Origin of the sequence: Ottowia sp., assembly GCF_035325765.1 — a bacterium.
Lineage (GTDB): Bacteria > Pseudomonadota > Gammaproteobacteria > Burkholderiales > Burkholderiaceae_C > Ottowia.
On record NZ_DAOKZG010000014.1, the window covers coordinates 1 to 44,552 of the forward strand.

Consider the following 44,552-nt stretch of genomic DNA (forward strand, 5'->3'; position numbering starts at 1 on the left):
TGCTGACCGAGGGCTGCCGCGGCGAGGGCGCGATCCTGATCAACAGCGAGGGCGAACGCTTCATGGAGCGCTACGCGCCAACGCTCAAGGACCTGGCGCCACGCGACTTCGTCTCGCGCTCGATGGACCAGGAGATCAAGGAAGGACGCGGCTGCGGCCCGAACAAGGACCACATCCTGCTCAAGCTCGACCACCTGGGCGCGGAGACCATCCACAAGCGCCTGCCCTCGGTGTACGAGATCGGCCTGAACTTCGCCAACGTCGACATCACCAAGGAGCCGATCCCGGTGGTGCCCACCATCCACTACATGATGGGTGGCGTGCCATCCAACATCCACGGCCAGGTCGTGATCCAGGACGGCGAACACCACGACAAGCCGCTGAACGGCCTGTACGCGGTGGGCGAGTGCTCGGCCGTCAGCGTGCATGGCGCCAACCGGCTCGGCACCAACTCGCTGCTCGACATCGTGGTGTTCGGTCGCGCCGCCGGACGCCACATCATCCAGCATGCTGCCGGCAGCGCGCACAAGCCGCTGCCTGCTGACGCCGCCGATCTCACGCTGGCGCGGCTGGCGCGGCTGGAGAGTGCGACCGATGGCGAATACGCACAGGACGTGGCGAACGACCTGCGCACCTGCATGCAGACCCACGCCGGCGTGTTCCGCACCCAGGCCACGATGGACGAGGGCGTGACCAAGGTGGCCGAGATGCGCGCGCGCTTCGAGCGCATCGGGCTGAAGGACCACTCGATGGTCTGGAACACGGCGCGCGTGGAGGCGCTGGAGGTGGAGAACCTGATCGAGGTGGCGCAGGCCACCATGGTGTCGGCCGCCGCGCGCCACGAATGCCGCGGCGCGCACGACGTGATGGATTACGAGCGCCACGCCGACGATCCCGAAAAGCCGCTGGGCCGCGACGACGTGAACTGGCTCAAGCACACGCTCTGGCACCGCGAGACCAACAGCCTGACCTACAAGCCGGTGCGCATGCAGCCGCTGACGGTGGAGTCGATTCCGCCCAAGGTCCGGACGTTCTGACGAGAAGGGGTTTTTAGGACATGGCAAAACGCACATTCAAGATTTATCGCTACGACCCGGACAAGGACGACAAGCCCTACATGCAGACCGTCGAGCTCGAGCTCGAAGGCCACGAACGCATGCTGCTGGACGCGCTGATCAAGCTCAAGGCGCAGGACCAGACGGTGGCGTTCCGCCGCTCCTGCCGCGAGGGCGTGTGCGGCTCGGACGCGATGAACATCAACGGCAAGAACGGCCTGGCGTGCCTGACCAACCTGCGCACGCTGAAGGACCCGATCGTGCTCAAGCCGCTGCCCGGGCTGCCGGTGGTGCGCGACCTGATCGTCGACATGACGGATTTCTTCAAGCAGTACCACTCGATCAAGCCCTACCTGGTCAACAGCACGCCGCCGCCCGAGACCGAGCGCCTGCAGTCGCCCGAGGAGCGTGAGGAGCTGAACGGCCTGTACGAGTGCATCCTGTGCGCCTGCTGCTCGACCGCCTGCCCGAGCTTCTGGTGGAACCCGGACAAGTTCGTCGGCCCGGCGGGGCTGCTGCAGGCCTACCGCTTCATTGCCGACAGCCGCGACGACGCCACCAGCGAACGCCTGGACAACCTGGAAGACCCGTACCGCCTGTTCCGCTGCCACACCATCATGAACTGCGTGGACGTGTGTCCGAAGGGCCTGAAGCCGGCTGCTGCCATCAGCAAGATCAAGGAGCTGATGGTTCGACGCGCCATCTGACCCGCGGGCCGCCGGCGCGTCCATGCAGCCGTCCGATCGCCTCGACGAACGCACGCTCGGCCGGCTGCGCTGGCGTTGCCGACGTGGCCTGCTGGAAAACGACCTGCTGATCGAGCGCTTCCTGGGGCAGCACGGCGAGCGCCTGTCGCCGCGCCAGGCCGAGTCGCTCACGCGCCTGATGGACCTGGCCGACAACGACCTGCTCGACCTGCTGCTGGCGCGCAAGGAACCCGAGGGCGAGCTCGACTCGCCCGACGTGCGGGAGTTGCTGGGCCTGATGCGGGCCCGGGGCCGGCCGCTTGAATGAAACATCGTTTGTGAACATGCAAGGAAATCAACCATGAACCTGTCCGACAACCAAGCCACGCTCAAGTTTTCCAATGGCAGCCCCGACGTCGAGCTGCCGGTCTACAAGGGAACGATCGGGCCGGACGTGATCGATATCCGCAAGCTGTATGCGCAGTCGGGGATGTTCACCTACGATCCGGGCTTCCTGTCGACGGCTTCGTGCGAATCCGGCATCACCTTCATCGACGGGGAGCAGGGCGTGCTGCTGTACCGCGGCTACCCGATCGAGCAGCTGGCCGAGAAGTGCGACTATCTGGACGTGTGCCACCTGCTGCTCAAGGGCGAACTGCCGAGCGGAGACCAGCGGCGCGACTTCCACAAGCTGGTGCTGCAGCACACCATGGTGCACGAGCAGATGCAGTTCTTCCTGCGCGGTTTCCGGCGCGACGCACACCCGATGGCGGTGCTCACCGGCCTGATCGGTGCGCTCTCGGCCTTCTACCACGACAACATGGACGTGCACAACGCCGAGCACCGCGAGATCGCCGCGATTCGCCTGATCTCGAAGCTGCCGACGCTGGTGGCGATGGCCTACAAGTACGGCGTCGGCCAGCCATACATGTACCCGCGCAACGACCTGAGCTACGCCGGCAATTTCCTGCGCATGATGTTCGGCACGCCGTGCGAGGACTACAAGGTCTCGCCCGTGCTCGAAAAGGCAATGGACCGCATCTTCATCCTGCACGCCGACCACGAGCAGAATGCCTCCACGTCCACCGTGCGCCTGTGCGGCAGCTCGGGCACCAACCCGTTCGCCGCCATCGCCGCCGGCGTGGCCTGCCTCTGGGGTCCGGCGCACGGCGGCGCCAACGAGGCCGCCCTGAACATGCTGGAAGAGCTGCAGGCCAATGGCGGCATCGCCAAGGTCGGCGAGTTCATGGAGAAGGTCAAGGACAAGAACTCGGGCGTCAAGCTGATGGGCTTCGGCCACCGCGTCTACAAGAACTACGATCCGCGTGCCAAGCTGATGCAGCAGACCACCAACGAGGTGCTGGAAGAGCTCGGCCTGCACAACGATCCGCTGTTCGCGCTGGCCAAGGCGCTGGAGAAAATCGCGCTGGAAGACGACTACTTCGTGCAGCGCAAGCTCTACCCGAACGTCGACTTCTACTCGGGCATCGTGCAGCGCGCCATCGGCATCCCGGTCAAGCTGTTCACCGGCGTGTTCGCGCTGGCGCGAACCGTCGGCTGGATCGCCCAGCTCAACGAGATGATCGGCGACCCGGAGTACAAGATCGGCCGTCCGCGGCAGCTCTACACCGGCGCGGCGCGCCGCGACGTGCCCTGACGCGCTGCTCGGCCGCCGAAGAAAGCCACCGGACACCGGTGGCTTTTTTCATGGGCGATTGGTCGGCAGCACGCAGGCGCCGTTGGAGCCGCAGCACTCGCCCCTGCCTGGCACGCCGAGGACGGCACCGGCGGGCGCATCCAGCTGCCGGATCCGGGTTCGAGCACAGCGACGTCATCCGTCATTTGCCGTTCGGGCGCGCGTTCCCCGCGTCACGCCGTCAGCCAGTCCAGGCCGGCGCGCGAACTGACCAGCACCTCGCACTCGGCGCAGCCCAGCACGTCGGCGAAGGCGCGGCGCGCCAGCGCAGGGAGGTTGTTGCGTTCGCTCAGGTGAGCGGCCACCACCACGCTCAGCCGGTCGTGGCGCAGCAGTGCCAGCGCGGCGGCGGCCTGTCCGTTGCTCAGGTGTCCGTGCGCGCCCGCGATGCGCCGCTTGAGGAATTCGGGGTAGCTCGAGCGCGCCAGCAGCTCGGGTTCGTGGTTGCTTTCCAGCATCAAGGCGTGGCAGTCGGCCAGCTGGGCGAGGGCGTGTGGCGTGACGTGTCCCAGATCGGTCAGGATGCCCAGGCTGCGCGCACCGTCCGTGCAGCGCAGTTGCAGCGGCTCGCGCGCATCGTGCGGCACCGTGAACGGCTGCAGTTGCAGGGCCCCGATGGTGATCGCCACGCCGTCGGCGGCGGCCCGGAACGCGGCTGTCGGTTGCTGGTCATCGAGAGCCGCGCGGGTGCCGGCGCTGGCCCAGACCGGGACGCCGTGGCGGGCCGACACGGAGGGCGCGCAGCCCACGTGGTCGCCATGCTCGTGCGTCAGGAAGATGGCGTCGAGGTCGGCCGGGACCAGGCCCAGAGCGGCCAGGCTGGCCTGCAGCTGGCGCCAGCCCAGGCCGCAATCGACCAGCACGCGCGTGCGCCGGCCGGGCCCGTCGCTGGCCTCGACCAGGGTCGCGTTGCCGGCACTGCCGCTGGCCAGGCTGCGAAAACGCAGCATCGGCCGGCTTACTTGAGTTCGTCCGCGAGCACCCTGGTGATGCGCTGGGCGTCGGCGGTCGGCGCCGCGGCCCCGCTGCTGTCCTGCACCGACACCAGGCTGCGGCCATCCTGGCCCCGCACCTGAATCTGGTACTGGCTGGTGGGCAGCGGCGCGCTGCTGCCGCCGAACAGCTTGCCGAAGAAGCCGGGCTCCTTCTTCTCGATGGTCGGATCGACGTAGCGCACGAAGTAGACACCCTTGCTGCGATCGCGATCCTCGACAGTGAAGCCCGTGCGGTCCAGCGCCAGGCCGACGCGGCGCCAGGCGCGCTCGAAGTCCTCGCCGAGCTGCACCGCGGGCGCCCCCGCGACATCGACGATGCCGGCCTTGGGCGCGGGTGCCCCCTGGGCGGCCTCGGCCTGGGCCTGCAGGGTGCGGGACTGCTCCTGCGACACACCCAGCTTGACCATCAGCCGGCGCAGGAATTCGGCCTCGAGCTCGGGGTCGCGTGCGCGTGGCTGCCAAATCGTGCTGTCCTTGCGGGCAGTCGTGTAGACCTCCTCCATGCCGCGGTGGGTGATGTAGATGTCGGTGCCACCGCTCGGGCTGCGCTCGATGCGCGTGCGGAACTTGTCACGCTCGCCGGTGGAGTAGAGCGAGTCGAACACCTTGCCCAGGGTGGAGCGGATGAAGTCCTGCGGGATCTTGGCCCGGTTTTCGGCCCAGTCGGTCTCCATCAGGCCCATGTTGGCCTGGTCGACGGACAGCAGGAAGCCGCTTTCCAGCCAGAAGTCGCGCACCTCGCCCCACAGCTTCTCGGCCGGGCGGTCGACGTGCAGCCAGCGCTCGCCGTCGGCGCGCATGAAGTGCACATCGGCGATCACGTTGGAGGCCGTGGGCGAAGCGGCACCTGCTGCCGCCACCTGACCGGCCTGGTAGCCGCTGGCGGTGACCGTGCCGCCTGCCGCCTGGTAGCGCGACTGCCCCGGCAACTGGGTCAGGTCGGGCGGGACTTCCAGCGATACGCCACGGCCCGAGCTCTTGTAGTCGATCTTGTCCGGCTCCAGCACCGAACAGGCACCCAGGGACAGCAGCAGCGCGGCACCCAGCACAGAGGCCGCAAGGGGTCGGAAAAGGCTCACGGAATGCATTCCTTGCAATGAGATGAGGCCCCTGCGTCCGGCGAGTGCGGCGCGTTGGCGACCGTTGAAGCGATGCCGGTTCAAATCAGCCCGGCCTGCCGCAGGGCCTGCTCGACCGCGGCCTCGTGTGCCTGGGCCAGGGGCGTCATGGGCAGGCGCAGCGTCGGGCCGCAGCGGCCCATGCGCGTCAGTGCCCACTTGACCGGGATCGGGTTGGCTTCGACAAAGAGCAGCTTGTGCACCGGCATCAGGCGCCGCTGGATCGCCATGGCGGCGTCGCGCTGGCCGGCAACGGCGGCCACGCACAGCTCGTGCATCAGCCGTGGCGCCACGTTGGCGGTGACGCTGATGTTGCCCTGGCCCCCGCACAGCATCAGCGCGACGGCCGTCGGGTCGTCGCCCGAGTAGACGGCAAAGCCCTTCGGCACGTCACGGATCAGCCACTGCGCGCGCTCGAGGTTGCCGGTGGCCTCCTTGATGCCGACGATGCCCGGCACCTCGGCCAGGCGCAGCACGGTTTCGGGCAGCAGGTCGGCGACGGTGCGGCCAGGCACGTTGTAGAGCACCATCGGCAGGTCGCCCGTGGCCTCGGCAATGGCCTTGAAGTGCTGGTACTGACCTTCCTGCGTGGGCTTGTTGTAGTAGGGCACGACCTGCAGCTGGCAGTCGGCCCCGACCTTCCTGGCGTAGCGCGCCAGCTCGATGGCCTCGGCCGTGGAGTTGGCGCCGCAGCCGGCCATCACCGGCACCCGGCCAGCCGCCTGCTCGACCGAGACGCGGATGATTTCCTGGTGCTCCTCGACGTTGACGGTGGGCGATTCGCCCGTGGTGCCGACCACGCTGATGCAGTCGGTGCCCTCGGCGATGTGCCAGTCGATCAGCTTGCGCAGGGTGGGGTAGTCGACGCCGCCGTCCTCCAGCATGGGAGTGACGAGGGCAACGAGGCTGCCGGTGATGGGGGTCATGGTGTCCGGTATGGTGTCTGGACCAAATGAAGCATTGTAGTGGCGGCGTCGTGGCCTGGCATGGTGGTTCAGACTCCATCCAGGCGGTAACGTCCCGGCGCCGCGCCGGTGGCGCTGCCGCGCCGGCGCACCGCCGCGATGCGCTGCACGAAGCGCTCCGGGGCGTCGAGGAAGCCGTCCTCGAACGCCACCACGCGCCACTCGGGGGCGCGGCACCAGTCGAGCAGCTCGCCCGGCTGCAGCAGGAAGTCCGGGCGTGCCGGCCGGCCCACGGTCTCGTTGCCGGCGGCGAAGGTCTCGTAGATCAGGGCGCCGCCTTCGGCCACGCTGTCCAGCAGGGTCGGCCGCAGCGGGCGCCACAGGTAGTTGGTGACGACGACGGCGCCAAAGCGCCGGCCGGGGAGCGGCCAGGGCCCGCCCTCGATGTCGGCCTCGATCAGTTCGCCCAAGCCGTGCGCGGTGGCCAGCGCGGCGGCGTCGCGGTCGATGCCGGTGACGGGATGGCCGCGCGCGGCGAACCAGCGCAGATGGCGCCCGCCGCCGCAGGCCACGTCGAGCACGGAGGCGGCGGGGGCGAGCAGCACCGTGAAGCGGCACACCCAGGGCGAGGGCGGGGCAGGTTGGCTGGCAGGCATCGGTCTGGGGAATGTCGGAAACGGGACGGTGGCTCGCCAAGTCGCGCGTCGCCGACATGATCATGGCGCGCCACGAAAAAACAACTGTATCAAAACCCAGTCAGCAGGGTCGCCACCGCTAGAATCGCCGCCATGGCATCGCATTCCGCTTCTCCATCGCCCGGCTATTCCGAAGCATCCATTCGCGTCCTCAAGGGCCTCGAACCGGTGCGCCAGCGCCCCGGCATGTACACCCGCACCGACAACCCGCTGCACGTGATCGGCGAGGTGATCGACAACGCCGCCGACGAAGCGCTGGCGGGCCATGGCAAGAAGATTCGCGTCACCCTGCACGCCGATGGCTCGGTCAGTGTCGAGGACGAAGGGCGCGGCATCCCGTTCGGGCTGCACCCGCAGGAGCAGGCTCCGGTGCTGGAGCTGGTGTTCACCCGCCTGCACGCGGGCGGCAAGTTCGACAAGGCCCAGGGTGGTGCCTACAGCTTCTCGGGCGGTCTGCACGGCGTGGGCGTGTCGGTCACCAACGCGCTGGGCAGGCGCATGGAGGTGGCCAGCCATCGCGACGGCCAGGTCGCCACCATGGTGTTCGAGGGCGGCGAGGTGGCACAAGGGCTCGGCTTGCGCCCGCAGGCCGAAGGCGACCGCCGGCGCGGCACCACGGTGCGGGTGTGGCCGGACGCGAAATACTTCGACAGCCTGCAATTGCCCACGGGCGAGCTGGTGCACCTGCTGCGCAGCAAGGCCGTGCTGCTGCCGGGCGTCACGGTGCAGCTGATCGACGAGAAGAAGAAGGAGACACAGAGCTGGCAGTACAAGGGCGGGCTGCGCGACTATCTGGAGCAGAGCCTGCCGGCCGAGCCGGTGGTGCCGCTGTTCGAGGGCGAAGGCGTGATCGATGCCGACGACGACAGCTTCGCCGAAGGCGAGGGCGCGCAGTGGGCCGTGGCGTTCACCGAAGACGGCCACCCGGTGCGCGAGAGCTACGTCAACCTGATCCCCACCACGGCCGGCGGCACGCACGACAGCGGCCTGCGCGACGGCCTGTTCCAGGCCATCAAGGGCTTCATCGAGTTGCACGCCCTGCTGCCCAAGGGCGTCAAGCTGATGCCCGAGGACGTGTTCGCGCGCGCCAGCTACGTGCTGTCGGCCAAGGTGCTGGACCCGCAGTTCCAGGGCCAGATCAAGGAGCGGCTCAACTCGCGCGATGCCGTGCGTCTGGTCTCGGGCTTCGTCAGGCCGGCGCTCGAGCTCTGGCTGAACGCCAACGTCGAGTGGGGCAAGCGCCTGGCCGAACTCGCCATCAAGGCCGCGCAAACCCGCCAGCGCGCGGGGCAGAAGGTGGAAAAGCGCAAGGGCTCGGGCGTTGCCGTGCTGCCGGGCAAGCTGACCGACTGCGAGAGCCGCGACCTGGCGCTCAACGAGGTCTTCCTGGTCGAGGGCGACAGTGCCGGCGGCAGCGCCAAGATGGGGCGCGACAAGGAAACCCAGGCCATCCTGCCGCTGCGCGGCAAGGTGCTCAACACCTGGGAAGTCGAGCGCGACCGCCTCTTTGCCAACACCGAGATCCACGATATTTCAGTGGCCATTGGGGTCGATCCGCACGGGCCGCAGGACGAGGTGGACCTCTCCAACCTGCGCTACGGCAAGGTCTGCATCCTGAGTGATGCCGACGTCGATGGCGCGCACATCCAGGTGCTGCTGCTCACCCTGTTCTTCCGTCACTTTCCGCGCCTGATCGAGAGCGGCCACGTGTTCGTGGCGCGCCCGCCGCTGTACCGCGTCGACGCCCCGGCGCGCGGCAAGAAGCCCGCTGCCAAGCTCTACGCGCTGGACGAGGCCGAGCTCGCCTCGATCCTCGACAAGCTGCGCAAGGATGGCGTCGCCGAAGGCAAGTGGAGCGTCAGCCGCTTCAAGGGCCTCGGCGAGATGAACGCCGAGCAGCTCTGGGAAACCACCCTGAATCCCGATACCCGGCGCCTGCTGCCGGTGCGCCTGGGCGCTTTCGACTTTGCCGCCACCGCCGCCGAGATCACCAAGCTGATGGGCAAGGGCGAGGCCGCCGCGCGCCGCGAGCTGATGGAGCTGCACGGGGATGCGGTGGAGGTGGATGTGTGAGGCTTGCTGTGCGCTGCGTCAATACCGCGCCGCGCGCTCGAACTGGCGCGGCGGCGTGATGCGCTCGTCACCTGCGAACTCGCTTTGCAGGAGTTGGAGGCCGTACTCCTGCTCCCGAAGTTCGAGCGCTACGCCTCGTGGGCAACGCGCCGGGAATTGCTGGACATGGTGCGCGCGCACGCCCGCGCTTGTGATGTTCAAGCCGAACACGTTGAACAGGCAGCCGGCGCCTGCCGTGATGCGGACGACAACCTGTTTCTCGCCCTGGCCCTGGCCGCCGAGGCACACCCGATCGTTACGGGCGATGCCGACCTGCTGGCCCCGCACACGTGGCCGGGCATCGCCTTTGGTACAGCGGCCGGTTATCTGGAGCGAGATTTGTGACTGATTCATGGCTCCAGCGCGTGCCCATCAAGCGCGGATCACTATCTCTTTTCAAGTCGAGAAAACCTCCGGAGGGAATGCGTGTCCGCCATTGATACCCTGATCGCCCAAGTCAGCGATTCGCGTCTGCGCGAGCGCCTGGCCGCGGAGTGGAGCAGCGCCAGGAAGGAAAAGAAATTCGGCCTGGTGTTTGAAGATCACCTGCCCGAACTGCTGCCGCTGCACGGCGCCAAACCGCGCAAGGGTGACTTGGTGTGCCGCCGGCAAGGCACGCTCAAGGACGTGTGGCAGATCAAGTCCATCCACGCCGGGGTGGCCACCTGCCTCAAGCCCGGCAACGAAACCCACCCCAGTGAACCAGCCCGTGCTGCCGCCGAGCCGGTGCAGTTTGCGGTCGACGAATTGCTGGTGGTGCGCGAGTTTGGCGAGCCGATTTTCCCGGCACTGGTGCCCGTGGATGCCGTGCAGAACGGCCCGGCGGACGCCCCCTGGCACACGCTGATTGAGGCCGACAACTACCACGCGCTGCAATTGCTGGACTACCTGTACGCCGGTCAGGTGGACTGCATCTATATCGACCCGCCCTACAACACCGGCGCGCGCGACTGGAAATACAACAACGATTATGTGGATGGCAACGATGGTTGGCGGCACAGCAAATGGCTGGCCTTTATGGAAAAGCGGTTGAAGCTGGCCAAGCGGCTGCTCAAGCCCGATACCGGTGTGCTGATTGTCACGATTGACGAGCACGAAGTTCACCATCTTGGGATGTTGCTGGAACGGGAGTTTCCCCAGGCATATCGCCAACTTGTGACCATCGTCATCAACCCCAAAGGGGTAACTCAGGGGCGTTTCTCTAGGGTTGAGGAGTACGCCATTTTCTGTTTCGGAAACCAAGCATTCGTGAACAGTTTGGGTGATGACCTGCTCTCACCAGCAAAGCCCGGCGCAAATTCCACTCCGCGATGGAAAGGACTTCTTCGGTCAGGGACGAATGCGCGCCGTCAAGATCGCCACAAGATGTTTTTTCCCGTACTCATTGATACTGAGCGGAATGCCATCGTGGGGGCTGGTGACTACCTTCCGTTGGATCAGAATCCAGACTTGGACGTGAAAATTGACGGCTATGCCGCCGCTTGGCCAATTCGTATGGATGGAAGTTTCGGGAACTGGGGAGTTGGTCCAGAATCGTTGAGTGGCTTAATTAAGAAAGGCTACGTAAACCTTGGCGGTTTTGACGAGAACAGGCGAACTTGGGGTATTTCATACCTCAGTCGCAAACTTCAACTGCAAATTGAAAGTGGTGCGATCCGAATCGTCGAGTTTGACAAAGTACGCAATGTGGTGAGCGTTGAATACGCTGAAGAACGCGAGCGACAGATCAAAACAGTCTGGCATCGCAGTGCACACGATGCCGGGGCCTACGGCGCTGACATACTGAAATCTATTTTTGGAGAAGGAAGAAAATTCTCCTTCCCGAAGTCGCTGTACGCCACCCGCGATGCCGTGGCGGCAGTTGCCCGTGATCGCCCCAACGCACTGATCGTTGATTTCTTCGCCGGCAGCGGCACCACACTCAATGCCGTCAATCTGCTCAACGCCATCGATGGCGGGCAACGCCGCTGCATTCTGGTGACCAACAACGAGGTGTCCGCAGAGGAATCGGCCACACTTGCTGCCCGTGACCTGCAACCTGGCGATGCGGATTGGGAGGCCCAAGGCATCTGCCGCAGCGTGACCTGGCCGCGCAGCAAGTACACCATTTTGGGTCGGCGCGACGATGGTTCGGTGCTGGGCGGCGACTACCTGACCGGCAAGACGGTCGAGCGTGAAAAGGCGCGCCGCTTCACGCAAATTGGCTTCGTCGATCCAGCGCAGCTCGACACAGGCCCAAAGAAGAAACAGGTGGTGGCGCTGATCGATGGCTTGCCGCAAACGCTGGTGAAAGAGCCTTGCCCCTTTATCGTGTCGGAAGACCACAAGGCCAGCGTGTTGTTTGACCCGGCGGCTGCCGAAGACTGGCTGGAGGCGCTGGACGAGCAGGAGCACATCACCGATTTTTATATCGTCACCCCGGCGAAAAGGCTGTTCGATGCGCTGAAGAATCAGGTGGCGGAACTGCTTGGCCCCATCCTGGTGCCCGAGGAAGAAAAGCGCCCGATGGGTGAGGGCTTTGCCGCCAATCTGGCGTATTTCAAGCTGGATTTCCTGGAGCATGAGCGGGTGTCGCTGCGCCGCGCCTTCCGTGAAATCCTGCCGCTGCTGTGGCTCAAAGCCGGTGCGGTGGGGCCGCGGCCGGAGCTCAAGCAGGGCGAGCCCGAGCCGGTGCTGTTTGCACCCGATGGCAGCAACTTTGTGGTGCTGCTGGATGAAACGCGCATGGGCCGCCTGTTGCAATCGCTCGATGGCCGTACCGGCTTGTCACATGTCTTTGTCGTGACCGACTCGGACGAGTCTTTCAAAACCATGGCGCAGGATGTGCGTGAAGTGGCAGGCAAGGCCAACCCCGGCCTGGCAGTGGTGCAGTTGTACCGCGACTACCTGCTCAACTTCATGATCAACCAGAACCAGGATCAGCACCAGGGCCGCGCAGCGGGCCAGGCGGATACACAGGGGGCGCGGGCATGAAAGTCACGCTGTTTGATTTTCAGCGCGATGCGCTGCACCTGCTGCGCGACAAGATCGTGGCCGCGCGCAAGTTCGCGAGCAGCCAGCAACCGCAGGCGATTGCGTTTTCGGCCCCCACGGGCAGCGGCAAGACCATCATGATGACGGCGCTGTTCGAGGCTATTCTTGACCAGCCTGATGATGAACTGGCGTGGCCGCTGGATTGGGCGCCGCAACCCGATGCGGTAATTCTGTGGGTATCGGACATGCCCGAACTCAACGAGCAGACCCGGCTCAAGATCGAGAGCAAATCCGACAAGGTGTACCGGGTCAACCAGCTCATTCCCATCGATGCGCATTTCGACGCGCCCCGCCTGGACGGCGGGCGCATCTACTTCATCAACACGCAAAAACTCGCCATCAACCAGCCACTGACCAACCGGGGCGATGGGCGCCAGCATCTGATCTGGGAGACGCTGACCAACACGGCGCTGGCGATTCCGGACAGGTTTTTCGTGGTGATCGACGAGGCGCACCGGGGCATGACCTCGGGCAAGGGGGCGCAGGCTGCGCAGACGTTGATGCAGCGTTTTTTGCTGGGCTACCCGGAAGTGGGGCTGGTGAAGATGCCGATGGTGATTGGTGTATCGGCCACGCCCAAGCGCTTTATGGATTTGCTGGAGCACGCCCCGCACACGATCCACAAGATTGCCATCCCGGCGGAGGAGGTGCGCAAGTCCGGCTTGCTGAAAGACCGCATCCTGATTCATCACCCGGAGGTGGCCACCACCGCCGAAATGACGCTGCTGGAAGAAGCGGCCCGACGCTGGGGGCAGATGGCGGCGGCCTGGGGCGCGTTTTGTGCTGAGGAAAAGGAGCAAACCGTTTGGCCGGTGCTGGTGGTGCAGGTGGAGAACGGCTCGGATCGGCAACTCACAAAAACCGATCTGGGCACGGCGCTAACGGTGATTGAAAGCGCCATCGGTCGTCGCCTGCATGAAGGCGAAGTGGCCCACGCCATGCACGACACAGGCGATCTGGATGTGGGGGGGGCGCCGTGTGCGCAAGGTGGATGCCTCGCGCATCGATGCCGACAAGAACATCGGCGTGGTGTTCTTCAAGACCAGCCTGTCCACGGGCTGGGACTGCCCGCGGGCCGAGGTGATGATGTCGTTCCGCCGTGCGCAAGACCACACCTACATTGCCCAGCTGCTGGGCCGCATGGTGCGCACGCCGCTGGCGCGCCGCATCGAGAAGGATGCAGCCCTGAACGATGTACATTTGTTCCTGCCGTACTTTGATACGGGAGCGGTAGAAACCGTGGTGGCATCGCTGCAGAACACTGAGGATGTGCCGCCCGCTGAAACGGGCTCCAGCCGCAATCTGGTGGTGCTGAAGCGACGCGAGGGAACTGACGACATCTTCGCTGCGCTGGATGAAACAGTGACCTATCGAGTCAACGCCGCCCGGGCGCAAAGTCCGCTGCGCAGGTACATGGCTATTTCGCGCAGCCTGACGATGGACGAGATTGACGCTGATGCGTGGGGTGTCGCCAAGCAGCAGATCGTCGAGTGGATGGGGCAGCGCATTGCAGCGATCAAGGCGACTGGACAGTCTGATGCTGCAGCCAAAGCGATCACGCAAGTTGGCTTGCGCACCTTGGCGGTGAATAACGGCACGGGCGTTGCTGAACCCGAGCCGACCAAGTATGCCGTTGATGCATCCGATGTGGATATCGACCGTCTGTTTGAAGAAGCCGGGCGCGCCTTCAGTCATGGCCTGCAGATGGAGTACTGGCGCGCCCACGCGGATCGGGACGCCCTGGAGGTCAAAGTCGAGGCCATTGTTCTAGCCCGCAATGCGGCAGAAATGGCCATCCTTGAATCACAGGCAGATGCTGCATTCGATCGACTGTACGACCAGCACAAAAAAGCTATCTCCAAACTGAAAGAACAGCGCCGCGCCAATTACGAGAAATTACGGCTGGCAACGGCCAAGCCCAGTGAGGTGCCGTGGCGTTTGCCGGATTCCATTGATTTCAGGCGCTTGACCACTGACCCGCTGTGGGAGCGGCATTTATATGTTGAAGGCAATGGTCAGTTCCGCGCCGAGTTGGGTAGCTGGGAAGCTGGCGTACTGAAGGAAGAGCTGGCCAAGCCCGAGGTCGTGGGTTGGCTGCGCAATCTTGATCGCAAGCCGTGGTCGCTGGAAATCCCATATGAAACCGGCGGAGACGTTCGGCCAATGTTTCCGGATCTGGTGGTGGTGCGCGAGGTTGGCAGAGAATTTGTCATCGACGTTTTGGAACCACACGATCCCAGTTTGAGCGACAACTTCGAGAAGGCCCTGGGGTTGGCAAAGTTTGCGGAGAAGCACGGCGCGCTTTTCGGGCGCATCCAACTGATCCGCAAGCAGTCATCGGCAGGTGGCGAGCATTTCGCGCGGCTGGAGATCAACCATGCGGCCACGATCAAGAAGCTGCTGCTGATTACCAGCAATCCGCAGCTTGATGAGTTATTTGTGAGTGCGGTAACGTAGTCGACGTCGAGTATGAAATCAGGAAAATTATCGAAGCTCGCCAAGAAAGCCGGGGCACCCCTCGTTCGCTCCTCAGTCACCGAATATCTGATGCTTTTTGTTTGATAGCTGCCCGCGCTTGTTGGACAAGCGCCAGTGCCATTTTTTGTTTGTAAATGATGAGTGACCCAACCGTTGTGGACCTGACCCCCGCCGACCCCGGCGACGATCTGGCGCTGGCGACCTACGCCCAGCGCGCCTATCTCGAATACGCGCTCAGCGTGGTCAAGGGCCGCGCGCTGCCCGACGTGGCCGATGGGCAGAAGCCGGTGCAGCGGCGCATCCTGTACGCGATGGAGCGCATGGGGCTGAGTTATTCCGGCCCCAATGGCAGCACCGCCGCCAAGCCGGTGAAGAGCGCGCGCGTGGTGGGCGACGTGCTGGGGCGCTTCCATCCGCACGGCGACAGCGCAGCCTACGACGCGCTGGTGCGCATGGCGCAGGACTTCTCGCAGCGCTATCCGCTGATCGACGGCCAGGGCAACTTCGGCTCGCGCGACGGCGATGGCGCGGCAGCCATGCGCTATACCGAGGCGCGGCTGGCCAGGATCACGCGGCTGCTGCTGCAGGAGGTGGACCAGGGCACGGTGGACTGGGTGCCCAACTACGACGGCTCGACCGAGGAGCCGCGCCAGTTGCCCGCGCGCCTGCCGTTTGCCCTGCTCAATGGCGCCAGCGGCATCGCCGTCGGCCTGGCGACCGAGATCCCGAGCCACAACCTGCGCGAGGTGGCCGATGCGTGTGTGGCGCTGGTCAAAAACGCCAAGCTGACGGATGACGAGCTGTATGCCCTGCTGCCGGGGCCGGACTACCCCGGCGGCGGACAGATCATCAGCAGCGCGGCGGACATTCGTGCGGCGTATCAGAGCGGGCGCGGCAGCCTGAAGGTGCGGGCGCGTTGGGCCATCGAGGACCTGGCGCGCGGGCAATGGCAGATGGTGGTGACCGAACTGCCGCCGGGCACCTCGACGCAGAAGGTGCTCGAGGAGATCGAGGAGCTCACCAACCCCAAGGTCAAGGCCGGCAAGAAAGCGGTGACGCAGGATCAGAGCCAGCTCAAGGCCACGATCCTCGCGGTGCTGGACGGCGTGCGCGACGAGTCGAGCAAGGACGCGCCGGTGCGCATCGTGTTCGAGCCCAAGAGCCGCACGGTCGACCAGGACGAGCTGGCCAACACCTTGCTCGCGCACACCAGCCTGGAATGCAGCAGCCCGATCAACCTGACCAGCGTCGGGCTGGACGGCCGGCCGGTTCAGAAGAGCCTGCGCCAGATGCTCGCCGAGTGGATCGAATTCCGCCAGACGACGATCACGCGGCGCAGCCAGCATCGGCTCACGCGAGTGCTCGAACGCATCCACATCCTCGAAGGGCGGCAGCTCGTGCTGCTGAACATCGACGAGGTGATCGCCATCATTCGCCAGAGCGACGAACCGAAGGCGGCACTGATGGCGCGCTTTGCGCTGACCGAGCGGCAGGCCGACGACATCCTGGACATCCGCCTGCGTCAGCTCGCGCGGCTGGAGGCGATCAGGATCGAACAGGAACTGCTTGAACTGCGCAAGGAGCAGGGCACGCTGGAAGAGGTGCTGGGCAGCCCGGCCACGCTGCGTCGCCTGATGATCCGGGAAATCGAGGCCGACGCGAAGGAGTTTGCCGACGCGCGGCGCACCCTGATCCAGGCCGAGAAGAAGGCCGTGGTCGAGCTCAAGGTGCTGGACGAGCCGGTCACCGTGGTGGTGAGCGAGAAGGGCTGGGTGCGCGCGCGCCAGGGCCATGGGCACGACGCGGCCGCCTTTGGCTTCAAGGCGGGCGATGGGCTGTACGGCACGTTTGAATGCCGCACGGTGGACCCCTTGCTGGTGTTCGGCAGCAATGGCCGCGTCTACAGCGTGCCGGTGGCCAGCCTGCCGGGCGCGCGCGGGGATGGCCAGCCGATCACCACCCTGATCGACCTGGAAAGCGGCACCCAGCCGCTGCACTATTTTGCCGGCGCCGAGGGCACGACGCTGCTGCTGTCGGCCTCGGGCGGCTACGGCTTCCTGGCGCGGGTCGAGCACTTGCTGTCGCGCAACCGGGGCGGCAAGGCCTTCATCAGCATGGGCGCTGCCGAGCAGGTGTGCCGCCCGTCGCTGGCGTTGCCGGCGCCGGACGCGCAGCCACCCGCCGATGGCTCCGGCATGCCGCCGGCCACGCACGTGGCCTGCGTTTCCGTGGCGGGGCGCATCCTCAGCTTCGAGATCGGCGAGCTGCGCCAGATGGACAAGGGTGGGCGCGGCCTGCTGCTGCTGCATCTGGAGCCAGGCGACAGCCTGGCGGGCGCCGCCGCCTATGTGCGCAGCGTGCGCATCGTGGGCCAGGGTCGCGGCGGCAAGCCGCGCGAGGAAGTGCTGGAGATCCGCAGCCTGAACAACGCGCGCGCCGCGCGCGGGCGCAAGGGCAAGATTGCCAGCCTCGGCTTCAGGCCGAGCGATGTGCTGCGGGTGCAGTGATGTCGGGCGCTGGCATGTCCATCCTGGGCTGGCTGCTGCTGCTGGTGACGATGGTGCTCAGCTTCGCCCTGGGGCGCTGGTGGTCGCAGGGCCGACGCGAGAAGCGGCGGGCACGCGAAGAGGCCGAGCGGCGCGCCAGCGAGAGCCGCCAGGCGCGAAGGGCTCGCGAGCGGCAGGAACGCAAGAGCAGTTAGCTTTTCCCGGCGGCGTTGCGCTCGGCCTGCGCGGCCATGGTGTCGATGGCCAGTGCCGAGTGGGCGTAGGCGCCGCCGGCGCGCATTTCGGCAGCGACCCAGATGGCTTCCATGATCTCGGCCTCGCTGGCGCCCGCCTTGAGCGCGCCCTCGGTGTGGCCGTGGATGCAGTAGGGGCACTGCGTGGTGTGGGCCACGGCGACGGCGATCAGTTGCTTGACCTTGACGGGCAACTCGCCCTCGGCGAAGCAGGCGGCGCTGAAGGCGCGGAAGGCCTCGAGCTGCCGCGGCGCCAGCTCGCGGCGCTTGCGTGCGATGTCGGCGCTGGAGGCGGGGAACAGGTCACGGCTCATGGGTGGCTCCTCACTGGATGAAGAATGGCGAATGACGGCATCGCCGCGCGATGGCTGGGGCGAATGCCAGCGCGTGGCATCCTGCGTTCGGAGGGTCGTCGGCGGCGCGCTCCGTCCGCGGCCGTGCGCCATTCGGCAGCGCTGCTGCGCCAGCGCCGACGTCATTTGCCATGCCGGGGCGGCTGGTACGTGCCCGCCTTGGCGCGGAAGGCGATGGACAGCCGGTTCCAGCCGTTGATCGCGATGATGGCCAGCGTCAGGTCGACGATCTCCTGCTCGCCGAAGTGGCGGCGTGCCTCTTCGTACACCTCGTCGGGGACTTCCTGGTTGGTGAGCCGGGTCACGGCCTCGGTCCAGGCCAGCGCGGCGCGCTCGCGCGGCGTGTAGAAATCCGTTTCGCGCCAGGCCGGCAGCACGTAGAGGCGCTGTTCGGTTTCACCCGCGGCGCGCGCGTCCTTGGTATGCATGTCGAGGCAGTAGGCGCAGCCGTTGATCTGCGACGCACGCGTCTTGACCAGTTCCAGCAGCGAATGCTCCAGCCCGCTGCCGCGGGCATGCATCTCCAGGCCCAGCATGGCCTGGAAGCCCTTGGGGGAGGCGTCCTTGTATTCGAGTCGTTGTGTCATGTGGGTGCTTTCTCTCGGCAGGGGTTTCAGGAGGCGAGCAACTGCGGATGCAACAGGAAGTCGCGCAGCGCCACGGCGTTGTTCCGGGTCTCGGTGTGCGAGGAAAAGATCAGCGTGACCACGCCGGTGCATGCGCGCGCGCGCAGCGCATCCAGGCGTTCCGGGTGCGCGCGCAGTTCAGCCGCGTAGCGTTGGCGGAACTCGTCCCAGCGCGCGGGTGCGTGGCCATACCACTTGCGCAGCTCGGTGCTGGGAGCGATTTCCTTGTCCCATTCGGCCAGTTCCAGCGCTTCCTTGCGCACGCCGCGCGGCCACAGGCGCTCGACCAGGATGCGCGCGCCATCGTCGGCGCTTGCCGGGTCGTAGGCTCGCTTGAGCCGGATGTTTTGGGCTGGTGGTCTCTGGGCCATGGCGCTTGCCTCTCGCGATCTCCGCTCAGGCAATTCAGCATACGCGCGCAGCGGGCTGCGCCCGGCGGTAGGGGTATTCCCGCAGGATTCGCCGGAAGCGGCGCGTCGTGCGGACTGCCGGCTTCAGGGTGTCGCCGCGTCTTCTTCCAGGTCGGGGTCGACCGGTCGCGGCGGCTTGACCAGCAGCACCGGAACGGGCGACTCGTCGAGCAGGCGGCGCGACGTCGAACCGCCCTCCATCATGCGGCGGATCGGGCCCAGCGCACGTGATCCCATCAGCACCATGTCGCAGCCGTGCAGTTCGATCAGGTCGAGCATGGCGTTGGCCGGGTCGCCCGTGATCACCGCCGTCTCGAACGGCACGCCAGCGTCGGCGAGCAGGCGCGCGCTGGGTGCCATCAGGTCGCCGGCGGCCTCCTGCGCGGCGGTTTCGATCAGGACCGGATCCTTGGCCGTGATGATTTCATAGAAGGAGGCTGCGGCCTGGACGTTGGCCAGCACGAAGCTGGCACGCAGACCCTCTGCGACCAGTCGCAGGGCAAAGCGTGTTTCATGCACCGACAGTTCGGTGCCGTCGACGGGAAGCAGGATTTTCATGGTCGGGATCTCGCTCGAGGGGCTGGCGCAGGCGTTGAAGCGCTTCGGGCTTCGGACGCGTGCGGTGTGACGTGGATTATCCCCAGCGCGCGCGAGCGCGCGCAGCGCCGCGGTTGGCCAGGGTGCGCGTGGGTTCGTGCCGATGCGGATCGCGCGGGTCCAGGGGTCTGTTAAATTTTGCCTTTTGTCGCATCATGATCAAGGAGCTCATCCCATGCGCCGTACCATCCTCAAGACCCTGGCCCTGGCGCCTGCAGCGCTGGCGTTTCCGCGCGTCTGGGCGCAGTCGGGCAAGCCCGAGAAAAGCAAGCTGACCATCGCCGTCGGCGGCAAGAACCTCTTTTATTACCTGCCGCTCACGATTGCCGAACAGCTCGGCTACTTCCGGGACGAGGGCCTGGAGACGACGATCCCCGACTTCGCAGGCGGCTCCAAGGCCCTGCAGGCGCTGGTCGGGGGCAGCGCCGACGTGGTCTCCGGCGCCTACGAGCACACCATCAACATGCAGGCCAGGAACCAGGCGATCGAGTCGTTCGTGCTGCAGGGCCGCGCACCGCAGATCGTGCTGGCGGTATCGAACAAGACCATGCCCGACTACAAGGGCATTGCCGACCTGAAGGGCAAGAAGATCGGCGTCACGGCCCCGGGCTCCTCGACCTCGATGATGGCGGCCTACGTGCTGGCCAAAGGCGGGCTCAAGCCGAGCGACGTGTCCTTCATCGGCGTCGGTGCCTCCAGCGGCGCGCTGAGCGCGGTGCGTTCCGGCCAGGTCGACGCCATCGCCAACCTGGACCCGGTGATCACCATGCTGCAGCGCGACAACCTGCTGAAGATCATCGCCGACACGCGCACGCTGAAGGACACGCAGGAGGTCTACGGCGGACCGATGCCGGCGGCGGTGCTCTACACGCATGCGAAGTTCATCCGCGAGAACCCCAACACCACGCAGGCCCTGGCCAATGCGATGGTGCATGCGCTGCGCTGGCTGCGGAAGGCCGGCCCGTCCGACATCGTCAAGACCGTGCCCGAGTCCTACCTGCTGGGCGACCGGGCACTCTACCTCGCGGCCTGGGAAAACGTGCGCGAGGCGATCTCGCCCGACGGCATCCTCCCCGAGGCCGGCCCGGCCACCGCGCTGCGCATGCTGCAGACCTTCGAGGAAAGCCTGAAGGGCAAGAACATCGACCTGGCGAAGACCTACACCAATGCCTTTGCGCGCCGGGCGGGCGTGAAGTACCCGGCGTGAATCCAGACCCCCATGCGCAGGGGATGCAGGAACAAGACCTTGAATTTCTTCTTTTGCGTCCTCTGCGAAATCCCAGCGTCCTTTGCGTACGGATGTTCGATTCCCAGTTCGCTTCGCACCCGCGACGTTGACATGACCCAGCCTGCTCCATGCTGAACCCCGGTGTCACGCCTGCCCTTGACCTGCAGGACATCACCTGCGTCTTCACCAGCCGCGACGCGCCGGGCCAGCGCTACACGGCGGTGCAGGATGCCAGCCTGGCCGTGGCGCCGGGCGAGTTCGTCTCGGTGGTCGGCCCGACCGGCTGTGGCAAGAGCACGCTGCTGAACGTCGGCGCCGGCCTGCTGGCGCCATCGCGCGGCAAGGTCGAGGTGTTCGGCCAGCCGCTGGCGGGCCTGAACCGGCGCGCCGGCTACATGTTCCAGGCCGAGTCGCTGATGCCCTGGAAGACGGCACTGGGCAACGTGATGGCCGGGCTGGTGTTCGCGGGGACGCCTCCAGCCGAAGCCGAACAGCGCGCGCGTGCCTGGCTCGCGCGCGTGGGCCTGGCCGGCTTCGAGGACCGCTACCCGCACCAGCTTTCGGGCGGCATGCGCAAGCGCGTGGCCATGGCGCAGACCTGGATCCTCGAGCCCGACATCTTCCTCATGGACGAACCGTTCTCGGCGCTCGACGTGCAGACCCGGCAGCTGATGGAGAACGAGCTGCTGGAGCTGTGGGCCGAGCCTTCGCACGGCGGCGGCGCGGGTGGGCGCGCGGTGCTGTTCATCACGCACGACCTGGACGAGGCGATCGCGCTGTCCGATCGGGTGGTGGTGCTCTCGGCCGGGCCGGCGACCCGCCCGATCGGCGAATTCACGATCGACCTGCCGCGCCCGCGCAACGTCGCCGAAATCCGCAACCAGCCGCGCTTCGTCGAGCTTCACGCCGACATCTGGGCCGTGCTGCGTGACGAGGTGCTCAAGGGCTATGACCAGCAGAAGCGAAAGGCGGTGGCATGAAGGGCCTGCGGCTGCGCGTCTGGCAGGTCGGGCTGCTGGTGCTGGTGATCGGCGGCTGGTACTTCGCCGCCAACGCATCCGACACGATCGCCTTCTTCTTCGGGCGCCCGCAACTGGTGGCGCTGCGCCTGTGGCGCTGGTTCATCACCGACGCCGACATCTACGGTCACATGTGGGTGACCCTGCTGGAGACGCTGCTGGCCTTCGGCATCGGCACGCTGGCCGGCGTGGCGGTGGGCCTGTGGCTGGCGCTGGCACCCTTTGCCTCGGCGGTGCTCGACCCCTACCTGAAGGCGGCCAATGCCATGCCGCGCGTGATCCTGGCGCCGATCTTCGCGCTCTGGTTCGGCCTGGGCATCTGGTCCAAGGTGGCGCTGGCCGTGACCCTGGTGTTCTTCATCGTGTTCTTCAACGTCTACCAGGGCGTGCGCGAGGTGAGCCCGGTGGTGCTGGCGAACGCGCGCATGCTGGGCGCCAGCGGACGTGACCTGATGCGCCACGTCTACGTGCCCAGCGCCATGAGCTGGGTCTTCTCCAGCCTGCACAGCTCGGTGGGCCTGGCCTTCGTCGGCGCCGTGGTGGGCGAATACCTGGGCTCGGCACGCGGTGTCGGCTACCTGATCCTGCAGGCCGAGGGCAGCTTCGACGTCGACACCGTGGTGGCAGGCATCGTGCTGCTGACGGCGTTCGCGCTGGTGCTCGACGGCCTGGTCGGGGTGGCCGAGCGGCGGCTGATGAAGTGGCAGCCGAGCAGCGGGCAGACGGAAAAGCTCTGACGCCAGGCGCCGGCAGTCCTGGAGCACGCGTTTTCTGCCGGCGCGGAGCCGCTACCATTGCGCCATGCCGACGCGCCTCGATCGCCTGGATGCGCTGCGCGGGCTGGCGCTGGCGTGGATGACGGCCTACCACTTCGGCTTCGACCTGAACCACTTCGGCCTGATCCAGCAGGACTTCTACAACGACCCGATCTGGACCGGGCAGCGCACGGCCATCGTCGGCCTGTTCCTGTTCACGGCCGGCTTCGGCCAGGTGCTGGCGGTGCAGGCTGGGCAGGGCTGGCCGCGCTTCTGGCGCCGCTGGCGCCAGGTGGCGGCCTGCGCGCTGCTGGTCTCGCTGGCGTCGTGGTGGATGTTCCCGCGCAGCTGGATCAGTTTCGGCGTGCTGCACGCGCTGGCGCTGCTGCTGCTGCTGGTGCGGGCCCTGCTCATGCGTGGCTGGCTGGGCGGGCCCTGGCCCTGGCTGCTGGCGCTGGGGCTGCTGGGCGCGACGCCGCTGCTGCGCGGGCTGCTGGTCGCGGCCGACGCGCCGACGCTGGCGGCCGCGCTGGACAGCCGCTGGCTCTACGGCCTGGGCATCGTCACGCACAAGCCGGTCACCGAGGACTACGTGCCGCTGCTGCCGTGGCTGGGTGTGCTGCTGCTGGGCGTGGGCGCCGGGCAGCGGCTGCCGCGGGCCTGGCTGCAACGGCCGGTGCCAGTGCCGGCGCGCGGCCTGGCCGTGCTCGGCCGCTGGAGCCTGAGCTGGTACATGCTGCACCAGCCGGTGCTGATCGGCGGCCTGATGGCCTGGCTGGCCTGGCGCGGCTGAAGACGCTGGCCCGATCGCACAAAAAACCGGCCTGTGGAAAAGCCGGTTCCGGGTGGGTAGTTGCCGTGGCGCGGCTTATTCGATCTTCGCCTTCTCGCGCAGTGCCTGCTGGAACTCGACCAGCTTCTTCTGCTCCATCTGCTGCTTGATCTGCGCCTTGACGTCGTCGAAGCTGGGCGGCTCGGGGGCCTTGGCGTCGCGCACGTCGTCGACGCGGATCACGTGGTAGCCGAACTGCGACTTGACGGGCGTGTCGGTGGTCTGGCCCTTCTCGAGCTTGGTCAACGCCGCGGCGAACTCGGGCACGTAGCTGGCCGGGTCGGACCAGCCGAGATCACCCCCCTGGGCGCCGGAGCCCGGGTCCTTGGACTGCTTCTTCGCCAGTTCCTCGAACTTGGCGCCCTTCTTGAGCTGGGCAATGATGGCCTTGGCCTCGTCTTCCTTTTCCACCAGGATGTGGCGCGCCTTGTACTCCTTGGCGCCGGCAGGCGGGGTCTGGCTGCCGATGACGCGGTCGTATTCGGCCTTGGCCTGCTCGTCGGTCACGGGGTGCTGCTTCTGGTAATTGGAAAACAGCTCGCTGATCACCAGGCTCTGGCGCATCAATTCGAGCTTGGCGCGGAAGTCGGGCGTGCTTTCGACGCCGCGCCGGGCGGCTTCCTGCATGAAGATCTCGCGCGTGATCACCTCGTCCTTGAGCTGTTCGCGCAGCCCGGGCGGGACCGGCTGGCCGGTGCGTTCGGCCTGGGCCTTGATCTGGGTTTCGAGTGCGTCCAGGCGCGTGGTCGGGACGGGCTTGCCATTGATGATGGCGACGTTCTGCGCGACCGCCGGCAGGGCTGCGGCACCGGCCAGCAGGGCCGCGGCGGACGCGGCCAGGAGCTGTTTCTTCATGATGGGACAGTCAGGAGAGTGGATCCCGCCCCGGGAACGGGCGGGCAGGAAGTGGATTGGAGCGTGCCTGGACGCACAGGTTCAATCATCCGCCTCGATGGCGAGTGCATGCACGCCGCGCTCGGCAAAAAAATCGGCGAGCGCATCATACACAAGGCGGTGGCGCGCCACGCGCCGCAGGCCAGCAAAGCCGGGGGCGGCAATGCGCACCCGGAAGTGCGTGCCGAAGCCGGTGCCGTTGGCGCCGGCATGGCCCTCGTGCTGCCAGCTTTCGTCGAGCACCTCGAGCCGGCTTGGCTGCAGGCGCGCATGCAGGCGTGCCGCCATCTCGTCGGCCAGCGTGGTGCTCATTTCGGCGCTCCCGGCGTGGCCGAGGACGAGCCTTCGGGAGCCTCGCTGATGTGGCGCGCGATGTAGACGCCCTGGCCGATCAGGAACACCAGCGGGAACACGTAGCCCCAGAGCTTGAAGCTGGCCCAGGCGTCGGTGGTCCAGAAGGCAGCCACGTAGCCGTTGAGCGCCGCCATGAACAGGCAGTAGGCGATCCAGGCCACGGACAGGCGCTGCCAGGCGAAATCCGGCAGGGGGATCTGGCTGCCCAGCATGATCTTGAGGAAGTTCTTGTGGTAGATCCACAGCGCGACGGCCAGGGCGATCGCCATGGCGGCGTACAGGACGGTGGGTTTCCACTTGATGAAGCGCTCGTCCTGCAGCACCAGGGTGAGCGCGCCGAAGATCAGGATCAGCACCAGCGTGGCCTTGTGCATGGTGCTGAGCTTCCTGTCCAGCCAGTACACGATGGCCATCTGCACGCTGGTGGCCGCCATCAGCACTGCCGTGCCGGCGTAGATGCCGTGCCACTTGTAGGCGGCAAAGAACAGCAGCAGGGGAATGAAGTCGAACAGCAGTCTCATCAGGATGGCGATTATCGCGGTTCGTGTGTGGCCCCGAGCGCGGGATGCGGCTCAGGATCGGGCGGGGCGCGCCATGCCCACGCGCCGCGGCGTTCAGGCGCCGGATTCGGGCTCGAAGTCGAGCGCGGCCGAGTTCATGCAGTAGCGCAGGCCGGTGGGCGCGGGGCCGTCGTTGAACACGTGGCCCAGATGGGCGCCGCAGCCTGCGCAAACGGTCTCGATGCGCACCATGCCGTGGCTCAGGTCGCGCCGTTCCTCGATCGCACCGGGGATCGCCTGCGAGAAGCTCGGCCAGCCGCAGCCGGCATCGAACTTGGTACCCGACTCGAACAATCTGGCGCCGCAGCAGATGCAGTGGTAGCTGCCGTCGGCCCAATGGCGCTCGTACCGGCCGGAAAACGGCCGCTCGGTCGCGGCCTGGCGCGTCACCTCGTAGGCGCCCGGCTCGGCGCCCTTGGCGGCCAGCACGGCCCGCCATTCGTCGGGGGTCTTTTGCATGGGATGGGTCATGGCATGCGGTGGAGTTCGCGCAACAGCACGGTTGGCCAGGTCACCGGCTCGGTCGGCCCGTCGTCCCGCACGGTGAGCACTGGCCTCGCCAGCCGGGATCGCGCATGGACGGTGGATCGACTTGTCGCAGGCAGTTCATTGTCGGCCAATCGGCCAACCGTCGCCGGGGTGCGGGAAAACCCGCGCACCGTGTTGGTGCCGGACGCGACAGTCGGGCCTTGGGGTGGAGGTACGATTCGGCCCTGAGTTCTTTCACTGATCCGAGGAGAGTGCCCATGCTGGGTTTGATGCAGGACCAACCGCTGCTGATTTCGATGCTGCTGGAGTTTGCCGAGCGCCACCACCACGATGGCGAGATCGTTTCGCGCCGCGTCGAGGGTGACATCCATCGCTACACCTACCGCGACCTGGCGCGGCGCTCGCGGCAACTGGCCCAGGCACTCGACCAGGCGGGCCTGCAACAGGGCGACCGCGTGGCCTCGCTGGCCTGGAACGGCTACCGGCACCTGGAGCTGTACTTCGGCGTGGCCGGTTCAGGGCGGGTCATGCACACGCTCAACCCGCGCCTGTCGCCCGAGCAGATGGCCTGGATCGTCAACCACGCCGAGGACCAGGCGCTGTGCTTCGACATGAGCTTCCTGCCGCTGATCCAGGCGATTCATGCCAAGTGCCCGACGGTACGCCACTGGATCGCCCTGTGCGAGGCCGACAAGCTGCCGGCGGACAGCGGTATCCCCGGCCTGCAGAGCTACGAGGCCTGGATCGGCGCCCGGTCCGGCGACTATGTCTGGCCCCGGTTCGACGAGAACAGCGCCGCCGGCCTGTGCTACACCAGCGGCACCACGGGCAACCCCAAGGGTGCGCTCTACAGCCACCGCTCCACCGTGCTGCACGCCTATGGCGGCGCGCTGCCGGATGCCATGGGGCTGTCCGCGCGCGATTCCATGATGCCGGTGGTGCCGATGTTCCACGTCAACGCCTGGGGGCTGCCATACGCGGCCGCGCTGACCGGCTGCAAGGTGGTGTTCCCGGGCCCGGCGATGGACGGCAAGTCGATCTACGAGCTGATGGAGTCCGAGGAGGTGACCATGGCCGCCGGCGTGCCCACCATCTGGCAGATGCTGCTGGGGCATGTGCAGGGCAACGGGCTCAAGTTCTCCACGCTCAAGCGCACCGTGATCGGTGGCTCGGCCTGTCCGCCGGCCATGATCGATACCTTCCGCGAGGAATTCGGGGTGGACGTGCTGCACGCCTGGGGCATGACCGAGACCAGTCCGCTGGGCACCGTCGGCACGCTCAAGAACAAGCACCTGAAGCTGTCGTTCGAACAGCAGCTGGCCATTCGCGTCAAGCAGGGGCGCGCCATCTTCGGCGTGGACATGCGCATCGTCGGCGACGACGGCCAGGAGCAGCCCTGGGACGGCAAGACCTTCGGCGACCTGCAGGTGCGCGGACCCTGGATCATGGACACCTACTTCAAGGGCGAGTGTCCGCTGGTCACCGACGCGGCCGGCCACCGCTGGTTCCCCACCGGCGACGTGGCGACGATCGACTCCGATGGCTACATGCACATCACCGACCGCAGCAAGGACGTGATCAAGTCGGGCGGCGAGTGGATCAGCTCGATCGACATCGAGAACATTGCCATGGCGCACCCGGCCGTCGCGATGGCGGCGTGCGTCGGCATGCCGCACCCCAAGTGGGACGAGCGGCCGATCGTCGCCGTGGTGAAGAAGCCCGGCGCCGAGGTGACGCGCGAGGAGCTGCTGAAGTTCTACGAGGGCAAGGGGCTGGCCAAGTGGCAGATTCCCGACGACGTGGTGTTCGTCGAGGCGATTCCGCTCGGGGCCACCGGCAAGATGCTCAAGACCCGGCTGCGCGAACAGCTCAAGGACTACAAGCTGCCGGACCTGTGAGCCTCCGGCTTGCCGTGCCTGCGCGGGCGCGGCATGCCTGTCGCGCACACGACTGCGCCCGGTTTCCACTCGGGCAAACCCGATTGGCTGGGCCGGGCAAAGCCGCTACGCTCACGCCCGAGCCGTTTTCATGAGGAGATTTACATGCGTTTTGCTTTCAAGGCCGCTGCTGCCGGTGCCGTCCTGGCTTGCGCAACCGGCGCGTTCGCGCAGCAGGGACAGACCGTGCGGATCGCGATGATCGAGGGCCTGTCGGGCCCGATGGGCAACGTCGGCACGAACCAGTTCAAGAGCTGGCAGTACGTGGCCGCGCACCTGACGGCGGCGGAGAACCCGGCCGGCGTCAAGTTCGAGATCGTCGGCATGGACAGCAAGAGCTCGCCGCAGGAAGCACTCAACCTGCTGAAATCGGCAGTGGACCAGGGCTTCCACTACGTGACGCAGGGCAACGGCTCGAACGTCGCCATCCCGCTGGCCGACGCCGTCGCCAAGAACAACGATCGCAACCCGGGCAAGGAAGTCATCTACATCAACTACGCGGCGGTGGACCCGGCCTCGACCAACGAGAAGTGCAACTACTGGCATTTCCGCTTCGATGCCGACACCTCGATGAAGATGGCCGCGCTGACGTCCTTCATGAAGGACCAGAAGGACGTCCACAAGGTCTACCTGAACAACCAGAACTATTCGCACGGCCACCAGGTCGCCAAATACTTCAAGGAAGGACTGGCGCGCAACCGGCCGGATGTGCAGGTGGTGGGCGAAGACTACGTCGCCCTGGGCCAGGTCAAGGACTTCGCGCCCTACGTCGCCAAGATCAAGGCCGCCGGCGCCGACACCCTGGTGACCGGCAGCTGGGGCCAGGACTTCACGCTGCTGGTCAAGGCCATGAACGACGCCGGCCTGCACATCCCGATCTACGCCTACTACGCCGGTGTCTCGGGCACGCCAACGGCGCTGGCGCAGGGGGGTGACCAGCAGGAGGTCTACCAGATCGCCTACAACCATTCCAACTACACGGGGCGCCTGAACGAGTTGATGAAGGGCTTCAAGGCCCAGTACAACGACGACTTCTACACGTTCTCGGTGTACAACGCCCTGGTGGGCCTGAGCACGGCGATGGCCAAGGCCAAGTCGACGGACCCGGTGAAGGTCGCGGCGGCGCTGGAGGATGTGCGCTTCGACGGCTTCAACGGCGAGACCGCGATGCGCAAGACCGACCACCAGCTGCAGCAGGGCATGTGGATCTCGAAGTGGCAGAAGGTCGACGCCAAGAACCCCTACAGCGTCGAGAACACCGGCTACACCTTCGCTCCGGTGAAGTACCTGGAGCCCTACATCGCCAGCACCCCGACGACCTGCCAGATGAAGCGCCCGGGCTGAGGGCCGCCCGCTCAGCCGACGCCGGCCGATGACGCGAGTCACCGACCGGCGTCGCCGTTCTTTCGCCAGTGCCTGGAGAAGCCGGGATGGAATTCTTCACGATATCGTTGCTCAACGGCCTGAGCTACGGACTGCTGCTGTTCATGCTCAGCTCGGGGCTGACGCTGATCTTCAGCATGATGGGCGTGCTCAATTTCGCCCATGCCAGCTTCTACATGCTGGGCGCCTATCTCGCGTTCCTGATCTCGGGCGTGATCGGCTACTGGCCGGCGCTGTTCCTCGCGCCGATCCTGGTCGGCCTGCTGGGCGCGCTGTTCGAGCAGGTCTGCCTGCGCCGGGTGCACCGCTTCGGCCACGTGCCCGAACTGCTGGTGACCTTTGGCCTGTCCTACCTGGTGCTGGAAGTGGTGCAGCTGGTCTGGGGCCGCACCGTGGTCCCCTATGGCCTGCCGGCCGAATTGCAGGGGCCGCTGTTTTCCATCTACGGCACGCAGTTCCCGAAATCGCGCGCCTTCATCATGCTGGTGGCGGTGCTGATGCTGGTGTCGATCTGGCTGGTGCTGACGCGCACCCGCATCGGCTACGTGATCCAGGCCGCGCTGACGCATCCGGACATGGTCGAGTCGCTCGGCCACAACGTGCCGCGCGTGTTCCTGCTGGTGTTCGGCGGCGGCTCGGCGCTGGCGGGGCTGGCCGGCGTGGTGGCCGGCAACACCTACGTGACCGAACCGGCGATGGCCTATGCGGTGGGGCCGATCATCTTCGTGGTGGTGGTGGTCGGCGGCATGGGGTCGCTCGCGGGTGCCTTCCTGGCGTCGCTGCTGATCGGCGTGATGCAGACCTTCGCGGTGGCCATCGACAAGTCGCTGGGCGACCTGCTGGCGGCCATCGGCCTGCCGGTGACAGGTGGCGAGGGACTGGCCGAGGTGCTGCGCCTGACGGTCTCGCAGGTGGCGCCGATCCTGCCCTACCTGCTGATGGTGCTGATCCTGATCTTCCGGCCCAAGGGCCTGCTCGGCAAGCGGGAGACCTGATCATGGCCGTGGCTTCGAACAACGTCCTGCCACCCGGCCGCCTGCTCGCCTGGGGCGGCTTCGCGCTGCTGCTGGCCCTGGCCCCGCAGGTGCTCACCAGCAGCCTCTGGCTGAACATGCTCTCGCAGATGGGCTGTCTGATCATCATCTGCCTGTCCTACAACATGAAGCTCGGGCATGGCGGCATGCTGAGCTTTGGCCACGCCGTCTACACCGGACTGGGCGGTTTCGCTGCCGTGTTCGCGATCAACTACGTGTCCGGTCACGACGTGGCCCTGCCGCTGCCACTGGTGCCGCTGGTCGGCGGCCTGATGGGCGTGCTGGTGTCGATCCCGCTGGGCTACGTGTCGACCAAGAAGGCGGGCACCACCTTCGCCATGATTTCGCTGGGCATCGGCGAACTGGTGGCGGCGACCGCGATCATGCTGCCCAACCTGTTCGGCGGCGACGCCGGCATCTCGGTGGACCGCACCTACGCGCCGTTCCTGGGACTGACGTTCGGTCCGCAGATCCAGGTCTATTACCTGGTGGCGGTGTACTGCTTCATCTGCACCGCGCTGATGTATGCCTTCACCGGCACGCCACTGGGACGCATGCTGAACGCGGTGCGCGACAACCCCGAGCGGGTCGAATTCATCGGCTACAACACCCAGTTCGTGCGCTGGTTCTCCTTCATCATCTCGGGCCTGTTCGCCGGCATCGGCGGTGCCCTGGTGGCGATCAACTTCGAGATCGTGAACGCCGCCGACGCCCTGAGCGGCATGCGCTCGGGGGCCTACCTGCTGTTCACCTTCCTGGGCGGCGTCACGATCTTCTTCGGGCCCATCATCGGCGCCGTGCTGATGGTGCTGGCGATGGTGCTGCTGTCGGAGCTGACCTCGGCCTGGCTGCTCTACCTGGGCCTGATCTTCCTGCTCATGGTGATGTATGCGCCAGGCGGCGTGGCCAGCCTGATCATGGCCAACGTGGGCATGGCGCGTGCCGGCAAGCTGGGCCGCTTTGGGGCTCTGTACCTCGGCCTGATCGGCGCTGGCGTCGTGATGCTGCTGGGCGTGTCGGCGCTGATCGAGATGATCTACCACCACCAGCTCAATGCGGCCATGGGCCCGGAGGTCGGGTACCTGGGGCTGACGCTGGACACCTCGTCCGTGCTGGCCTGGGCGATCGCGCTGGTGGTGGCGGTGGTCGGCTGGGTGCTGCTGGAACTGGCGCGTCGGCGCTTCGCGCTGGCGTGGGGGCGCGCGCAGGAGGAGATCGAGAACGAAATCACACGCCGGGAGCGCACCGCATGAGCTACGCCGTCGAACTGAAGGACCTGCGCAAGAGTTTCGGCAATACCGAGATCATTCGCGGGGCCAACCTGGCCGTGACCCGGGGCGAACGGGTGGCGGTGATCGGCCCCAACGGCGCCGGCAAGTCGACGCTGTTCAACCTGATCAGCGGCCGGCTCGATCCAAGCAGCGGCGAGGTGCTCCTCAACGGACAGCGCATCGACGGCAAGCCACCCTACGAGATCAACCGCCTGGGCCTGGCGCGCAGCTTCCAGATCACCAACGTCTTCCCCAAGCTCAGCGTGTTCGAGAACCTGCGCTGCGCCGTGCTGTGGAGCCTGGGCTACCGCTACACGTTCCTGCGCTTCCTCTCCGGCCTGCACGACGCCAACGAGCGCGCCGAGGCGTTGCTCGTGCGGGTGGGCCTGGCCGCCAAGCGCAACGTGCTGGCGATGAACCTGACCTATGCGGAGCAGCGTGCACTGGAGATCGGCATCACCATCGCCGGCGGCGCCGACGTGATCCTGCTGGACGAGCCGACGGCGGGCATGAGCACCACCGAGACGGCGCGCTTCATCGACCTGATCCGCGAGGTCACCGAGGGCAAGACGCTGCTCACGGTGGAGCACGACATGGGCGTGGTGTTCGGCCTGGCCGACAAGATCGCCGTGGTGGTCTACGGCGAGGTGATCGCGTTCGACACGCCCGAGCGCGTGCGTGCCGACGCTCGGGTGCAGGAGGCCTACCTCGGTTCGCCGGTGGCCGATGCCCAGGGAGGACTGCACTGATGCTCAAGGTTCGGGACCTGCATGCCTACTACGGCAAGAGCCATGTGCTGCATGGCGTGCACTTCGACGTCGGGGAGGGCGAGATCGTGGCCCTGCTCGGGCGCAACGGCTCCGGGCGCTCGACTACCGCGAAGTCGATCATGGGGCTGGTGCACTGCGAAGGCACGCTCGACTGGAAGGGGCGCAGCCTGATCGGCTGCAAGACGCACGACATCGCCCACATGGGGATCGGCTACGTGCCCGAGAGCCGCGACATCTTCCCGGGCCTGACGGTGCACCAGAACTTGCTGCTCGGCCAGAAGGCCGGGGCCCAGGGCGCGCGCTGGAGCTTCGACGACATGTACGCGATGTTCCCGCGCCTGAAGGAGCGCCAGCACACTGCCGCGGGCGTGATGTCGGGGGGCGAGCAGCAGATGCTGACCCTGTGCCGCACGCTGATGGGCAATCCGGAACTGATCATCATCGACGAACCGACCGAGGGCCTGGCTCCCAAGATCGTCGAGCTGGTGGGCGAATATCTGAAGAAGCTCAAGGAGCGCGGCGTCTCGGTGCTGCTGATCGAGCAGAAGCTGACGATTGCCATGCACATCTCCGATCGCGCCCTGGTGATGGGACACGGGAGCATCGTGTTCGATGGCACGCCGGATGGCCTGCGCGCCGATACGGCGGTGCGCAAGGAGTGGCTGGAGGTGTGAGGAGGGTGCCCCGGCGTGCTGCTGGCGCCTCGTGGTGCGCGCTGCCGGGGGCAGCGGTCTTGCAGTCCGTGCACGCTTGCACCGCACGGCCCGCAGTCGCACTTCCTTCGTTCGCCGCGCGGTGCGCGGTGCGCGGAAGGGGGAGGCACGCGCTGGCCAGCGGAATCCTGGCCGCGGGTGTTCGCGCCCGGCCTGATCCGCCGCCAGATGGCGGCGTCCCAACCGTGACAGCACGGCGTTCGGTGGGATCGCAAAGTCACTAAACTCGAAAGCCTGTGCCATGCGCAGGCACGCCGTATGGCGTGCCGCGCGCACCCTGATTCCCCGCTTTCATACAGGAGATTCCATGACGGCCGAATACCAGGTTCAAGGCGACGTCGCCCTCATCACGCTGAACAACCCGCCCGTCAACGGCCTGGGACATGCCACGCGCCTGGGCATCACCAGCGGCCTGGAGCGGGCGAACGCCGACGCGGCCGTCAAGGCCATCGTCATCACCGGCGCCGGCAAGGCGTTCTCCGGCGGTGCCGACATCCGCGAGTTCGGCACGCCCAAGGCCTTGCAGGAGCCGAACCTCAATTCCGTCATCCTGGCGATCGAGCATTCGACCAAGCCGGTGGTGGCCGCGATCCACAGCGTGGCCATGGGTGGCGGACTGGAACTGGCGCTCGGCTGCCACTACCGGGTGGCCGCGCCCGGCGCGCTGATCGCCCTGCCGGAGGTCAAGCTCGGCATCCTGCCGGGCGCCGGCGGCACGCAGCGCCTGCCGCGCGTGTTGGGCGTCGAGACGGCCCTCAACATGATCGTCAGCGGCGAGCCGGTGAAGAGCGAACTGCTCGGAGCGGCGCCCGGCCAGAAGCTGTTCGATCGGATGGCGGCCAGCGCCGAATCGCTGCTGGCCGAGGCGATCGCGCTGGCCCAGGGCGCGGCTGCCGCCCACGCGGGCGGCGAGCCGCTGCCGCTGGTGCGCAAGCTGGCGTGCAAGCACCCGCAGGGCGATGCCTACTTCCAGTTCGCGCGCAACATGGTCCGGGGCATGGCGAAGAACCTGCCGGCGCCGCTGAAGTGTGTCGACGCGGTGGAAGCCGCGACCCGGCAGAAGTTCGACGCCGGCCTGGCGACCGAGCGCGAGATCTTCGTCGGCCTGATGAACACCCCCGAGAGCGCCGCGCTGCGCCATGTGTTCTTCGCCGAGCGCGCGGCCTCGAAGATCCCCGACGTCGGGCCGGAGATCCAGCCGCGCGAGATCCGCTCGGTGGCGGTGATCGGTGCCGGCACCATGGGCGGTGGCATCTCGATGAACTTCCTGAACGCCGGGATCCCGGTGATCATCCTCGAGATGAAGCAGGAAGCGCTGAATCGCGGTGTCGAGACCATCAGCAAGAACTACGAGGCGCAGGTCCGCAAGGGCAAGCTCAAGCAGGACAAGTACGAGCAGCGCATGAGCCTGCTCAAGACGACGCTGAACTACGACGACATCAAGGACGCCGACCTGGTGATCGAGGCGGTGTTCGAGGACATGGGCGTCAAGGAGGCGGTATTCAAGCAGCTCGACGCCGTGATGAAGCCGGGCGCCATCCTGGCGTCCAATACCTCGACGCTCGACGTCGATCGGATCGCGGCCTTCACCCAGCGTCCGCAGGACGTGGTCGGCATGCACTTCTTCAGCCCGGCCAATGTGATGAAGCTGCTCGAGGTGGTGCGGGGCGCCCAGACCGGCAAGGACGTGCTGGCCACGGTGATGCAGATCGCCAGGAAGATCCGGAAGACGGCGGTGGTCTCGGGCGTCTGCGACGGCTTCATCGGCAACCGCATGATCGAGCAGTATTCGCGCCAGGCCGGCTTCATGCTGGACGAGGGCGCCACGCCGCAGCAGATCGACCGGGCGATCGAGAAGTTCGGCTTCGCCATGGGACCGTTCCGCATGGGGGACCTGGCGGGCAACGACATCGGCTGGGCCATCCGCAAGCGCCGCTACGTGGAACTGCCCGACATGAAATACAGCCGCAACGCCGACCTGCTGTGCGAGATGGGGCGCTTCGGCCAGAAGACCGGCAAGGGCTGGTACGACTACCAGCCCGGCAAGCGCGATGCCATCCCGAGCCAGGAAGTGCTCGACATGCTGGCGCGCTACAACCGGGAGCAGGGTTTCGCGCAACGCAAGATCAGCGACGAGGAGATCGTGCAGCGTCTCGTGTATGCACTGGTCAACGAGGCGGCGCACATCCTGGAGGAGGGCATCGCCAGCAAGGCCAGCGACATCGACATGGTCTACATCACCGGCTATGGCTTCCCGTTCTGGCGCGGTGGGCCGATGCAGTACGCCGACCAGGTCGGACTGTTCAACGTGGTGGAGGCGATGAAGCGCTTTGCCCGAAACCCGCTGGACGACGGCGGGTTCTGGCAGCCGGCGCCGCTGCTGCTGCGGCTTGTCGCCGAAGGCAGGACCTTCAACTGAAATCCGTCGCCCGCGTCCGCGCATCGGGCGCGGGCCACCCTTGAATCAGGAGTGAACCATGACTTCCGCCCTCATCGTCTCCACCGCCCGCACCGGCCTGGCCAAGAGCTGGAAAGGCGCCCTCAACATGACCCATGGCGCGACCATGGGCGGCCATGTCGTCAGGCATGCGATCGAGCGCGCCGGCATCGAGGCCGGCGAAGTCTATGACGTGCTAATGGGCTGCGCCAACCCCGAAGGCGCCACCGGCATGAACATCGCGCGCCAGATCGCGCTGATGGCCGGCTGCCCGGTGACCACCTCGGGCACCACCATCAACCGCTTCTGCTCGTCGGGTCTGCAGACCATCGCCATGGCGTCGCAGCGCGTCATCGCCGGCGAAGCCGACGTGTTCGTCGCCGGCGGCGTGGAAAGCATCTCCTGCGTGCAGAACGAGATGAACCACCACATGATCTTCGACCCGGCGCTGCAGGCGAAGAAGCCCGAGATCTACTGGAGCATGCTGCAGACCGCCGAGCAGGTGGCCAAGCGCTACGGCATCGGTCGTGACGCGATGGACGAATACGGCGCTGCCAGCCAGCAGAAGGCCTGCGCCGCACAGGAGGCGGGCCTGTTCAAGGACGAGATCGTGCCGATCACCGTCACCATGGGCGTGGCCGACCCGGTGCTCGGCCTGCGCACCAAGGAGGTGACGCTGGAGCGCGACGAGGGCCTGCGTGCGGGCACCACCAAGGAGGGCATCAGCGGCATCAAGCCGGCGCTGCCCGGCGGACTGGTCAGTGCCGGCAACGCCAGCCAGTTCAGCGATGGTGCCGGCGCCTGCGTGGTGGTGAGCGAGGAATACGCGAGCCGCCGGAACCTCAAGCCCCTGGGGCGCTTCCTGGGCTTTGCGGTGGCCGGCTGCGAGCCCGATGAAATGGGCATCGGTCCGGTATTCGCCATCCCGAAGGTGCTGCAACGCCTGGGGCTGAAGATCGGCGACATCGACCTGTGGGAGCTGAACGAGGCCTTCGCCGTGCAGGTCATCTACTGCCGCGACAAGCTGGGCATTCCGGCCGATCGATTGAACGTCAACGGCGGGGCCATCGCCGTGGGCCACCCCTATGGCGTGACCGGCCAGCGCCTGACCGGCCACGCGCTGATCGAGGGCAGGCGCCGCGGCGCGAAGCGCGTCTGCGTGACCATGTGCATCGGCGGCGGCATGGGCGCGGCGGGGGTGTTCGAGGTACTCTGACGAGGCGGCGATGACCCAGCCCGTGCATCCGTCGGACCCGCAGCTGCTGGAGCTGGGGCGCCGCATCCTGGCCGAGCAGGGCTTCAGCGTCCTGCTGGGCGCCCATGTCGAGCAGCTCGGCGTGGGCCACTGCGAGCTGCAGCTGCCGGTGACGGACGCGCTCATGCAGCAGCATGGCTTCGTGCACGGCGGCGTGGTGAGCTACTGCGCGGACAACGCGCTGACCTACGCGGGTGGCACGGCGCTGGGCGTGCCCGTCGTGACATCCGAGTACAAGATCAATTACGTGCGACCGGCGCGCGGCGAGCGGCTCATCGCACGTGCTCGCGCGGAGCATGTCGGGCGTTCGCAGGCGGTGTGCCGCTGCGAGGTCTTCATGCTGGACGCGGGAGTGGAAAAGCTCTGCGCCCTGGCACAGGGGACCATCGCGGCGCTGCCGCCGGCCAAGCCGTAACGGCGTGGCGGGTTCCAGCCGCCCGCGACGATGCGTGCGCACGACGCGCGATCGGCGTCGCGCAGCGGACATCGCCGGGTGCCGCACCATCCCATAATTTGCGCGATGAGTACCCTGCGCGCGACCCTGGATTTCCTGCTGTACGACTGGCTCGATGCGACGGCCCTGACGGCGCGCCCGCGCTTTGCCGACCATTCGCACGAGACCTTTGCCGCGGTGCTGGACACCTGCGAGCGCATCGCGCTGGAGAAGTACGCGCCGTTCAACCGCCTGGTCGACACCGAGGAGCCGCGCACCGAGACCGCGCCCGATGGCAGCCTGCGCGTGCGGCTGCCGCAGGCCACGCACGAGGCGCGACGCGCCTATGCCGAGTCGGGCATGCTGGCGGCGGCGCAGGACTACGCGCTTGGCGGCATGCAACTGCCCTATGTCGTGGAAGCGGCGGCCAATGCCTTCTTCGGCAAGGCCTCGATCAGCATCGGCTCCAACCTGCTCTCGGTCGGCAATGCCAACCTGCTGATGGCGCACGGCACGCCGCTGCAGCAGCAGGTGTTTGCAGCCGCGGAATTCAGCGGCCGCTGGACCGGCACCATGTGCCTGTCCGAGCCACAGGCCGGCTCCTCGCTGTCGGACGTGGCGACGCGCGCCGTGCTGGAGGACGCCGCGGATCCACTGGGCCCGCGCTATCGCCTGACCGGCCACAAGATGTGGATTTCCTCGGGCGAGCACGAGATGACCGAGAACATCGTGCACCTGGTGCTGGCCAAGATCCCGGGCGCGGACGGCAAGCTGGTGCCCGGCGTCAAGGGCATTTCGCTGTTCATCGTGCCCAAGTGGCTGGTGGATGCGCGGGGCGAGCTGACCGGGGTGCGCAACGACGTGGCGCTGGCGGGCCTGAACCACAAGCTGGGCTGGCGTGGCACCACCAACACCCTGCTCAACTTCGGCGAGGGCCGGTTTCCGGTGGACGGCCAGCCGGGCGCGGTGGGCTATCGCGTGGGGCAGCCGGGTGAAGGCCTCAAGTGCATGTTCCACATGATGAACGAGGCGCGCATCGGCATCGGCATGGCGGCCGCCATGCTGGGCCTGGCGGGCTACGAGGCTTCGCTCGACTACGCCAAAACGCGCACGCAAGGGCGGCCGGTGGGCCCGGTGGGCAAGGATCCAGGCCAGCCGCCGGTGCGCCTGATCGAGCACGCCGACATCCGCCGGATGCTGCTCGCGCAGAAATCGATGTGCGAAGGCGCCCTGGCCTTGCTGCTGTACTGCGCACGCCTGGTGGACGAGCAGCATACCGGCACGCCCGAGGCCGCCGACGAGGCACGCCTGCTGCTCGAGGTGCTGACGCCGGTCGCCAAGAGCTGGCCGAGCGAGAACTGCCTGGAGGCCAACAGCCTGGCGATCCAGATCCACGGCGGCTATGGCTACACGCGCGATTTTCCGGTCGAGCAATACTGGCGCGACAACCGCCTGAACATGATCCACGAGGGCACGCACGGCATCCAGGCGATGGACCTGCTGGGGCGCAAGGTGCGGATGGAGGGCGGCCGCGGCCTGGCGCTGCTCGCCGCGCGCGTGTCGGCCACCATCGGGCGCGCGCGTGCGCGGACGGCCCTGGCTGGGCATGCCGATGCGCTGGCGACTGCGCTCGGGCGCCTGCAGGCGGCCACCGCAGCGGCCTGGGCCGCGGGCGATGCGAGCGTGGCGCTGGCCAATGCCGTACCCTACATGCAGGCGTTCGGTCACGTGGCCGTTGCCTGGATCTGGCTGGAACTGTCGCTGGTGGCGAGTGCCGGCGACGCCGGCACGGGCGTGGCAGGCGCGACGGACTACTTTTTCCGGTATGAGCTGCCCAGGATCGAGGCCTGGCTGCGCGTGGTCGAGACACGCGACATGACCTGCGCGCGGCTGCCCGAGGAGGCGTTTTGATGATCAAGCACATCGTGATGTGGAAGTTCAGGGAGCAGGCCGAGGGCGCCGACAAGGCGGCCAACCTGGCCCGGGCCCAGGCACTGCTGCATGCCTGTGCCGATTTGGTGCCCGGCACGCTGCGCCTCGAGGTGGCGCGCGCCGAGCCCGGGCTCGAGGCGACCTGCGACCTGGTGCTCTACAGCGAGTTCGCCGACCGCACGGCGCTCGATGCCTACCAGGAGCATCCGCGGCACAGGGCGGTCAAGCCCTTCCTGCGTGCGGTGGCGCAGGAGCGCCAGTGCATGGATTACGAAATCTGAAACCCGACCCACAGGAAACAGCCACGATGACACGCACCGTGCAGCAATTGTTCGATCTCAGCGGCAAGTCGGCCCTGATCACCGGCGGCTCGCGCGGCCTGGGCCTGCAGATGGCCCATGCCCTGGGCGAAGCGGGCGCCCGCGTAATGCTGAGCGCGCGCAAGGAGGACGAACTGGAGCAGGCGGTGGCCGAACTCCAGGCCGCCGGCATCGATGCGCGCTGGATCGCCGCCGACTGCAGCCAGGAAGACCAGACGCGGCGCCTGGCCGACCGGACGCTGGAGCGCATGGGCGCGATCGACATCCTGGTCAACAACGCCGGCGCGAGCTGGGGCGCGCCGGCCGAGCTGCACCCGGTCGCCGCCTGGGACAAGGTGATGAACCTGAACGTGCGCGGCTACTTCATCCTGAGCCAGCAGGTGGCGAACGGCTGGATGATCCCGCAGAAGCGGGGACGCATCATCAACGTCGCCTCGATTGCCGGCCTGAACGGCAACCCGCCGGGCATGCAGACTCTCGCGTACAACACCTCCAAGACGGCCGTGCTCGGCTTCACGCGCACGCTGGCGGCGGAGTGGGGGCGCTACGGCATCACCGTGAATGCCATCTGCCCGGGTTTTTTCCGAACCCGGATGGCCAATGTGCTGATCGACACCCTGGGCGAGGACAAGATGAAGGCCGCTGCGCCGCTCGGACGCCTGGGCGACGACGAAGACCTCAAGGGCATCACGCTGCTGTATGCCAGCGAGGCCGGCAAGCACGTGACGGGCCAGTGGCTGGCGGTCGACGGCGGTACCAGCGTGGTGCTGGGGGCGGCATGATGCGGGCTGGCCTGGTCCGCCCGCAGGGGTGCCGATGAGCCTCGACTTTGGCGTCGTGGTGCCGTTCGTGCACCACCTGGGCTTCACGCTCGAGCGCTTCGACGGCGGCGAGTCCGAGCTGCACTACGCGCCGCGTCCCGAGCATTGCAACTCCTTCGGCGTCGCCCACGGCGGCGCCGTGATGACCTTCCTGGACGTCGTCATGGCGACGGCCGCACGCAGCGTCCAGGTGGACAGCGGCACGGTGACGATCGAGATGAAGACCAGCTTCATGCGGCCGACGCCGGTCCACGCGGGCGAGCCCCTGGTCGGACGGGGCCGGCTGTTGCACCGCACGCGCAGCCTGGCCTTCGTCGAGGCGGCGCTGTTCGACGCGGAGGGCCGGCTGTGCGCGCAATCGACCGGAACCTTCAAGTACGTGGCGCGCGTGGCGTCCACGCTCGCGACCGATTGACCGCCTGCGCCGGCAAGCTGCCCCCGGGTGCCTTTGAAGGACGAATTGCCAACCGCCGAACAGCCATGCGCAGAGGACGCTCAAGGAATCCCGACATCGCGGCTGGATGCTGCTGCGCCATGCGCGACACCGCGGCGCCCGCTGCGTCCGGCTTCCCGCCATCTTGAACCCAACCGGAGACCAACATGCCTACCAACCGTCAGATCCTGCTCGACAACCGCCCCGAGGGCGAAGCCCGGCTTTCCAATTTCAAGCTGGTCAGCAGCGAAACCCCGGCCCTGCAGGAGGGCGAGGTGCTGGTGCGCCACCACTATCTCAGCCTGGATCCCTACATGCGTGGTCGCATGAACGATGCCAAGAGCTATGCGGCCTGCCAGCCGCTGGGCGAGGTGTTCCAGGGCGGCACCGTGGGCGAGGTGGTGGAGAGCCGCCATCCCCGCTACGCCGTCGGCGACAAGGTGGTCGGCTTCGGCGGCTGGCAGGAATGGAGCGTGGTCGATGCCGGCAAGCCCGGCATGCTCAAGAAGGTCGATACCACCCACGTGCCGCTGTCGTACTACCTGGGGGCGGTCGGCATGCCGGGTGTCACCGCCTGGTACGGGCTGGTGAAGATCATCGAGCCCAAGCCAGGCGAGACCATCACCGTCAGCGCCGCCACGGGTGCGGTCGGCAGCGCCCTGGGCGCGCTGGCCAAGGCGCGTGGGTGTCGCGTGGTCGGCATCGCCGGTGGGCCCGAGAAGTGCCGCTACGCCACCGACGAACTGGGCTTCGACGCCTGCATCGACTACCGCCAGCACCCCGACGTGAAGAGCCTGTCCCGGGCCCTGAAGGAGGCCTGCCCCGACGGCATCGATGGCCATTTCGAGAACGTGGGCGGCTACGTGCTGGATGCCGTGCTGCTGCGCACCAATGCTTTCGCCCGCATCGCGCTGTGCGGCATGATCGCCGGCTACGACGGCCAGCCGCTGCCCATGGCCAATCCCCAACTGCTGCTGGTCAATCGCATCAAGCTGCAGGGCTTCATTGTCAGCGAGCACATGGAGGTCTGGCCGGAGGCGCTGGCGGAGCTGGGCGGGCTGGTGGCCGCGGGCAAGCTGCGCCCGCGCGAGACCGTGGCCCAGGGCATCGAATCGGCCCCCGAGGCCTTCCTCGGCTTGCTCAAGGGAAGGAATTTCGGCAAGCAGCTGGTCAAGCTGATCTGACCGATTCCCTGTCCTACGGAGGCCCGGGCATGCGTACTGCCACCCACGAGGTTTTCAACCAGCCCGAACCGCTGGTCGACCTCAACCTGTTCGACATCAACCAGCCGCTGCAGGATGCGCTCAAGTTCAACGCGCCGACGCTGGAAGCGAGCAGCCTGCGCGCGCTGGGGGCACTTGCCGGCTCTGCCGAGATGCAGAACCATGCACGGCTGGCCAACATTCACGTGCCCAAGCTGCATACCCACGATCCGCGCGGCCACCGCATCGACGAGGTGGAGTTTCACCCCAGCTACCACGCGTTGATGGCCGCGGCCACCTCGGCTGGACTGCATGGCACGCCATGGCATGGCGACGGTGCGGCGCCCCACGTGTTGCGTGCCGCCAGCTTCATGCTGTTCACCGAGCTCGAGCCGTCCATCCTGTGCCCGATCTCGATGACCTACGCGGTCACGCCCGCGCTGCGCGACAACGCTGCGATTCACGCCGACTGGGCCCCCCGGCTGACCAGCCGCGCCTACGACCCGCGCCTGGTGTTCTTCAAGAACAAGCCCGGCGTCACCATGGGCATGGGCATGACGGAGAAGCAGGGCGGCTCCGACGTGCGCGCCAACACCACCCAGGCGGTGCCGGATGGTCACGACGACTGGGGCGAACGCTATCGGCTCACCGGCCACAAGTGGTTCTTCTCGGCGCCGATGTGCGATGCCTTCCTGGTGCTGGCGCAGGCCGAAGGCGGCCTGACCTGCTTCTTCCTGCCGCGCGTGCTGGCGGATGGCAGGCGCAACGGACTGCGCATCCAGCGCCTGAAGGACAAGCTGGGCAACCGGGCCAATGCCAGCTCCGAGGTCGAGTTCGCGGCGGCCACGGCCTGGCGCGTGGGCGAGCCCGGCCGCGGCGTGCCGCAGATCCTGGAGATGGGCACGCGCACGCGACTGGACTGCGCCCTGGGCACCAGCGCCCTGATGCGCCAGGCGCTCAGCATCGCCTTGCACCACACGCGCCAGCGCAAGGCGTTCGGAAAGCCGTTGATCGAGCAGCCGCTGATGCGCAACGTGCTCGCCGATCTGGCGCTGGAAAGCGAGGCCGCGACGGCGCTCGCGATGCGCCTGGCGCGCGCGTTCGATCGCCAGCAGGACGCGCACGAGCGCCTGCTCGCACGCGTGCTCACGCCGGTCGCCAAGTTCTGGATCTGCAAGCGTGCCAGCCACTTCGCCGCGGAGGCGATGGAATGCCTGGGCGGCAGCGGCTACATCGAGGAGGATGGCCACGGCGTGATGGCACGCATCCATCGCGAAATGCCGGTCAACTCGATCTGGGAAGGCTCGGGCAACATCATGGCGCTGGACCTGCTGCGCGCCCTGCGCAAGGGCGACGTGGCGAGCGCGTTGCAGGTCGAGCTGGCGCCGGCGCGTGGCGCCCATCCGGCGCTGGACCGCCTCGCCGCGACGCTGCCCGAGCGCATCGACCAGCTCGCCACCGAGTTCGAGGCGCGCCGCCTGGCGCAGGACGTCGCGCTCGCCCTGCAGGGTGCGCTGCTGGCGCAGACTGCGCCCGCGGCCGTGACCACGGCCTTCTGCGCATCGCGCCTGGGTGGCGCCTGGGGCCACACCTTCGGCACGCTGGCGGCCGGTGTGGACACCGACAGCCTCATCGCGCGCGCCATGCCGTGGTAGCAGGGGCCGGCTTCTTCATTCACGAGACACGAACATGATTCAGGATTTCCAGGGCAAGACCGCCGTGCTGACCGGGGCCGGTTCCGGATTCGGACTGGCGTGCGCGCGCATTGGGGCAGCACGCGGCATGAACCTGGTGCTGGTCGACGTGCAGCAGGACGCGCTGGATCAGGCGACGCAGGAACTGACGGCGGCCGGCGCGCAGGTCATGGCGCGGCGCGTCGACGTATCGAGTGCCGCGCAGATGGAAGCGCTGGCGGCCGAGGTCCGGCAGCGCTTTGGCGCGCCGCATTTCGTGTTCAACAATGCGGGTGTCGGTGCCGGGGGCCTGCTGTGGGAAAACACCGTGGCCGACTGGGACTGGGTGCTCGGCGTCGACCTGTGGGGCGTGATCCACGGCGTGCGGCTGTTCGTTCCCATGATGCTGGAGGCGGCAGCCAGGGACCCGGCCTGGCGTGGTCATGTCACCAACACCGCCAGCATGGCCGGCCTGGTGGCGGCGCCCAACATGGGCATCTACAACGCCGCCAAGGCCGCCGTGGTCAACCTGACCGAGACGCTGTACCATGACCTGAACCTGGTGACCGACCAGATCGGCTCCAGCCTGCTGTGCCCGTATTTCGTGCCGACCGGCATCAGCCGCAGCGAGCGCAACCGGCCGGCGGGGCAGGCTGCCGCGCCGCTGACGACAAGCCAGAAGATCGGCCAGGCCCTGACCGAAAAGGCGGTCAGCAGCGGCAGAGTCTCGGCCGAGGAAGTGGCGCAGAAGGTGTTTGACGCGATCAGCGCCAACCGCTTCTACGTGTTCAGCCACGAAAGCGCGAAGGCGCTGGGCAACATCCGCCATCGCATGGAAAACATGATCGAGCGGCGCAACCCGATCGACCCATTCCTCGAGGCACCCGAGGTCGGGGCGCGGCTGCGCGCGGCCCTGCGCGCGCCACCCGCCGGTTGACATCGCATCGCCGGGTCATTCGGGTGATCGCCGCGTGCGTCACCCGCAGCGCATGAGACGGCCTCGAAGACCGCGGAGCAGGCCGGCCGCGCCGCCCGTCGCGTGTGAGTCTCCCTGGCCACGGACTCAATGAAACGGGAAGTCTTTCATCCCAGTCGCCCCAGCACGCTCCGCGCCACCCACGACGCGTGAAACCCAAGGAAACCAAAGGCCGCGGAGCAGGCCAGCCGCGGCGCCCGTCGCCTGGGTCTCCCTGGCCACGGACTCAATGAAGCGGGGAGTCTTTCATCCCAGTCGCCCCAGCACGCTCCGCGCCAACCACGACGCGTGAAATCCAAGGAAACCGAAGGCCGCGGAGCAGGCCGGCCGCG

General features: G+C 67.1%; 42 protein-coding genes. 30 read left to right on the forward strand and 12 right to left on the reverse strand.

The features are described 5' to 3' along the window. The 4 genes from PKA16_RS06825 to gltA form a co-directional block, all read left to right on the forward strand. Positions 1-1,037: FAD-binding protein (locus PKA16_RS06825; protein ID WP_324401702.1), on the forward strand; the 1,037-nt coding region annotated here is incomplete at its 5' end. Between the two features lie 20 nt (positions 1,038-1,057). Further along, on the forward strand, positions 1,058-1,762 hold the full coding sequence (locus PKA16_RS06830) for a succinate dehydrogenase iron-sulfur subunit (protein WP_324401704.1): 705 nt from the start codon (positions 1,058-1,060) through the stop codon (positions 1,760-1,762). A 22-nt stretch (positions 1,763-1,784) separates the two neighbouring features. Next, on the forward strand, positions 1,785-2,069 hold the full coding sequence (locus tag PKA16_RS06835) for a succinate dehydrogenase assembly factor 2 (RefSeq protein ID WP_324401706.1): 285 nt from the start codon (positions 1,785-1,787) through the stop codon (positions 2,067-2,069). A 33-nt stretch (positions 2,070-2,102) separates the two neighbouring features. Continuing rightward, complete coding sequence (gene gltA, locus PKA16_RS06840) at positions 2,103-3,398, forward strand: citrate synthase (RefSeq protein WP_324401708.1); 1,296 nt, start codon at positions 2,103-2,105, stop codon at positions 3,396-3,398. 212 nt (positions 3,399-3,610) lie between these two features. Here the strand turns inward: gltA and PKA16_RS06845 are convergent, their stop codons facing one another. The 4 genes from PKA16_RS06845 to PKA16_RS06860 form a co-directional block, all read right to left on the reverse strand. After that, positions 3,611-4,387 carry an MBL fold metallo-hydrolase gene (locus PKA16_RS06845; RefSeq protein ID WP_324401710.1) on the reverse strand — a complete coding sequence of 259 codons (777 nt, stop codon included), beginning with the start codon at positions 4,385-4,387 and terminating at the stop codon, positions 3,611-3,613. An 8-nt stretch (positions 4,388-4,395) separates the two neighbouring features. After that, the gene (gene bamC, locus PKA16_RS06850) at positions 4,396-5,520 is read right to left on the reverse strand and encodes an outer membrane protein assembly factor BamC (RefSeq protein WP_324401712.1); all 1,125 of its coding nucleotides are present in this window, start codon (positions 5,518-5,520) and stop codon (positions 4,396-4,398) included. Positions 5,521-5,591: 71 nt separating this feature from the next. Then, entirely contained in the window at positions 5,592-6,476 is an 885-nt protein-coding gene (dapA, locus tag PKA16_RS06855) for a 4-hydroxy-tetrahydrodipicolinate synthase (protein WP_324401714.1), read from the reverse strand. A 68-nt stretch (positions 6,477-6,544) separates the two neighbouring features. After that, on the reverse strand, positions 6,545-7,111 hold the full coding sequence (locus tag PKA16_RS06860) for a class I SAM-dependent methyltransferase (RefSeq protein ID WP_324401716.1): 567 nt from the start codon (positions 7,109-7,111) through the stop codon (positions 6,545-6,547). 132 nt (positions 7,112-7,243) lie between these two features. On the opposite strand from PKA16_RS06860, the gene PKA16_RS06865 reads away from it, so the two are divergent. The 6 genes from PKA16_RS06865 to PKA16_RS06890 all read left to right on the forward strand — a co-directional run bounded on the left by PKA16_RS06865 (position 7,244) and on the right by PKA16_RS06890 (position 17,474). Then, positions 7,244-9,223 (forward strand): DNA topoisomerase IV subunit B, encoded by a 1,980-nt coding sequence (locus PKA16_RS06865; RefSeq protein ID WP_324401718.1) that lies wholly within the window; start codon positions 7,244-7,246, stop codon positions 9,221-9,223. Positions 9,224-9,226: 3 nt separating this feature from the next. Further along, positions 9,227-9,607 carry a putative toxin-antitoxin system toxin component, PIN family gene (locus tag PKA16_RS06870; protein ID WP_324401720.1) on the forward strand — a complete coding sequence of 127 codons (381 nt, stop codon included), beginning with the start codon at positions 9,227-9,229 and terminating at the stop codon, positions 9,605-9,607. 81 nt (positions 9,608-9,688) lie between these two features. Next, entirely contained in the window at positions 9,689-12,235 is a 2,547-nt protein-coding gene (locus PKA16_RS06875; protein WP_324401722.1) for a site-specific DNA-methyltransferase, read from the forward strand. Beyond that, positions 12,232-13,515, forward strand: coding sequence for a DEAD/DEAH box helicase family protein (locus tag PKA16_RS06880; protein WP_324401724.1), 1,284 nt, complete (start codon positions 12,232-12,234; stop codon positions 13,513-13,515). The genes PKA16_RS06875 and PKA16_RS06880 overlap by 4 nt, the downstream gene beginning before the upstream one ends. Positions 13,516-14,910: 1,395 nt before the next feature. Then, positions 14,911-17,280 (forward strand): DNA topoisomerase IV subunit A, encoded by a 2,370-nt coding sequence (gene parC, locus PKA16_RS06885; protein ID WP_324401726.1) that lies wholly within the window; start codon positions 14,911-14,913, stop codon positions 17,278-17,280. 14 nt (positions 17,281-17,294) lie between these two features. After that, complete coding sequence (locus PKA16_RS06890; RefSeq protein ID WP_324401728.1) at positions 17,295-17,474, forward strand: hypothetical protein; 180 nt, start codon at positions 17,295-17,297, stop codon at positions 17,472-17,474. Here PKA16_RS06890 and PKA16_RS06895 read toward each other — a convergent pair. The 4 genes from PKA16_RS06895 to PKA16_RS06910 form a co-directional block, all read right to left on the reverse strand. Continuing rightward, positions 17,471-17,827 carry a carboxymuconolactone decarboxylase family protein gene (locus tag PKA16_RS06895; protein ID WP_324401730.1) on the reverse strand — a complete coding sequence of 119 codons (357 nt, stop codon included), beginning with the start codon at positions 17,825-17,827 and terminating at the stop codon, positions 17,471-17,473. The two genes, PKA16_RS06890 and PKA16_RS06895, sit on opposite strands and share 4 nt — an antisense overlap. 161 nt (positions 17,828-17,988) lie before the next feature. Continuing rightward, positions 17,989-18,453: a carboxymuconolactone decarboxylase family protein gene (locus PKA16_RS06900; RefSeq protein ID WP_324401732.1), complete on the reverse strand. Its 465-nt coding sequence runs from the start codon at positions 18,451-18,453 to the stop codon at positions 17,989-17,991. A gap of 26 nt (positions 18,454-18,479) precedes the next feature. Further along, positions 18,480-18,863 carry a DUF488 family protein gene (locus PKA16_RS06905; RefSeq protein WP_324401734.1) on the reverse strand — a complete coding sequence of 128 codons (384 nt, stop codon included), beginning with the start codon at positions 18,861-18,863 and terminating at the stop codon, positions 18,480-18,482. Between the two features lie 123 nt (positions 18,864-18,986). Beyond that, positions 18,987-19,460, reverse strand: coding sequence for a universal stress protein (locus PKA16_RS06910; RefSeq protein WP_324401736.1), 474 nt, complete (start codon positions 19,458-19,460; stop codon positions 18,987-18,989). 214 nt (positions 19,461-19,674) lie between these two features. Between PKA16_RS06910 and PKA16_RS06915 the strand changes: the two genes are divergently transcribed. The 4 genes from PKA16_RS06915 (at position 19,675) to PKA16_RS06930 (ending at position 23,294) form a co-directional block, all read left to right on the forward strand. Further along, entirely contained in the window at positions 19,675-20,706 is a 1,032-nt protein-coding gene (locus PKA16_RS06915; RefSeq protein WP_324401738.1) for an ABC transporter substrate-binding protein, read from the forward strand. Between the two features lie 149 nt (positions 20,707-20,855). Further along, on the forward strand, positions 20,856-21,707 hold the full coding sequence (locus PKA16_RS06920) for an ABC transporter ATP-binding protein (RefSeq protein ID WP_324401740.1): 852 nt from the start codon (positions 20,856-20,858) through the stop codon (positions 21,705-21,707). Continuing rightward, the gene (locus PKA16_RS06925) at positions 21,704-22,483 is read left to right on the forward strand and encodes an ABC transporter permease (RefSeq protein WP_324401742.1); all 780 of its coding nucleotides are present in this window, start codon (positions 21,704-21,706) and stop codon (positions 22,481-22,483) included. The genes PKA16_RS06920 and PKA16_RS06925 overlap by 4 nt, the downstream gene beginning before the upstream one ends. A gap of 64 nt (positions 22,484-22,547) precedes the next feature. Next, positions 22,548-23,294, forward strand: a complete 747-nt coding sequence (locus PKA16_RS06930; protein ID WP_324401743.1) for a heparan-alpha-glucosaminide N-acetyltransferase — start codon at positions 22,548-22,550, stop codon at positions 23,292-23,294. A 75-nt stretch (positions 23,295-23,369) separates the two neighbouring features. Here the strand turns inward: PKA16_RS06930 and PKA16_RS06935 are convergent, their stop codons facing one another. The 4 genes from PKA16_RS06935 to msrB all read right to left on the reverse strand — a co-directional run bounded on the left by PKA16_RS06935 (position 23,370) and on the right by msrB (position 25,612). Continuing rightward, positions 23,370-24,188, reverse strand: coding sequence for a peptidylprolyl isomerase (locus tag PKA16_RS06935; protein ID WP_324401745.1), 819 nt, complete (start codon positions 24,186-24,188; stop codon positions 23,370-23,372). Between the two features lie 81 nt (positions 24,189-24,269). Further along, positions 24,270-24,539 (reverse strand): BolA family protein, encoded by a 270-nt coding sequence (locus PKA16_RS06940; protein WP_324401746.1) that lies wholly within the window; start codon positions 24,537-24,539, stop codon positions 24,270-24,272. Beyond that, positions 24,536-25,102 (reverse strand): septation protein A, encoded by a 567-nt coding sequence (locus PKA16_RS06945; protein WP_324401747.1) that lies wholly within the window; start codon positions 25,100-25,102, stop codon positions 24,536-24,538. Before PKA16_RS06945 ends, PKA16_RS06940 begins: the two co-directional genes overlap by 4 nt. Positions 25,103-25,195: 93 nt before the next feature. Further along, positions 25,196-25,612, reverse strand: a complete 417-nt coding sequence (gene msrB / locus PKA16_RS06950) for a peptide-methionine (R)-S-oxide reductase MsrB (protein ID WP_324401748.1) — start codon at positions 25,610-25,612, stop codon at positions 25,196-25,198. A 275-nt stretch (positions 25,613-25,887) separates the two neighbouring features. Between msrB and PKA16_RS06955 the strand changes: the two genes are divergently transcribed. The 16 genes from PKA16_RS06955 (at position 25,888) to PKA16_RS07030 (ending at position 44,181) form a co-directional block, all read left to right on the forward strand. After that, complete coding sequence (locus PKA16_RS06955) at positions 25,888-27,528, forward strand: 3-(methylthio)propionyl-CoA ligase (protein ID WP_324401749.1); 1,641 nt, start codon at positions 25,888-25,890, stop codon at positions 27,526-27,528. Positions 27,529-27,672: 144 nt separating this feature from the next. Then, on the forward strand, positions 27,673-28,911 hold the full coding sequence (locus PKA16_RS06960; protein WP_324401750.1) for a branched-chain amino acid ABC transporter substrate-binding protein: 1,239 nt from the start codon (positions 27,673-27,675) through the stop codon (positions 28,909-28,911). Positions 28,912-28,997: 86 nt separating this feature from the next. Then, positions 28,998-29,945 carry a branched-chain amino acid ABC transporter permease gene (locus PKA16_RS06965; RefSeq protein WP_324401751.1) on the forward strand — a complete coding sequence of 316 codons (948 nt, stop codon included), beginning with the start codon at positions 28,998-29,000 and terminating at the stop codon, positions 29,943-29,945. Between the two features lie 2 nt (positions 29,946-29,947). Continuing rightward, complete coding sequence (locus PKA16_RS06970; RefSeq protein ID WP_324401752.1) at positions 29,948-31,237, forward strand: branched-chain amino acid ABC transporter permease; 1,290 nt, start codon at positions 29,948-29,950, stop codon at positions 31,235-31,237. Beyond that, the gene (locus PKA16_RS06975) at positions 31,234-32,004 is read left to right on the forward strand and encodes an ABC transporter ATP-binding protein (protein WP_324401753.1); all 771 of its coding nucleotides are present in this window, start codon (positions 31,234-31,236) and stop codon (positions 32,002-32,004) included. The genes PKA16_RS06970 and PKA16_RS06975 overlap by 4 nt, the downstream gene beginning before the upstream one ends. Continuing rightward, positions 32,004-32,699 (forward strand): ABC transporter ATP-binding protein, encoded by a 696-nt coding sequence (locus tag PKA16_RS06980; RefSeq protein WP_324401754.1) that lies wholly within the window; start codon positions 32,004-32,006, stop codon positions 32,697-32,699. The genes PKA16_RS06975 and PKA16_RS06980 overlap by 1 nt, the downstream gene beginning before the upstream one ends. A gap of 346 nt (positions 32,700-33,045) precedes the next feature. Further along, entirely contained in the window at positions 33,046-35,157 is a 2,112-nt protein-coding gene (locus PKA16_RS06985; protein ID WP_324401755.1) for a 3-hydroxyacyl-CoA dehydrogenase NAD-binding domain-containing protein, read from the forward strand. Positions 35,158-35,215: 58 nt separating this feature from the next. Continuing rightward, positions 35,216-36,391 carry an acetyl-CoA C-acyltransferase gene (locus tag PKA16_RS06990; protein WP_324401756.1) on the forward strand — a complete coding sequence of 392 codons (1,176 nt, stop codon included), beginning with the start codon at positions 35,216-35,218 and terminating at the stop codon, positions 36,389-36,391. Between the two features lie 10 nt (positions 36,392-36,401). Further along, positions 36,402-36,845 (forward strand): PaaI family thioesterase, encoded by a 444-nt coding sequence (locus PKA16_RS06995; protein ID WP_324401757.1) that lies wholly within the window; start codon positions 36,402-36,404, stop codon positions 36,843-36,845. A 105-nt stretch (positions 36,846-36,950) separates the two neighbouring features. Next, a complete protein-coding gene (locus PKA16_RS07000; protein WP_324401758.1) occupies positions 36,951-38,774 on the forward strand; it encodes an acyl-CoA dehydrogenase in 1,824 nt (607 codons plus the stop codon). Further along, positions 38,774-39,076 (forward strand): Dabb family protein, encoded by a 303-nt coding sequence (locus PKA16_RS07005; protein WP_324401759.1) that lies wholly within the window; start codon positions 38,774-38,776, stop codon positions 39,074-39,076. The genes PKA16_RS07000 and PKA16_RS07005 overlap by 1 nt, the downstream gene beginning before the upstream one ends. Positions 39,077-39,102: 26 nt before the next feature. After that, positions 39,103-39,897 (forward strand): SDR family oxidoreductase, encoded by a 795-nt coding sequence (locus PKA16_RS07010; protein ID WP_324401760.1) that lies wholly within the window; start codon positions 39,103-39,105, stop codon positions 39,895-39,897. Between the two features lie 34 nt (positions 39,898-39,931). Continuing rightward, complete coding sequence (locus PKA16_RS07015) at positions 39,932-40,351, forward strand: PaaI family thioesterase (RefSeq protein ID WP_324401762.1); 420 nt, start codon at positions 39,932-39,934, stop codon at positions 40,349-40,351. A gap of 185 nt (positions 40,352-40,536) precedes the next feature. Then, positions 40,537-41,553: an NADP-dependent oxidoreductase gene (locus PKA16_RS07020; protein WP_324401763.1), complete on the forward strand. Its 1,017-nt coding sequence runs from the start codon at positions 40,537-40,539 to the stop codon at positions 41,551-41,553. Between the two features lie 29 nt (positions 41,554-41,582). After that, a complete protein-coding gene (locus tag PKA16_RS07025; RefSeq protein ID WP_324401765.1) occupies positions 41,583-43,226 on the forward strand; it encodes an isovaleryl-CoA dehydrogenase in 1,644 nt (547 codons plus the stop codon). Between the two features lie 34 nt (positions 43,227-43,260). Continuing rightward, a complete protein-coding gene (locus tag PKA16_RS07030; protein WP_324401767.1) occupies positions 43,261-44,181 on the forward strand; it encodes an SDR family oxidoreductase in 921 nt (306 codons plus the stop codon). Positions 44,182-44,552 lie beyond the last annotated feature (371 nt).

Coding starts and splice junctions, on each gene's coding strand:
- PKA16_RS06920 (WP_324401740.1), top strand. CDS start 20,856: ATGCTGAACCCCGGTGTCACGCCTGCCCTTGACCTGCAGGACATCACC.
- PKA16_RS07005 (WP_324401759.1), top strand. CDS start 38,774: ATGATCAAGCACATCGTGATGTGGAAGTTCAGGGAGCAGGCCGAGGGC.
- PKA16_RS06945 (WP_324401747.1), bottom strand. CDS start 25,102: ATGAGACTGCTGTTCGACTTCATTCCCCTGCTGCTGTTCTTTGCCGCC.
- PKA16_RS06880 (WP_324401724.1), top strand. CDS start 12,232: ATGAAAGTCACGCTGTTTGATTTTCAGCGCGATGCGCTGCACCTGCTG.
- PKA16_RS06930 (WP_324401743.1), top strand. CDS start 22,548: ATGCCGACGCGCCTCGATCGCCTGGATGCGCTGCGCGGGCTGGCGCTG.
- PKA16_RS06895 (WP_324401730.1), bottom strand. CDS start 17,827: ATGAGCCGTGACCTGTTCCCCGCCTCCAGCGCCGACATCGCACGCAAG.
- PKA16_RS06845 (WP_324401710.1), bottom strand. CDS start 4,387: ATGCTGCGTTTTCGCAGCCTGGCCAGCGGCAGTGCCGGCAACGCGACC.
- PKA16_RS06960 (WP_324401750.1), top strand. CDS start 27,673: ATGCGTTTTGCTTTCAAGGCCGCTGCTGCCGGTGCCGTCCTGGCTTGC.
- PKA16_RS06935 (WP_324401745.1), bottom strand. CDS start 24,188: ATGAAGAAACAGCTCCTGGCCGCGTCCGCCGCGGCCCTGCTGGCCGGT.
- PKA16_RS06985 (WP_324401755.1), top strand. CDS start 33,046: ATGACGGCCGAATACCAGGTTCAAGGCGACGTCGCCCTCATCACGCTG.
- bamC (WP_324401712.1), bottom strand. CDS start 5,520: ATGCATTCCGTGAGCCTTTTCCGACCCCTTGCGGCCTCTGTGCTGGGT.
- PKA16_RS06915 (WP_324401738.1), top strand. CDS start 19,675: ATGCGCCGTACCATCCTCAAGACCCTGGCCCTGGCGCCTGCAGCGCTG.
- PKA16_RS06900 (WP_324401732.1), bottom strand. CDS start 18,453: ATGACACAACGACTCGAATACAAGGACGCCTCCCCCAAGGGCTTCCAG.
- PKA16_RS06940 (WP_324401746.1), bottom strand. CDS start 24,539: ATGAGCACCACGCTGGCCGACGAGATGGCGGCACGCCTGCATGCGCGC.
- PKA16_RS06910 (WP_324401736.1), bottom strand. CDS start 19,460: ATGAAAATCCTGCTTCCCGTCGACGGCACCGAACTGTCGGTGCATGAA.
- PKA16_RS07020 (WP_324401763.1), top strand. CDS start 40,537: ATGCCTACCAACCGTCAGATCCTGCTCGACAACCGCCCCGAGGGCGAA.
- PKA16_RS06865 (WP_324401718.1), top strand. CDS start 7,244: ATGGCATCGCATTCCGCTTCTCCATCGCCCGGCTATTCCGAAGCATCC.
- dapA (WP_324401714.1), bottom strand. CDS start 6,476: ATGACCCCCATCACCGGCAGCCTCGTTGCCCTCGTCACTCCCATGCTG.
- PKA16_RS06980 (WP_324401754.1), top strand. CDS start 32,004: ATGCTCAAGGTTCGGGACCTGCATGCCTACTACGGCAAGAGCCATGTG.
- msrB (WP_324401748.1), bottom strand. CDS start 25,612: ATGACCCATCCCATGCAAAAGACCCCCGACGAATGGCGGGCCGTGCTG.
- PKA16_RS06860 (WP_324401716.1), bottom strand. CDS start 7,111: ATGCCTGCCAGCCAACCTGCCCCGCCCTCGCCCTGGGTGTGCCGCTTC.
- PKA16_RS06995 (WP_324401757.1), top strand. CDS start 36,402: ATGACCCAGCCCGTGCATCCGTCGGACCCGCAGCTGCTGGAGCTGGGG.
- PKA16_RS06970 (WP_324401752.1), top strand. CDS start 29,948: ATGGCCGTGGCTTCGAACAACGTCCTGCCACCCGGCCGCCTGCTCGCC.
- PKA16_RS06975 (WP_324401753.1), top strand. CDS start 31,234: ATGAGCTACGCCGTCGAACTGAAGGACCTGCGCAAGAGTTTCGGCAAT.
- PKA16_RS06905 (WP_324401734.1), bottom strand. CDS start 18,863: ATGGCCCAGAGACCACCAGCCCAAAACATCCGGCTCAAGCGAGCCTAC.
- PKA16_RS06990 (WP_324401756.1), top strand. CDS start 35,216: ATGACTTCCGCCCTCATCGTCTCCACCGCCCGCACCGGCCTGGCCAAG.
- PKA16_RS07000 (WP_324401758.1), top strand. CDS start 36,951: ATGAGTACCCTGCGCGCGACCCTGGATTTCCTGCTGTACGACTGGCTC.
- PKA16_RS07030 (WP_324401767.1), top strand. CDS start 43,261: ATGATTCAGGATTTCCAGGGCAAGACCGCCGTGCTGACCGGGGCCGGT.
- parC (WP_324401726.1), top strand. CDS start 14,911: ATGAGTGACCCAACCGTTGTGGACCTGACCCCCGCCGACCCCGGCGAC.
- PKA16_RS07010 (WP_324401760.1), top strand. CDS start 39,103: ATGACACGCACCGTGCAGCAATTGTTCGATCTCAGCGGCAAGTCGGCC.
- PKA16_RS06955 (WP_324401749.1), top strand. CDS start 25,888: ATGCTGGGTTTGATGCAGGACCAACCGCTGCTGATTTCGATGCTGCTG.
- PKA16_RS06965 (WP_324401751.1), top strand. CDS start 28,998: ATGGAATTCTTCACGATATCGTTGCTCAACGGCCTGAGCTACGGACTG.
- PKA16_RS07025 (WP_324401765.1), top strand. CDS start 41,583: ATGCGTACTGCCACCCACGAGGTTTTCAACCAGCCCGAACCGCTGGTC.
- gltA (WP_324401708.1), top strand. CDS start 2,103: ATGAACCTGTCCGACAACCAAGCCACGCTCAAGTTTTCCAATGGCAGC.
- PKA16_RS07015 (WP_324401762.1), top strand. CDS start 39,932: ATGAGCCTCGACTTTGGCGTCGTGGTGCCGTTCGTGCACCACCTGGGC.
- PKA16_RS06830 (WP_324401704.1), top strand. CDS start 1,058: ATGGCAAAACGCACATTCAAGATTTATCGCTACGACCCGGACAAGGAC.
- PKA16_RS06890 (WP_324401728.1), top strand. CDS start 17,295: ATGTCCATCCTGGGCTGGCTGCTGCTGCTGGTGACGATGGTGCTCAGC.
- PKA16_RS06835 (WP_324401706.1), top strand. CDS start 1,785: ATGCAGCCGTCCGATCGCCTCGACGAACGCACGCTCGGCCGGCTGCGC.
- PKA16_RS06925 (WP_324401742.1), top strand. CDS start 21,704: ATGAAGGGCCTGCGGCTGCGCGTCTGGCAGGTCGGGCTGCTGGTGCTG.